39 protein-coding genes and 1 CRISPR repeat array are annotated in these 41,206 nt (G+C 58.2%); of the genes, 24 read left to right on the top strand and 15 right to left on the bottom strand.

The window, feature by feature from the left end; translation table 11 throughout:
* Window positions 1-145: 145 nt before the first annotated feature.
* The gene (locus ACVWXE_RS09210; protein WP_457388565.1) at window positions 146-679 is read right to left on the bottom strand and encodes a thermonuclease family protein; all 534 of its coding nucleotides are present in this window, start codon (window positions 677-679) and stop codon (window positions 146-148) included.
* A gap of 202 nt (window positions 680-881) precedes the next feature.
* A complete protein-coding gene (locus ACVWXE_RS09205) occupies window positions 882-1,010 on the bottom strand; it encodes a hypothetical protein (RefSeq protein WP_414328685.1) in 129 nt (42 codons plus the stop codon).
* A 492-nt stretch (window positions 1,011-1,502) separates the two neighbouring features.
* Between ACVWXE_RS09205 and ACVWXE_RS09200 the strand changes: the two genes are divergently transcribed.
* Window positions 1,503-2,090: a CPBP family intramembrane glutamic endopeptidase gene (locus ACVWXE_RS09200; protein WP_457490142.1), complete on the top strand. Its 588-nt coding sequence runs from the start codon at window positions 1,503-1,505 to the stop codon at window positions 2,088-2,090.
* Between the two features lie 120 nt (window positions 2,091-2,210).
* Complete coding sequence (locus ACVWXE_RS09195) at window positions 2,211-3,056, top strand: alpha/beta hydrolase (protein ID WP_457490141.1); 846 nt, start codon at window positions 2,211-2,213, stop codon at window positions 3,054-3,056.
* 79 nt (window positions 3,057-3,135) lie between these two features.
* Here the strand turns inward: ACVWXE_RS09195 and ACVWXE_RS09190 are convergent, their stop codons facing one another.
* Window positions 3,136-4,191, bottom strand: a complete 1,056-nt coding sequence (locus ACVWXE_RS09190; RefSeq protein ID WP_457388561.1) for a hypothetical protein — start codon at window positions 4,189-4,191, stop codon at window positions 3,136-3,138.
* 292 nt (window positions 4,192-4,483) lie between these two features.
* Between ACVWXE_RS09190 and ACVWXE_RS09185 the strand changes: the two genes are divergently transcribed.
* On the top strand, window positions 4,484-5,134 hold the full coding sequence (locus ACVWXE_RS09185; protein ID WP_414399269.1) for a peroxiredoxin: 651 nt from the start codon (window positions 4,484-4,486) through the stop codon (window positions 5,132-5,134).
* 184 nt (window positions 5,135-5,318) lie between these two features.
* On the opposite strand, the gene scpB is transcribed toward ACVWXE_RS09185, so the two are convergent.
* Window positions 5,319-5,816, bottom strand: coding sequence for an SMC-Scp complex subunit ScpB (gene scpB, locus ACVWXE_RS09180; protein WP_414399267.1), 498 nt, complete (start codon window positions 5,814-5,816; stop codon window positions 5,319-5,321).
* 171 nt (window positions 5,817-5,987) lie between these two features.
* Window positions 5,988-8,144: an NAD(P)H-quinone oxidoreductase subunit 5 gene (locus ACVWXE_RS09175; RefSeq protein ID WP_457490140.1), complete on the bottom strand. Its 2,157-nt coding sequence runs from the start codon at window positions 8,142-8,144 to the stop codon at window positions 5,988-5,990.
* Between the two features lie 336 nt (window positions 8,145-8,480).
* Between ACVWXE_RS09175 and ACVWXE_RS09170 the strand changes: the two genes are divergently transcribed.
* Window positions 8,481-8,837: a single-stranded DNA-binding protein gene (locus ACVWXE_RS09170; RefSeq protein ID WP_414374366.1), complete on the top strand. Its 357-nt coding sequence runs from the start codon at window positions 8,481-8,483 to the stop codon at window positions 8,835-8,837.
* 25 nt (window positions 8,838-8,862) lie between these two features.
* On the opposite strand, the gene ACVWXE_RS09165 is transcribed toward ACVWXE_RS09170, so the two are convergent.
* Window positions 8,863-9,711 carry a cobalt-precorrin-6A reductase gene (locus tag ACVWXE_RS09165; RefSeq protein ID WP_457490139.1) on the bottom strand — a complete coding sequence of 283 codons (849 nt, stop codon included), beginning with the start codon at window positions 9,709-9,711 and terminating at the stop codon, window positions 8,863-8,865.
* Between ACVWXE_RS09165 and ACVWXE_RS09160 the strand changes: the two genes are divergently transcribed.
* From ACVWXE_RS09160 to ispG, 3 genes are read left to right on the top strand one after another with little or no spacing between them, the layout of a single operon-like run.
* Window positions 9,710-10,225: a bifunctional nuclease family protein gene (locus ACVWXE_RS09160; RefSeq protein ID WP_011431791.1), complete on the top strand. Its 516-nt coding sequence runs from the start codon at window positions 9,710-9,712 to the stop codon at window positions 10,223-10,225. The two genes, ACVWXE_RS09165 and ACVWXE_RS09160, sit on opposite strands and share 2 nt — an antisense overlap.
* A 45-nt stretch (window positions 10,226-10,270) precedes the next feature.
* Window positions 10,271-11,092 (top strand): MOSC domain-containing protein, encoded by an 822-nt coding sequence (locus ACVWXE_RS09155; RefSeq protein ID WP_457490138.1) that lies wholly within the window; start codon window positions 10,271-10,273, stop codon window positions 11,090-11,092.
* A gap of 49 nt (window positions 11,093-11,141) precedes the next feature.
* Window positions 11,142-12,371 (top strand): (E)-4-hydroxy-3-methylbut-2-enyl-diphosphate synthase, encoded by a 1,230-nt coding sequence (gene ispG / locus ACVWXE_RS09150; RefSeq protein ID WP_457490137.1) that lies wholly within the window; start codon window positions 11,142-11,144, stop codon window positions 12,369-12,371.
* A 69-nt stretch (window positions 12,372-12,440) separates the two neighbouring features.
* Here the strand turns inward: ispG and ACVWXE_RS09145 are convergent, their stop codons facing one another.
* Window positions 12,441-12,833: a hypothetical protein gene (locus tag ACVWXE_RS09145; protein WP_457490136.1), complete on the bottom strand. Its 393-nt coding sequence runs from the start codon at window positions 12,831-12,833 to the stop codon at window positions 12,441-12,443.
* A gap of 123 nt (window positions 12,834-12,956) precedes the next feature.
* Here ACVWXE_RS09145 and ACVWXE_RS09140 point away from each other — a divergent pair, with 123 nt between their 5' ends.
* Window positions 12,957-13,628, top strand: coding sequence for a hypothetical protein (locus ACVWXE_RS09140; protein ID WP_457490135.1), 672 nt, complete (start codon window positions 12,957-12,959; stop codon window positions 13,626-13,628).
* A 205-nt stretch (window positions 13,629-13,833) separates the two neighbouring features.
* Window positions 13,834-14,130 (top strand): DUF2470 domain-containing protein, encoded by a 297-nt coding sequence (locus ACVWXE_RS09135; protein ID WP_457490134.1) that lies wholly within the window; start codon window positions 13,834-13,836, stop codon window positions 14,128-14,130.
* Between the two features lie 11 nt (window positions 14,131-14,141).
* On the opposite strand, the gene grxC is transcribed toward ACVWXE_RS09135, so the two are convergent.
* Window positions 14,142-14,402, bottom strand: a complete 261-nt coding sequence (grxC, locus tag ACVWXE_RS09130) for a glutaredoxin 3 (RefSeq protein WP_414381646.1) — start codon at window positions 14,400-14,402, stop codon at window positions 14,142-14,144.
* A gap of 92 nt (window positions 14,403-14,494) precedes the next feature.
* Window positions 14,495-17,290, bottom strand: a complete 2,796-nt coding sequence (gene polA / locus ACVWXE_RS09125) for a DNA polymerase I (protein ID WP_457490133.1) — start codon at window positions 17,288-17,290, stop codon at window positions 14,495-14,497.
* A gap of 325 nt (window positions 17,291-17,615) precedes the next feature.
* Between polA and ACVWXE_RS09120 the strand changes: the two genes are divergently transcribed.
* The 4 genes from ACVWXE_RS09120 (at window position 17,616) to cpdA (ending at window position 20,963) form a co-directional block, all read left to right on the top strand.
* Window positions 17,616-18,254 carry a polysaccharide deacetylase family protein gene (locus tag ACVWXE_RS09120; RefSeq protein ID WP_457490132.1) on the top strand — a complete coding sequence of 213 codons (639 nt, stop codon included), beginning with the start codon at window positions 17,616-17,618 and terminating at the stop codon, window positions 18,252-18,254.
* A gap of 37 nt (window positions 18,255-18,291) precedes the next feature.
* Window positions 18,292-19,050, top strand: coding sequence for a PspA/IM30 family protein (locus ACVWXE_RS09115; RefSeq protein WP_011431800.1), 759 nt, complete (start codon window positions 18,292-18,294; stop codon window positions 19,048-19,050).
* A gap of 263 nt (window positions 19,051-19,313) precedes the next feature.
* Entirely contained in the window at window positions 19,314-19,838 is a 525-nt protein-coding gene (gene psbP / locus ACVWXE_RS09110; RefSeq protein ID WP_011431801.1) for a photosystem II reaction center PsbP, read from the top strand.
* Window positions 19,839-20,168: 330 nt separating this feature from the next.
* The gene (gene cpdA, locus ACVWXE_RS09105) at window positions 20,169-20,963 is read left to right on the top strand and encodes a 3',5'-cyclic-AMP phosphodiesterase (protein ID WP_011431802.1); all 795 of its coding nucleotides are present in this window, start codon (window positions 20,169-20,171) and stop codon (window positions 20,961-20,963) included.
* On the opposite strand, the gene ACVWXE_RS09100 is transcribed toward cpdA, so the two are convergent.
* Together ACVWXE_RS09100 and ACVWXE_RS09095 are read right to left on the bottom strand one after the other, a co-directional pair.
* Window positions 20,960-21,784, bottom strand: coding sequence for an ABC transporter permease (locus tag ACVWXE_RS09100; RefSeq protein WP_414424115.1), 825 nt, complete (start codon window positions 21,782-21,784; stop codon window positions 20,960-20,962). The two genes, cpdA and ACVWXE_RS09100, sit on opposite strands and share 4 nt — an antisense overlap.
* Window positions 21,781-22,710, bottom strand: a complete 930-nt coding sequence (locus ACVWXE_RS09095) for an ABC transporter permease (RefSeq protein ID WP_457490131.1) — start codon at window positions 22,708-22,710, stop codon at window positions 21,781-21,783. The genes ACVWXE_RS09100 and ACVWXE_RS09095 overlap by 4 nt, the downstream gene beginning before the upstream one ends.
* A 158-nt stretch (window positions 22,711-22,868) precedes the next feature.
* On the opposite strand from ACVWXE_RS09095, the gene ACVWXE_RS09090 reads away from it, so the two are divergent.
* Entirely contained in the window at window positions 22,869-24,023 is a 1,155-nt protein-coding gene (locus ACVWXE_RS09090) for a homocysteine biosynthesis protein (RefSeq protein ID WP_414329883.1), read from the top strand.
* Window positions 24,024-24,457: 434 nt separating this feature from the next.
* On the opposite strand, the gene csaB is transcribed toward ACVWXE_RS09090, so the two are convergent.
* The 3 genes from csaB to psbU all read right to left on the bottom strand — a co-directional run bounded on the left by csaB (window position 24,458) and on the right by psbU (window position 26,935).
* The gene (gene csaB / locus ACVWXE_RS09085) at window positions 24,458-25,543 is read right to left on the bottom strand and encodes a polysaccharide pyruvyl transferase CsaB (protein WP_457490145.1); all 1,086 of its coding nucleotides are present in this window, start codon (window positions 25,541-25,543) and stop codon (window positions 24,458-24,460) included.
* Between the two features lie 77 nt (window positions 25,544-25,620).
* On the bottom strand, window positions 25,621-26,463 hold the full coding sequence (locus tag ACVWXE_RS09080; RefSeq protein WP_457490130.1) for an Rpn family recombination-promoting nuclease/putative transposase: 843 nt from the start codon (window positions 26,461-26,463) through the stop codon (window positions 25,621-25,623).
* A 103-nt stretch (window positions 26,464-26,566) separates the two neighbouring features.
* Window positions 26,567-26,935 carry a photosystem II complex extrinsic protein PsbU gene (gene psbU / locus ACVWXE_RS09075; protein ID WP_414406847.1) on the bottom strand — a complete coding sequence of 123 codons (369 nt, stop codon included), beginning with the start codon at window positions 26,933-26,935 and terminating at the stop codon, window positions 26,567-26,569.
* Between the two features lie 193 nt (window positions 26,936-27,128).
* On the opposite strand from psbU, the gene gcvP reads away from it, so the two are divergent.
* The 10 genes from gcvP to ACVWXE_RS09025 all read left to right on the top strand — a co-directional run bounded on the left by gcvP (window position 27,129) and on the right by ACVWXE_RS09025 (window position 40,181).
* On the top strand, window positions 27,129-30,095 hold the full coding sequence (gene gcvP, locus ACVWXE_RS09070) for an aminomethyl-transferring glycine dehydrogenase (protein WP_457490129.1): 2,967 nt from the start codon (window positions 27,129-27,131) through the stop codon (window positions 30,093-30,095).
* A 141-nt stretch (window positions 30,096-30,236) separates the two neighbouring features.
* A complete protein-coding gene (locus ACVWXE_RS09065) occupies window positions 30,237-30,800 on the top strand; it encodes a hypothetical protein (RefSeq protein ID WP_414406845.1) in 564 nt (187 codons plus the stop codon).
* Window positions 30,801-30,802: 2 nt separating this feature from the next.
* Window positions 30,803-31,240, top strand: coding sequence for an SRPBCC family protein (locus tag ACVWXE_RS09060; RefSeq protein WP_011431811.1), 438 nt, complete (start codon window positions 30,803-30,805; stop codon window positions 31,238-31,240).
* Between the two features lie 37 nt (window positions 31,241-31,277).
* Window positions 31,278-31,859, top strand: coding sequence for a peroxiredoxin family protein (locus ACVWXE_RS09055; RefSeq protein WP_414332206.1), 582 nt, complete (start codon window positions 31,278-31,280; stop codon window positions 31,857-31,859).
* A 45-nt stretch (window positions 31,860-31,904) separates the two neighbouring features.
* Window positions 31,905-33,560 (top strand): ABC1 kinase family protein, encoded by a 1,656-nt coding sequence (locus ACVWXE_RS09050; RefSeq protein ID WP_457444882.1) that lies wholly within the window; start codon window positions 31,905-31,907, stop codon window positions 33,558-33,560.
* Between the two features lie 278 nt (window positions 33,561-33,838).
* A CRISPR array of direct repeats spans window positions 33,839-35,651; the repeat unit is 36 nt; unit sequence GTTCCCCCTTCGGGGGGATCCCTAGAAATTGGAAAC.
* A gap of 73 nt (window positions 35,652-35,724) precedes the next feature.
* The gene (cfa, locus tag ACVWXE_RS09045; protein ID WP_457490144.1) at window positions 35,725-36,864 is read left to right on the top strand and encodes a cyclopropane fatty acyl phospholipid synthase; all 1,140 of its coding nucleotides are present in this window, start codon (window positions 35,725-35,727) and stop codon (window positions 36,862-36,864) included.
* Between the two features lie 97 nt (window positions 36,865-36,961).
* Complete coding sequence (locus tag ACVWXE_RS09040; protein WP_011431815.1) at window positions 36,962-37,405, top strand: SufE family protein; 444 nt, start codon at window positions 36,962-36,964, stop codon at window positions 37,403-37,405.
* A 13-nt stretch (window positions 37,406-37,418) separates the two neighbouring features.
* Entirely contained in the window at window positions 37,419-38,540 is a 1,122-nt protein-coding gene (locus ACVWXE_RS09035; RefSeq protein ID WP_457490128.1) for a metal ABC transporter solute-binding protein, Zn/Mn family, read from the top strand.
* Entirely contained in the window at window positions 38,537-39,334 is a 798-nt protein-coding gene (locus tag ACVWXE_RS09030) for a metal ABC transporter ATP-binding protein (RefSeq protein WP_457490127.1), read from the top strand. Before ACVWXE_RS09035 ends, ACVWXE_RS09030 begins: the two co-directional genes overlap by 4 nt.
* 10 nt (window positions 39,335-39,344) lie before the next feature.
* Complete coding sequence (locus ACVWXE_RS09025; protein WP_457490143.1) at window positions 39,345-40,181, top strand: metal ABC transporter permease; 837 nt, start codon at window positions 39,345-39,347, stop codon at window positions 40,179-40,181.
* Here the strand turns inward: ACVWXE_RS09025 and ACVWXE_RS09020 are convergent.
* Window positions 40,150-41,001 (bottom strand): hypothetical protein, encoded by an 852-nt coding sequence (locus tag ACVWXE_RS09020; protein WP_414332345.1) that lies wholly within the window; start codon window positions 40,999-41,001, stop codon window positions 40,150-40,152. The two genes, ACVWXE_RS09025 and ACVWXE_RS09020, sit on opposite strands and share 32 nt — an antisense overlap.
* Window positions 41,002-41,206: the final 205 nt, after the last annotated feature.

The raw sequence follows: 41,206 nt of genomic DNA, 5'->3' as shown, positions 1-41,206 counted from the left end.
AACAGAAAGATCAACTGGTAGTAATCCGTACTGAACATATTATACATTATTTTCAGTATAGTTGAGCTTATTATTGACTAGAGTCATGCTCTTTCCTCTCTGCTCCCTTGAAGATTAAAGAACTGAAGTTCAGTATAAAGCCAACTCAGAGACGGCTCCAAATGCCAAGGCGCTCCTGCTGGGCTTTTTCTTGTAGGCCACCATAGTAGCTGTCGTACTTGATGTTGTGGCTGTAGGGGATGATGCGGGCCAGGCCATTGCGCACCAACATGGCGTTCATCTGATGGCCTTCTAACCAGACATAGGCCTCCACCAAGCCCGTAGCATCTACGTTGCGCAGCAACTTATCCCCTTCCAGCTTGACGGTGCGGTAGAGGATGCGCTCCCGCATCAGTTCAATGGCTTGCTGGTAATAGGGGTTTTCTTCCGGGCTGAGACCCTCGATCCCGGCCAACCGGATTAGGCGCATCTTCTGTTCCCCTTCGATTTGCACCACTAGGGTGTCGCCGTTGACCACCCGCACCACAACCGCATCTGGGTAGCGATCGAAGCGGTGGTTGTCGAAGTAGAACAGGGTATCGGGAACGACCCGGGGCTCTCCAAACCCGTGGCTGGGAAGGACGGGTATGGCCAGAAGCAATCCCAATGCAGCAGAGCCGAGAGCAATACGCTGGAACATGACCTTAATTCCCCACTTTGGACGCAGCCCCCTCTTCTTTTCCCGCCGGGGAGTTTCCGGTGGCAACGCTCAAAGTGTAATGGTAGCGGCAACTCTCCAGAAAACAATCCCACCGCAGATTTGAATTGGCCAGCAGTAGATCCGCCGTTGGTTGGGTTGCCCAAGGCTCCCAGGCGACTGAGCCATTCCTGCTCGCTTTTCTTCAGTTCCCCGGCTCTCCCCGCAATTGCTGGGCAAATTTGTCGGCGAACTTGTCGCTGTCGAAGCGAGCCTGCGCGTTTTGAATGGCTTGGTGAATGCGCCGCTCGGTCGCGTCCGTGGTGCGGAGCACTTTGCACCCATCTCGGGTGTGGGTATTTGGGGTATAGCCGGGCTGAGGGTAAAAGCTTGGAAGCCCTTCTCTACTCTAAGCCTTGAATCACGTTTTTCTTTCTGCTTCTCCCAAGGCGGCTCCGGCGGTCGTTGCCAAGGTATTAAAAGTTCCACGGCTCCTGCTCTCTTTGGGAGACATTCTGAACTCAAAAAGAGGCTCTGGGGTGGTTATTTGTAGAACCCAAGCTACTACGCGGGTACAGCGGGGCAAGTTTCCGGAGAGGTTATCAAGCGCTACACAGAGGCTCAGAAGACAGAGCAAGGGGGCGATTGAGTCCCTTTGGTCACACTCAAGGCTCATATCCATGCTGGCTTACAAGCTGAGGCAGTTTTGAGGGACGCTCTGTAGCTGCTGTCAACCTGCCGTGAACCTAGGACCGCTGAGATAAACGATGATAAAAACAGCAGCTGCTGTTAACCCTCCGGAGTTCGAAGCCTAGGGATCCCCTCCATGACTTCCCAGATTCAGCCCTGCACACGCGAACAGATCTTGAATGGAATGGGCATCACCACCCTGTTTTCGGCTCTCATTGTGGGTCTCTGGATCTGGCTGGGATCCTCCTTTCCCGTGCCGTTTCGCTGGGATCCCCTAGCCTTGGCGTGGGGGGCAGGGCTGGGACTGGGGGTGGCTCTGCTCAGCGGCGGGGTTTACCGGCTCTGGCCAGCCTGTCGTCGGGCAGCCACTGCCTACTTACACTGGGTGGCGGATCCCTTGCAGTGGGGAGATATCCTTTGGGTGGGCCTGCTGCCGGGCTGGAGCGAGGAATGGCTGTTTCGCGGTGTGCTGCTGTCAGCTCTGGTGGCCAGCCCCTTAGGGTGGACAGGCGGGATCCTGCTGAGCGGCCTCTTGTTTGGCGCCTTGCATTGGCTGGGATGGCAGGGCTGGCCCTATGCCGTCTGGGCCAGCGGGGTTGGTATCCTCATGGGGATTGGCTTGTGGCTGTCGGGAAACCTGTTGGTCACCATTGTCGCCCACACCCTTGTCAACTGGATTGGGGTTTGTGCCTGGAAATGCTTTTTCTCTCAAGCGGAGCCCTAAAGGATGCAGTTTTCCTGCTCCCCTCTTCCCTTATGGGAAAGGGGTTGCCTGTAAGCAGCGCAGAACCTTGGGCAAGTGCCGCAAATTGAGCTTAACTTACTTGTCGATGCCTTCCTGTCAATGCCCCACCGAGATCTCCTACAACTAGTTTGGGGATCCTTCCCATGGCTGCGCGTGGGGCGATCTTTGCTGCTCGTCGGGCTGGTGGTGTACGGCTACCTGCTCTGGCTGGGCTGGTTTCAATCGGAGCGAATGATCTTTTTGCCTCGTCCCGCCAGCTATCGAGATGGGGACGCCATTCTCAAGCTCACGACCTCTGATGGGCTGCAGATTTCAGCGGTATATCTGCCCAATCCGGCTGCTGCTTATACCCTCCTCTATAGCCATGGCAACGCTGAAGACTTGGGGGATATCCTGCCCCGCTTGGTGCACCTGCAGCAGGCTGGGTTTGCCGTCTTGGCCTACGACTACCGCGGTTACGGCACCAGCGAAGGGATCCCTTCCGAGGCCGGCGCTTACAAAGACATCGAGGCCGCTTACGCTCACCTGGTTGCCCAAGGGATCCCGCCGGAGCAGATTTTGGTTTATGGGCGCTCGGTGGGGGGTGGGCCATCGGTTTATTTGGCAGCCCAAAAGCCGGTGGGGGGCGTGATCCTGGAATCCACCTTCGTCACAGCCTTTCGCGTCTTAACCCGCATCCCGCTGCTGCCCTTCGATCGCTTCGATAACCTCAGCCGCATGGCCAAGATCAATTGCCCGCTGCTAATTTTGCACGGTACCCAGGATCGTCTAATCCCCTTCTGGCATGCTGAAGCCCTTTACCAAGCAGCACGGGATCCCAAACGCTTGGTGCCCATCGAGGGAGCCGATCACAACAACTTGCTGCAGGTGGCCAGAGAGCGCTATGTCACCATCCTGCACCAATTCGTAGCCGAGCTGGTGGATCCCAAGCTGCAGGCAGGCTGAGCAGCAACTGCCAATGTTCCCTTCCTTGCGTAACTGGGAGGTCGCGAGCGGGAATAGGAATGGTGGCGTTAACTGGCCTTTAAGCTTTTTGAGCCAGCAATTCTTGCAACAGATTCTGCGCCGTCTCCATAAAGCGCATCACATCGGGCTGATGGCTCCAGATGGGGTCATTTTCAGGAAAAACCTCCAGCGAGAACATACCCTGCACTGTCTGGAGGTAGGGCAGCAGGACGGCATAGCTGGCCTGGCTGAGACCAGACCTCAGAACCTTATCCAAGAGCTTGAGCATCTGCCGTACCAGCTCCCAGCTCACTTTCAAAGGGGGGTAGAGCATCACACAGAGGGGAAACAGCTCCTGCTGGATAGCCGCCATGCTGCCTTCTAGGGCACAGAGGCCCAAGTACACCTGAAACATCTCCACATCGCGGATGCTGGAAATCCGCACGTTCAGATCTGTCAAGGGACCGCTTTCGCAGTGATAGTCCGGAAAACGTTGGGCTACCTCGGCACAAATGGACTCTGCCACGCTGGTAACCAGGGGCAAGAGCTCTTGAATAGCAGCCAAAGGCGCAGAAAAGTGATCGCCTGCCTGGGCGGCAGCGGCCTCGTACATCCTCTGCAAAGGCATGTACAGGTGGTCATCCATGACCTTCAAGTAGGGGTGGAAGAGACCCCGCTCCTGGGGCAGCAGAGCCTGCAGGACCATTTGCCCCGTGTAGTGAAATTGCATGCTTAAAAAGCCAAGTACCCGCGGATCCGGCTTGCTGTAGCGAGCCCGCAGCTGGCCACAAGATGGCGCGATCTTTACCGAAAAGCGGGCTGGTGAGAGGCCCTCCCCACAACTTGCTGCTGCCTTTTCAAATAACTCCTGGGAATCCTCGGCAATTTGCCAGGGATCAATCAAGTCCGGATCCAGCCGCTGCCTCGGTATTTCAGCAGCCAAGAGCCGCTCCGTCTTCGCCCAGGCCTGGGAGCTGGCAAAGCGCAAAGATCCCTTCACCTTGTCAGCTAGAGGGGCGCCTGGCAGCTCGCCCAAGGCAGCCTGTGCCCGTAGCTTGTCTACATATTTTTGCGCCCACAGGGTGGCCAAGCTGCAAGGTGTAACGGTTTCTGCGTCTTGCCTCAATTCTTCCATGGCCTACCTTACGTCAGAGGATCTAGTTTTACCTAGCATACTTCTAGGGGGCTACCGCTGCAGCAAAGAACTTAAGGAACGTTAAGATCCGCGCAGCAATTGTTTACGTTCTGCCTGGGCGCAAGGCGTCAGCGAAGAGGAGGAGCACTCCCTCCTGCCAGCAAGAATCTTAAAATCACCTGCAATCCGCTCGGAAAAGTGGAGTTATGTGGCAAGATCGGGAGGGATCGGATCGAAGGATTCGGATCCCTGTCTCACCGGATTGAACCCTTTTACGGAGGATCAAGAGCGTATGTCTCTCCGACTTGGCGATACTGCTCCCAATTTCACGCAAAAGTCTACCCACGGCGAAATTGACTTCTACTCTTGGGCTGGAGATAGCTGGGTGGTGCTGTTCTCTCACCCCGCCGATTACACGCCGGTCTGCACCACAGAGCTGGGCACTGTTGCGAAGCTGATGCCCGAATTTGAAAAGCGGGGTGTGAAGGTGATCGCCCTCAGTGTGGACGATGTGGACTCCCACGTCGGCTGGGTAAAAGACATCGAGGAAACCCAGAACGCCACTTTGACCTATCCCATTTTGGCAGATGCAGACCGCAAGGTCTCTCAGCTCTACGGCATGTTGGATCAAACCAACCTCAATCAAGAAGGGCTGCCCCTGACGGTGCGCTCGGTGTTCGTTATTGATCCCAATAAGAAGATCCGCCTCATTCTCACCTACCCGGCCAGCACGGGCCGCAACTTCGACGAGCTCCTACGGGTGATCGATGCCCTACAGCTGACGGATAAGTACAATGTCGTCACCCCTGCCGACTGGAAAGACGGTGACGATGTCATCATTCCGCCTTCGCTGAAAGATCCGGAAGTGCTGAAAGAGAAGTTCCCAAAAGGCTACAAGGAAATTAAGCCCTATTTGCGGGTCACCCCTCAGCCCAACAAGTAGAAGTCTCAGCAATCGAACCTACTTTCGGCTGATCCCTTCTCTGCCGAAGCTGCGCTCCCCTCGATTTGGATCCCCGACCAGGGGATCCTTTTTTATTTCAAGCCAGATTGAGACACTTTCCCTTTAGGAGAGGGGAGTTAGGGATCCCTCATTTTGCAGTTGGGGAAAGTTTATTCTTCAAAGTTTATTCTTCGGGGAAAGAAGCCGCCTCTGCTGCTTTTTTGGCCAGCTCATCTACCGTGAAGTAGCGATGAAACTTATCGGTCACCCGCAACCAGGGGGAACGGCTGCCTTCTTTGCGATAGCGGGTCACAAAGCCTTTTTCCACCAACTCTGCCACGTGCTGATAAGCACCTTGACCGCGCAACTCCACCAAATCGGCTTGCGAGAGCGGGCCACGCAGAATGATTGTAGCCAGGGTACGGGTAGCACCCACCCCAATTTCAGGGGGTAAAAGCTGGTTGGCCAGCTCCAAAAACGGCTCCCGCAACTGCAGGGCAAACCCTTCCCCCACCTGTAGGACTTCCAGGGCAGAATCGCGATGGGCATAGTCTTCCATTAATTCCAGCAGCGCATCGTAGGCTTCGTCGCGACTGCAATGGGCCAACTGGGCCAGGGCGGATAGCTCCAGGGGCTGCCCTTTTAAGTAGAGGATCGCTTCGATCTGATTTTTCAGGGCCAAGACACGCTCCCTCTGACCTTGCCTTTCCGCCAACAAGGGATGCGAAATCGACTTAAGAGAACGCGGGGCCATTGCAACAAGGGATCCGCTCAACTTGCTCCGTAGCATAGCAGCAGTTCTAGGCTGAGGGATCCCTTGGCCAAGCGGGCCGGATCCATCCTCGCCTTCGAGCTAGAACCCTACCCCTGATGCCACCACCATCACCACCACCGCTGCAAAGATAATCAAAGCGTAAAACTGGGCCTTGCCGCTCTCCAGGTATTTCATCGCCTCGCCGCTCACCATGGTCACCAAGCCCGTCAGGTTGACCACACCATCCACAATGCGGCTGTCCACCTCCAGCGCCTCCCGTGCCACGAAGCGGGTGCCCTGCACAAAGACTCGCTCATAGAGGTCGTCGATGTACCACTTGTTGAGGGAGAAGTAGTAGAGCGGCTGCAGGCTTTGGGGGAAGGTGCCCGGGTCGATGCGCTTTTGCCAGTAGATCAAGCTGGCCAAAGTGATGCCGATCAGCCCAATGCCCACGGAACTACCCGCCATGATTAGAAACTCTGCCCAATCGAAATGGCCCGCCAGCACCTCCTGCCACTCTGCTGCCACCAGCGGCAAAATCGAGCCTGCCTCTGCCACAGACTCAGTCGGTGGGTGGATGAAAGCTTCAAAGAAGTTGGCAAAAGGGGTACCCACCAGGCCAATCAGCACAGAAGGGACGGCCAGAGCCAACAGCGGGAAGGTCATCGACCAAGGGGACTCATGGGGCTCTGAGGCATGGGCATCTCCGTCGTGCAGGTTTTCGTGGGCTTCAGGATGGCTGCTGGGCTGGGGTTTTTCTTGAATGTTCATGGCTCCAGGGCCAAAGGCCGGTTGTTTCCCCGCAAAAACGTAGGCAAAAGCTGGCACAGGACGGCCCTGGCTGATGGCCACCTCCTGCCGCAGTCTCAGGTTGGTGCCGCGAAACTCCCCTTCAAAGGTGAGGAAATAGATGCGAAACATGTAGAAGGCAGTGATGCCGGCGGTGAGGAAGCCCACCCCCCACAGAGCTGGGTTCCGTTCGAAAACAGCGCCCAAGATCTCGTCTTTAGACCAAAAGCCGGCGAAGGGCGGGATCCCACAAATGGCCAACGTGCCGATCAAAAACGTGATGGCCGTAACCGGCATGTATTTGCGCAACCCCCCCATCAGGCGCATGTCTTGGGCCAAAACCGGGTCATGGCCGACCACCGCTTCCATGCCGTGGATAACTGAGCCAGAGCACAAAAAGAGCATCGCCTTAAAGTAGGCGTGGGTCATCAGGTGAAACAGGCCCGCCCCATAGGCGCCGCACCCCATGGCCATGACCATGTAGCCCAGCTGGGAAATGGTGGAGTAGGCCAAGCCTTTTTTGATGTCGTTTTGGGTGATGGCAATGGTGGCCCCCAAGAAGGCTGTGCCCGCCCCCGTCCAGGCGATGATGTCCATGGCCACCGGGATCCCTTCCAGCACCGGGAACATGCGGGCCAAGAGGAATACCCCAGCCGCCACCATCGTCGCCGCGTGGATGAGAGCCGAGATAGGCGTGGGACCTTCCATAGCATCCGGCAACCACACATGCAGCGGGAACTGAGCCGACTTGGCCACCGGCCCCAAGAACACCAACACCGCAAACAGGGCAATCAAGCTGCTGCTCACTGCCCCGCTAGCCAGCATCTCCTGCAGATTGCGCCCGATCTCATCAAACGCGAAGGTACCGGAAATCCAGTAAAAGCCCAAAATGCCCAACAGCAGGCCGAAATCTCCCACCCGGTTGACCACAAACGCCTTTTGCGCTGCTTCTGCCGCCGCCTGCCGGTCGTGCCAAAAGCCGATGAGCAGGTAGGAGCACATCCCCACCAGCTCCCAGAAGATATAGATCTGCACCAGGTTGGGGCTGACCACCAAGCCCAGCATCGAGGAGCTAAATAAGCTCAGGTAGGCGTAGAAACGCACATAGCCGGGATCGTGGGCCATGTAGCCGTCGGAGTAGATTTGCACCAAAAAGGCCACCGTGGTCACCACCACCAGCATCATGGCGCTCAGGTGATCCACGACAAAGCCCATATCCACCGAGAAGGATCCCGCCTGGGCCCAGGTGAGGGTTCTGAGGACGGCTTCGTGCCCCTGCACCTGGCTGACCAAAAGGGCAAAGGCATGAACCATCGCCGTCCCGGTCGCGAACACGCTCAAAAAGGCAGCCAGAGAGCGGTTGGCCCTTGTCCAGGCGTTGAACATCAGGATACCTAAGCCGAGGAGAAAGGCTGCCACCAAAGGATAGACGGGGATCAACCAGGCGTACGTGTAGATGAATTCCATGGGAAATGCTTCTGAATGCGTCCTCTCACAGCAACGAACCTGCTCTGCTAGCCCTGCAATTGGCCGGTGGGAGTGTCTGGTGGGCTGGCATTTGCTCAACTGCTTCTGCCATTGTAAACTTTTGCGACAGAGTGCGGATCCGGATCCCGAGCATCAAGTCCATCACAGCAGAGGCTTTTCCCAGAGATCAATCGGGATCCCCGCAGTTGAATCTGTAGATATCCTAAAGAATCGGCTCTGAGCCCAAGCTGACGGTCGCAGGCCAAAAGATGACAGGGATCCCTTGCGAGCGCTACAACGAAGGCTAGATCTACTGGCGGTCTGGAGAAACTACCCATGAGCTTGAACCTGGTGACCCTGGTGGGGCGAGCCGGCATGGATCCGGAGGTGCGCTACTTTGAGTCGGGCAGGGTGGTCTGTACTTTTAGCTTGGCGGTCAACCGATTCCGCAAAGGGGAAGACAAGCCTGATTGGTTCAGCCTAGAGTTGTGGGGCCGCACTGCCGAGGTGGCGGGAGAGTATGTGCGCAAAGGCAGTCTTATCGGAGTAACGGGCAGCCTGAAGTTTGATCGCTGGAAAGACAAATCCACCGGAGAAGAGCGCCAGAGACCCATCATCGCTGTAGATCGCCTAGAACTGCTGGGATCCCGTCAAGACCGCGACGCCAACCTGCCCCCCGAAGAGCCGTTTTGACTTGTCTGGCCGGAGCCGGGCAACCTCAAGGTTTGGCTCTGCCCAAGCATCGCCTGCATTCCTGCACCACCTCTGTCAAATCCTGGCTGCACCAGGGATAGTCCAAGGGGGGTCGGCGGATCACCCACAAAGGGATCCCCAGGGTTTTGGCCACTGCCTGTTTGATCCCCAGCCCGCCTGCTTCCCCAGAGGCTTTGCTGATCACCACCTGAGGGCTGAGCTGTTGCCAAAGCTGTAGTTCCTGCTCCAAGCTGAGGGGCAAGCGCATCCCGATCACCCGCTCGGCAGGGATCCCGGCTTGCACCGCTTGGGGAACCGATTCCGGCAGCACCCGTGCCCACAGTTGGCAGCGATCTTGCCAAGGTACAAACAGGGGCAGGGCCTTCACTCCCACCGTCAGCAGCACCCGCCGCCCCGCCAGCACCGCCTCTGTGAGCACCCCCTGCCAGTCCGGCACCACCTGGACCCAGGGATCCAGCTCTACAGGAGGGCGTTCGTAGCGCAGGTAGGGGATCCCCAGTTGAGCCGTCACCTGGATGGCCAGTTGCGAGATTTGCTGGGCAAAAGGATGAGAGGCATCCACCACTACGCGGATCCGGCGTTCTTGCAGGAATTCTTCCAGAGATGGCGGCGAAAATCGGGTGACCACCACCTGACCGGGCAAATCCTGATACAGCCTTCTGGCCCCTTCGGTGGTGACGGTTGCCACCCAAGGGATCCCCTGCCGGCTGAGGGCGTCGGCCAAGCTGCGGCTCTCGCTAGTGCCCCCGATCAAAGCCACTTCAACTGGACTACCAACTGAGCTCATGGTGTGTTGCCAAACTTTGACGCCCGTAGATACGATCAAGATCACCGGCTGGAGGCAATTGCTCATGATCGAGATGCATGTGGCTGGGATTGCGGTCGATGCCGTCAACCAAAACCCCATTGTCATCCTGCGCGATGGCAGTGAGCGTCGTGCCCTGCCCATTTGGGTGGGAAAAGCAGAGGCCAACGCCATTTTGCAGGCCCTGGACGACCAAAAGCCACTGCGCCCCATGACCCATGATCTCATCCTCAATTCCTGGAAGACGTGGGGGATCAAGCTGGAGCGAGTCATCATTCACGCGTTGCTGGATAACACCTTCTACGCGGTGCTCGTTACCGTGAATGGTGACAAAAAACAAGAGATCGACTGCCGCCCCAGCGACGCCATTGCCCTCGCTCTGCGGGCCCATGTTCCCATCTGGACGGTGGAAGAGGTCATTGCGGAAGCCTCGATCCCCATGAACCAGGATGCCGACGAGGCGGAGCGGGAGGCCTTTCGCAAGTTTGTAGAAAATGTAACCCCCAGAGACTTTATCCGCAGCTACCCCATGACCGACCATCCCACCGAAGCCGACAGTTAAGCAGCTAAGGCGGATCCCACCCCCAGGGATCCCGGCAGACAGGCCATGCCCCAGGTTGCCAGGTTAACGGTCTATCCCATCAAGTCCCTGGATGGGATCCCTCTGTCTGAGGTGAGGCTGACGGCAGGGGGGACTTTGGAGGTGGATCGGCGCTACGCCCTGGTGGATGCGGAGGGAAAGCGGGTGAACGGCAAGCGCCATGCTGCGGTCCACCGCCTGCGGGCCCGGTTTGATCCCCAGTTGGGCCAGGTGCAGTTGTGGGGGGAGGGCAAGACGGCCCAGTTTGACCTGCAGCAGCAGCGGGATGCTTTGCAGACTTGGCTCAGCGATTGGTTCGGTTTTCCGGTGCAACTGCTGGAAGAGCCTCTCAGGGGGTTTCCGGATGATCCCTATGCCAACGGCCCCACCCTGATCAGCACAGCCACTCTCGAGACAGTGGCCGGTTGGTTCCCCGGCCTCACCCCCGAAGAGATGCGGCAACGCTTTCGCATGAATATCGAGCTGTCGGAATGTCTGCCCTTTTGGGAGGATCGGCTCTTTGCCCAGGCAGATCAAGGGGTGCGCTTTCGCATCGGGGAAGTGGAGCTGCTGGGCCTTAACCCCTGCGCCCGCTGTGTGGTGCCCACCCGGGATCCCCTGAGCGGAGATGCCCATCCCGGTTTTCAAAAGCACTTCGTAGCGCAACGGCAGAAAACCTTGCCACCCTGGGCCGAAGCCAGCCGCTTTGACCATTTCTATCGCCTTGGGATCAATACGTGGATCCCGAGAACGGAGGCGGGCAAGCACCTGAGGGTTGGGGATCCCGTCGAAATCCTCGGGGTTGAACCCCTCAGCCTTTACCCTGAGCTGAATCGAACCCCAGGTTAGTTTCCGACCTACAATCAAGCTAGAGCAGCTCTTTTGGCTTGACCAAGCTATGCAAACCCTGGATCGGCCCAACGCCCCCCCCCAGCAGCCCTACCCAGAACCGGTCTATCCCCGTCGCCCCACCCGTACGGTGGCCGTAGCTGATGTGTTGATCGGCAGCCAGCACCCGGTGGTGGTACAGTCCATGATTAACGAGGACACCCTCGACGTCGACGCGGCAGTAGCCGGGATCCGCCGTCTGCACGAGGCGGGCTCAGAGATTGTGCGGGTTACCGTTCCCAGCATGGCCCATGCCAAGGCGATGGAGGCGATTCGGGAGAAGCTGATCCAAACCTACAAGCCCGTGCCTTTGGTAGCCGATGTCCATCACAACGGCATCAAGATCGCCCTGGAGGTGGCCAAATACGTGGACAAGGTGCGCATCAATCCGGGGTTGTTCATCTTTGAAAAACCTCAGCCCGGTCGCACAGAATATACCCAGGCGGAATTAGAGGCCATTCGTAACAAAATCCGGGAAACCTTCACCCCCCTTGTCCAGACCCTCAAAGCCCAGAACAAAGCCCTGCGCATTGGGGTCAATCATGGATCCCTGGCAGAGCGGATGCTCTTCACCTACGGGGATACGCCTGAGGGCATGGTGGAGTCGGCCCTGGAATTTGCCCAAATCTGCGCCGAGCAAGACTTTCACAATGTGGTGCTTTCCTTCAAGGCCTCCCGCCCGCAGGTCATGTTGGCGGCCTACCGGCTGGCAGCCCGTCGCTTCGATGCCCTGGGCCTGAATTACCCCTTCCACTTAGGTGTCACCGAGGCGGGCGATGGAGAATATGGGCGCATCAAGTCGGCGGTGGGGATCGGAACCCTCTTGGCTGAAGGGATCGGCGACACGATTCGGGTTTCTCTCACGGAAGCGCCAGAGAAGGAGATCCCGGTGGCCTACGGCATTTTGCAAGCTCTGAACCTGCGCAAAACCATGGTGGAGTATGTGGCCTGCCCTTCCTGTGGCCGCACCCTCTTCAATTTGGAGGAGGTGCTGCAGAAGGTGCGTGCTGCAACTCAGCATCTGGTGGGGTTGGACATTGCCGTGATGGGCTGCATTGTCAATGGGCCGGGAGAGATGGCCGACGCCGACTACGGCTACGTGGGCAAGACGCCGGGGGTGATCTCCCTCTACCGTGGCAAAGAGGAAGTGAAAAGGGTGCCGGAATCGGAAGGTGTCCAGGCGCTGATCGATCTGATCAAAGCCGATGGGCGCTGGGTGGATCCCCCTTCTTCCCATTAATTCTGCTTCCCCCTCAAGAGGCGACCTGCCCAGCCATCCTGCCGCGCTCTTGCTTCGCTCAGAAACTGGCTAGTGGCGTTTGCCACGCAGGGCTTTGGCGCGGTTGTTCACCTGCCTTACAAACAGAGGCAGCAGGTGCGCCTGGATATATTCAAACGCTGCTTGTAGACCTTCTTTTTCGTAAATCAGGCCGATTTCCGCCTCAACCTGCGTGGGATCCCTGAAGGCCGACAAAAATTGATTGGAGGTCAGCCAAGTGAAGAGTTCTGCGCGATTCAGGTCACAACTGGGCGGGGAAGGCACTTGCCAGTCTTGAGGTGGCCCAAGCAGCCACTGCCGGGCAAACAAGCTCAACACCGCATCCCCCAGCCAAGCCTTGTCGCGACGGGATCCCTCGTCCAACTGGGCCACCTGCTGTCTGATGGTCTGGCCGGCTGGGGAGAGATGGGATCCTGTCGGCATGGAAGTGGCAAGTGCGCAAGGACTGGCAGCAGACAAGCCCGGCGGCAAAGCGCCCCTGCCTCATTTTAAGATAGGGTCTGGCCCGTTGCAGATGGAGTGTGGCATTGTGAGGATCCTTGGAGCATGTTGTTGGAGCTAACCCCAGAAGAATGCGAATCGGTGATTCCGGTGGTGCCAACGCGCCTTCAGTATGCGGCTTACTGGAGCGATGCCCTCAAGAGCACGGGCCGCATCATCACGGCCATTTTGGTGGGTGTGGCGTTGCTGGTTCTCTCTCGCGCTTTCGACGAGGGATCCTTTCTGGGGGCAATCGCCTTCCTGGTCGGGATTCTCTCGTTGCTCTATCCCTTCCTGTGGGGGCCGCTCTATACCATCTCCCGCCGTCAGCTAGCCTTTCGCGAGATTCCCTATGGGGGATTGTTTTTTGGGCGGGTGTTGCGCACTCGCCGCTACGAGGTGGTGGTGGAAGAGCGAGAAAAGCTGGATGAAGATGGCAACTTCTACATTGAAGAGGTGCGGGAGCGCCAGTTTGAGATGGAAATCGGCGATGAGACCGGAGTCGTCTATCGTGTGCGGGCCAAGGACGATCCCCGCTACAGGCGAATTGTCAAAAAGCAATCGGTGCTCGGGTTGGTGAAAGCCTATTCCCGCGATTTGCAGCGCCGGCCCACCTTGAGCGAGGTCTATGTGGTCAAGCTGGGGGAGTGGGTGGGAGATGTCTCCTATCTGGATCGGGAGGCTTTTTTGGATATGGCAGATGAGCTGTTGGAGCTACAAGCCCAAGGACAAGCTTGATCCCCTGGATCCCTGGTGTTGTCTGGGATGGAGGGGAAGGGATCCCTGCCTTTTTATTCTGAAACCTAAACGGCTGCCTATCCGGGAGCGCCGCTTTTAATACTGGGTTAGCCGCATTATTGTACTGGCCAGGGGTAGGGTTGGGTAGTTTACTGTGGACTGGCGGGAGCTTTAAACTGAGGGCTGTAAGCTAAAAACAACTGCCATGGGCGATCCTCTCACCCCCCAAGTTAGCGAGCGCATCTGCAAGCACATGAACGAAGATCATGCCGATGCAATAGCCCTCTACGCCAGGGTCTTTGGCCAGGTGGAAGGAGTTACCCAAGCCTGCATGCAGGCCATTGACCCGGAAGGGATGGACTTGCGGGTGCAGGTCGACGGGGCCGTACAAACGCTGCGGATCCGCTTCGACCACCCCCTGCGGGACTCCGAGGACGCCCATCAAACCTTAATTGCCATGGTGAAGCAGGCCCGTGCCCAAGTTAAGCAAGCTATGAAGTAATGGAGACGGGATTAGCTGACCTGTTGCAGGAGCCGATCCAACTGGCCTCGGGACTCAAGGGCATAAAGATCGTCGCAGCCGCCGATGTGCTGGTTGTTGATGAAAATCTGCGGCACCGAACGGCGGCCGTTGGCCCGCTTGGCCATTTCCGCCCGTGCTGCCTCGTCTCCATCGATGGCGTACTCGATATACTTCACGCCTTTGCGATCCAGCAGTTGCTTAGCCCGGATGCAAAAGGGACAAAAACGCCAGGTGTAAATCTCAACAGTCATAAGAAAACAACAAACGCTTTTACATAGCTTAACATTTTCACGGAGCCGGGATCCCTTTCCTTGCAAACCTGGGGTTTTCTGCCTCCCATGGTCTAGTTGGCTTCTTTCCAATTGTGGCCAATTTGGATATCCACCACCAGCGGTATGGAGAGGGGCACTGCTCCTTCCATTTCCCTTTGGATCAGCGGTTTTAGGGCCTGCCATTCCGAGGGATCCACCTCAAACACCAGCTCATCATGCACTTGCAGGAGCAAGCGGGAACGAAAGTTCTGCAGCTTTTGCCGCAGGCGCACCATTGCTACTTTGATGATGTCCGAGGCGGATCCCTGAATGGGAGCATTCACAGCCGCCCGCAATTCCGCTTGTTTGCGATGGCCTGTCAGACGAGACAAATTGGGAAAATAGCGACGGCGACCCAAGATCGTTTCTACATAGCCATGCTTTTCCACAAAGGCTTCAGTGGAGCGCAGATAGGCAAAAATGCCGGCGTAGCGCTCGTTAAATCGCTGTAAAAATTGCTTGGCTTCCGACAAAGAAACCCCCGCAGTGCGGGCAAAGCGCTGCGCTCCCATGCCATAGATCACCCCATAGTTGATCGTTTTGGCCAGGCGGCGTTCTTCGCTGGTTATTTCTTGTTTTTCCAGGAGCAGGCGGGCGGTTAGGGTGTGCACATCTTCTCCTGAGCGAAAGCCTTCCAGCAAGGCAGGTTCTTGGCTGAGATGGGCCAAAATGCGCAGCTCAATTTGAGAGTAATCTGCTGCCGCCAATAGCCATCCCTCTTGGGGAATAAAAGCTTGTCGAATCCGGCGACTGAACTCGGTGCGAATGGGAATATTTTGCAAGTTGGGGTTTGAGGAGCTGAGCCTGCCGGTGGCAGTAACGGTTTGGTTAAAGTCGGTGTGGACTCTGCCGGTATCGCTTCTTACCAGGGCAGGCAGAGCATCCACATAGGTCGATTTCAGCTTGGCCAAGGTGCGGTATTGCACGATGGTTTCGATGAGAGGATGATCCCCCTCTAGCTTTTCTAAAACTGAGGCATCAGTGGAATAGCCAGTAGCCGTTTTGCGGGTTTTGCGAATGTCCAATTTCAGCTTTTCAAAGAGCAGGGATCCCAGTTGCTTGGGAGAATTGAGGTTAAAGGTTTCTCCAGCCTGGGCATAAGCTTTCTGCTCCAAACTTTGCAGCTCTTGTTCCAGCTCTTGGGAAAATTGCCTCAGAAACTCGGTATCAACGCGAATGCCGATCCACTCCATCTCTTCCAAAACTTGGGCCAAGGGCAGCTCGACTTGAATAAAAAGATCCCACAGGCGTGGATCGGTTTTCTGCAGCTTTTCGGTGAGGATTGGCACCAGACGATAGGCACAATAGGCGTCGGTTCCACAGTATTCTGCAACTTTGGAAATCGGGATATCGGCAATGGACTGTTCCTTGCCCAGCAACTTTTTGTAGCTGGTGGTTGGCAAACCCAAATGGGTAGCTGCCAAATCGGCCAAGTTGTGGCTGGCTTCTGGATCCAAAACGTAGCTGGCCAACATGGGATCAAACTGGATCCCTTGCAGGCGGATCCCGTGGGCGCGGAAAATGCTCAGGTCGTACTTACAGTTTTGTAGGCTTTTGGGTCGGTTGGGATCTTCCCAAAGGGGTTGCAGGCTTTGTTTCACCAGCTCCCAATCCAGGTTGGATCCCTGGCGGTGGCCGATGGGCAAGTAGGCGATATCTCCCTCTGACCAACAACAGCCGATCCCCACCAATTGGGCATCCCGTGGATCTAGACTGGTGGTTTCAGTATCCCAAGCTACAATCCCTGGGCAGGCCAGCAGCTCTTGCCGCAAAAGCTCCAGTTGCTCCGGCGTATCGATGATGCGCACCGCCGGCAGAGAAGGGACGGGATCGAGGGCAAAATCAAACCACAGGGCTTCGTCAGGAGCGTTTGCGGGATCCCCGGTGGGATTAAAAGCGCCAACCACCTCTGCCTCGGTTGGGATCCCCCCCAAAGCCGTTTGTATTTTGCGCACTTGGGCGATGAAGCTGTGAAACTCCAATTTTTCCAGCAGCGGCAGCAATTCTGCTTGATCGAAGCCGGTTAATTTCATGCCCTCCCAGTCGGGAGAAAGAGGAACGTCGCATTTGATCCGAGCCATAAATTGCGAGTGCTGGGCCGCCGGGATCCCTTCTTTGAGGTATTGCTGGACTTTTCCTTGGATCTCGTCCAGGTGGTCGAAAATTTCATCCAAACTGCCGTAGCGCTCCAGCAGCTCCACAGCTCGCTTGGGGCCGATCCCTTTCACCCCGGGAATGTTGTCAGAAGGGTCACCACAGAGGGCCTTATAATCCACCACCTGCCAAGGCCAGATGCCCAATTTTTCTTTCACTTGTTCGGGGCCAAACTCGCTGATGCGATCTTTGCTGTTGAGGTGCAAAACCCGAACTCTTCCATCGGTATCGATCAACTGGAACAGATCTTGATCGCCACTTAAGATCTGCACCCGGTAATCTTGGGGGGCTAGCCTACTGAGGGTGCCCAAAATGTCATCGGCTTCAAAACCAGGCACCACCAAAATCGGGATGCGTAGTGCCGTCAACACCTGCTTCAGGTTCTCCACATCTTCGATAAACTCCGGTGGCGTTTCCGGGCGGCCTGATTTGTAGGTTTCGTCGGCCTCGTGGCGAAAAGTGGGCTGCCGTGTATCAAAGGCAACGGCTACATGGGTAGGGGTGTATTTGTCCAAGACTTCTAACAGCGATTTCAAAAAGCCAAAGCTGACGCTGGTGGGGATCCCAGTGGAAGTGCGCAACCCCCCCTCGCGGCTGTAGGCAAAGGCGTAGAAGGAGCGATAGGCCAGAGAGTGACCATCCACCAGCAGCAGTGTTGGAGTTCTCAAAGCCATTAGCCGATACCTTGAGGGTGAATCCAGCCTATCGAATCTGGGTTGGGGGCAGAGAAGGATCCCACATCCATCATCGGCCTCAAGAACTCAGCAAGAGCGCCCGGCGGTCAACAGGACGGGATTCCAATTCCAACTTCTGTGACCCGGCTACGGCAAGATCCAAAAAGCCATCGATAGGCCCGCCACCCCTGTCTGTTTTGTTAGCTACAATGCTCATGCCCATTTTTTCAATTTATTGGCTTGATCGGCAACACCTCAATTTGCCAACCCAACTGATCACCCAAAGCATTGGCTTCTGGTTTTGGACAACATACAGCTCACCACAATGCTCTTCTCTTCTCGGCAAATCCTGCCCCCATCCCTCTACCCACCCCTGCACTGGGGCCTCAAGACTCTCTTTCCCGACGGCCTGTGGGAGCTGCCGGCAGATCCCCATACCCAGCGGGTGGCCCTGACGTTTGACGATGGCCCTCACCCCGAGTACACTCCGGCTCTGCTGCAGGTTTTGATGGATTTTCAGGTGTCGGCCACGTTTTTTGTGTTGGGAGAACGGGTGCAGCGCTGGCCCCACCTAGCCCGTCAGATCCGCCAACAAGGCCACCGCATTGGCCTTCACGGCTGGCAGCATCGCCCTTTTACCGAGCTTGCCCCTGGAGAGCTTTATCAGAGCCTGAAGCGCAGCCAAACCACCCTCGTGGCTGCCTGTGGCGGGATCCCTGACGATTGTCCGGTGATGTGGAGCGTGGTGCCTGAGGATTGGCTGATCCCACCGGTATCGGTGGTAGTGGAGCGGGTGCTGGCCCAGGTGCGGCCTGGCTCCTTAATCGTGCTGCACGATGGGGTACAAGGAGGAGCCCAAGTGGTTGAGGTGACGCGGCAGTTGATCCCAACTTTGAAGAAGCGGGGATTTGAATTTGTCCACTTGCCGGATCCCTGGGATCTTTCCAGTCAGGGAGAAAGTTAAATACAGTAGAGGCACGCACAAGCAGGAGGGTCAGGCCATGGGCGCACGCAAGATTATCTACGGCATTTTTGGGCAACGGGCCGGCAGCGTCATCGTCGGAACTTGGAACTGGCTGTGGGGGATCCCGGTGGAGAAAGGCGGCACAGGGGCGGTGATGGTGGCGGAAGAATCCCTACGCACGATGCAGGAGACGGTTCAGCGTCTCACGGAAGCCGTTGCCACCCAAGTAGCCGCCTATCAGCGGGCTGAGCAGAAGTACATGCAAAAGGTGCGGGAGTACCAGGCCCTGGAGAACAAAGCTCGCCTGGCCGCCCAACGGGGCGATCAAGAGGCTGCCCGCCTGGCTATGTCCCAAGCGCTGCAAATTGAGGCCATTCTCGGCCCCCTTAAGGAGAACGTGGAAACTGCCGAGCGCTACGTCAACGCCGCCAAGCAAAAGCTGGCCCGCGAGAAAGAACGACTGGCCGCTTACAAGAGCGAGCTGAGCAACCTCAAAGACATCAACGAGGTGAACCAAGCTCTGGAGCAGATGACCCGCGTCAACAACTCCTACAACATCGACTCGGCCAAGTCCCAATTTGAGGCGGCAAAGAATGCTATCCAGGCTCGCCAGCTCAAATCCCGAGCCATGAGCGAACTCTCGGAAGATCGCAGCGAGCAGATTGCTGCCCAACTGGATGAAATGGCCATGGACGACGAAATCTCCCGCCGCTTGGCAATGCTCACCGGCCAAGGAGGTGCCCAGGCCAACTTGCCGATGCCGGATTTGGATTTCGAGAAGCGGCTCCCTCAATAGCGGCAGTTGCTTCCAAGCTTGGGGATCCCTCGCTTTTCAACCCACGTCGGCAACCCCGCTGCTAAGTTGCAGGGGGAGTTTTCCGTTGGGAATTGACGGTCAACGGGCTAGAGGGAGTGCGCTCGTACTAGGATGATAAAGGAACAATAGGCAACCCATCTGAGGAGAGGATCCCAGCAATGTCAGCAGCACGAGGCGGGCATTCTGCCCGATCAGGCCTGTGGCCCACTTACGCAACCAGCCCGTGGCTGTCTAGAGCGCTGTTGCTGCTCTGTGTCTGCCTCAGCTTGGTGGTCGGTGCCTGTTCCGCAGGCTCTAACCTACGGGCCTACAGGGATCCCAGCGGAGCCTTTGCTTTTGCTTACCCCAACGGCATGGTGGCGGTCAATCTTGGGCCGGGGAAAGGGCCGGTGGTACTCCTGCGCGACCTGGTGTACGAGACCGAGAACGTCAGCCTGATGATCGCCCCGTTTGACAAGGGGGAGACGATTGCCGATTTGGGCAGCCCGGCTGAGGTGGGGCAGTTGGTGGCGGAGAAGATCATTGCTCCTGAGGGATCCGGTCGCTCGGCCAAGCTGTTGGCTGCCGAAGCCTTTGAGCGGCAGGAGCACCCCTATTACCTGCTGGAATACCAAACCGATATGGGATCCCAGCTTCGCCACGAGGTGGTGACGGTGACCGTTCGGCACCATCGCCTCTATACGCTGACGGCCTCTACCCAGGAATCCCGCTGGCCTCAGGTGCAAGCTGCCTTTAGGAACGTGGGCCGATCTCTGAATGTTTCCTAAAGCTTTTCCTGAGAGGATTTTCTCAAGGGATTGAACCGGGTTGACGGACTTGGGTAGGTTAAGGTTGAGCCCTTTAGGGCTGAGTTATGGTCATTTTAGGTTGGGGGCGAGACGCCTGGGCTACTGAGAAAAGCCTTGTGGTTCTGGGGATTATTGCTCCGCAACGCTGACGCGAAGACGCGACCAACGTTTTGGGTGTGGGTGCAGTGTCCTAGCTTGAATCGAAATGACCCTACCTACTGGTTCCAGCCGGGCCATCTGGTGTTAAAACGTAAAACGGTAGTGTTTTGAACCTGCGGAGATGGGATCCCACCCTCTTGGGCCTGCTCTATGACCGTGTACGTGGTTCAGATCAGCGACCTGCATCTGTTTGCCAAGCCCCATCACCGGCTGCTGGGGGTGGACACGGAAGCCTCTTTCCTGCAGGTGCAAAAGGCCATTGCCGCTCTGGATCCCTTGCCCGATCTGCTGCTGCTTACCGGAGATCTCTCTCAAGATGGCAGTGCGGCATCTTACGCCCGTTTGAGAGCCCATTTGCAGGCTCTCCCCATCGATACTTACTGGTTGGCGGGCAACCACGATCGCCTGCACACCATGAACCAAGAGCTTCATGCCGAGCGGCTATTTGGGGACAAGAGCTTCAGCCGGGAAAATTGGAGCTTTATTTTGTTGAACTCCCTCGTGCCCGGCAAAGATAGCGGCTACCTGACGGAGCGCACGCTGCTGTGGCTGAGACAGGAATTGCAGCGGAGCAAAGCCGCCCAACACCATGTTTTGTTGGCCCTGCACCATCCCCCTTTTTCGGTGGATTCTGCCTGGCTGGATCAAAGCGCCCTGCAGCAGCCGGAGCGGTTGTTTGGGGTTCTGGACGAGTTCGACCACATCCGCCTCGTTGTATTCGGCCATATTCACCAAGACCTGCACCGCCGGCGGGAGGGGGTTGATTACCTGGCTTGTCCCTCAACCTGTGTGCAATTTCGTCCCAAGAGCCCCCAGTTTGGCCTGGAGGTAATTCCCCCTGCCCTGAGGCAGATATGGTTGGAGCGAGATGGCAGCTTCAAAACTCAGGTTCAACGGGTGGGAGCTGCTCTGCAACGGCCCAACCTGGCCCTGAAGGGATATTAGCTCTCCCCCTCTTGAACCTCTGTGGGGGGTAGCCCGATGGCCTGCCCCAAACAGACGCTGGCCCCCAGCAAGGCCAACCACCCCGGCAGCAGCGACAGGAAGGCCACTGCAGCCACCAGGGTATTGTTTCCCCCTTGCAAAAGGCTGTAGAGCAGCATTGGCAGCGTGAGAACCCGCCCACCGCCGACAAAGAAGGTGAGCAAAAATTCGTTCCAAGAGATCAAAAAGGCAAATACCGCCCCAATGGCTGCCCCAGGGGCAATGAGGGGCAACGTCACCTGCCACCACACTTGCCAGGGATCCGCCCCCAAACAGCGGGCCTGCGCCTCGTAGCCGCGGTCGAAACGGGCGAACACACTGCCCATCACCAGAGCCATGTAGGGAATGGTGGGGATCAGATGCACCAGCACCACCCCCAGCAGGGCACCGTCTAGCCGCAGGCGAATCAGCACCCCTTGGATCCCCATCAGCACAGCCAGAGGAGAGGTGATGACGGGCAACAGCAACAGCAGGCGCAGCCAGGCGGGCACAGGATGGGTGCCCAAAACTCGTCCCGCCGGGATCCCCACCCCCAGGGCCAGCAGGGTGGTGAACAGGGCAATTTGCAAGCTCTGGCCGAAGGCTGCCCGGAACTGGGATCCCCAGCTCAGCAGTTGCTGCCAACCGGCTATGCTCCATGCCCGGGGCAGGGCATCGGGAAAATACCAGGCCCGCGTGAAGGCCCAAAGGGCCAGCACCCCAAAGGGCAAAGCCCAAAGGAGGGCCACTCCGGCCACCCCAAGGCGGAGCAGGGATCCCCCAATCCATCTGCGTCCTTTCACGGCTTTCTCCAAGGACTCCGTCCCGCTGAGCCAAACGGCAGCTGCAGAAAGGATACTCTGGCTGCAAACAGCCCTCCGATTAGGCTGACCACCGCTGCCGAGACAGCCAGCAGGATGATCCCCAGCGCCACCGCCTGCTGCCGCTGCTCCAGGTTGATGTGGGTGAAGCGCTGATAGATCAGAACGGGCAAGGTGCGCGGGTAGGTGGGCCCCAAGAGCAAGGGAACCTCAAAAGCGCTGAAGACGAAACCGAAGATGAGGATCCCGGTGGCCAGCAGCCCCGGCCTCAGCAAGGGCAGCGTTACATACCAAAACGTCTGGGCGGCAGAAGCCCCCAGCAGCCGGGCCTGTTGCTCCAGCTCGGATCCCATCCCGCGCAGCAGCGTCAGCGCCACCAGAGCGGCAAACGGGATCTCCTTCCAAAGCCAATAGAGCAACACCCCCACATAGCCGCGGTCGTTCACCCACAAGGGAAAATCCTGATCCGAGGCAATCCAGCCCAGTTGGAAGGCCAGCCGCGCCAGCCAACCGCTGGGTCCCAGCAGCAGCAGCATCCCCGCCACCCCCACCAAATGAGGAATCGGCAGCGTCAACTGGCCAAGCCAGATGGCCCACCCCCCCAGCCCCCGCAACAGCAGCGCCAGCCCCAGCCCCAAAACCAGCGCCAGCCCCGTTGCCAACAGAGCGATTCTGAGGCTGAGCAACAGGGATCCCCCGACTTCCGCATCCCGCAGCAGCTCCCCATACCCCTGCAGGGTAAACCCCCTCTCGCCCAGGCCGTAGAGGCCCACACTCTGGGCCAGAGCCAGCAGCAGCCCCCCGCCGTAGAGCAGGCCCACCAACCCCAACGCCGGCAAAAGCGGCCCATACTGCCGGATCCCCTTAAGCCCCACCGGCCCAGATCCCCGTCCATTTAAGCTATTCATTGAGCCAGTCCCAAGAGCTGCCTCACGAGAGAATTCAAGATGGGAGCGGATCCCTCCTTAAGAGAGGAAAGAGCAGTGGGTAGTGAGAAGGAAGTATGCTCACGCCTCTTATTCCTCCACACCGCCAACGCGACCAACCATTGCGATCTTCACATCCCATGGAGAGAACCCTAGACCAGATTAACCAACGCATTGCCAAAGGCCAGGTGCGGGTGTGGACGGCCCTGGAAGCCAAAGCCAAGCTGGCCACCTTGGGGATCCAGGAAGCCTTTGAGCAGGTGGATGTGATCACCACCGGCACCTTTGAGCCAATGGAGTCTTCAGGAGCCATTGTGAACCTGGGCCATACGGATCCGCCCATCAAGATTCGCCAAGCTTGGCTGAACGGGGTACCGGCCTATGCCGGATTTGGCGCGGTGGATCTCTACCTAGGGGCAGCCCAACCCAGCGAGCAAGCGGATCAAGCCTATGGGGGCGGCCATGTCATTGCCGACCTGGTGGCGGGCAAGCGCGTCCATTTGCGGGCCATCGGCCAAGTGACCGATTGTTACCCCCGCGCCGACTACGAGACCACCCTGACTCGGGATCAGCTCAACCAGTTTTACCTGTTCAACCCCCGCAATGCCTACCAAAACTTCATCGTCGGCGTGAACGGCGGGGATCGGCCTTTGTACACCTACTTGGGTCTGTTGGAACCGCATCTGGGCAATGCCGTCTATTCCAACCCGGGAGAGCTATCCCCCTTGTTGAACGATCCCCTGTTGCGCCGGGTGGGGATCGGCAGCCGCATCTTTTTGGGAGGCGGCATCGGCTACGTCGCCTGGGAGGGCACCCAACACTTTCCGCTGCAAAAGCGATTGCCCAACCAAACTCCCATCGGCCCGGCGGCCACTCTAGCCCTGATTGGAGATGCCAAGCAAATGCAGGCGGAATGGGTGAGGGGCTGCTACTTCCGCAACTACGGTCCCAGCTTGATGTTGGGGGTCGGGATCCCCATCCCCATCCTTGCTCCTGCGGATTTGGAGGCCATTGCCATTCGGGATGAGGAGTTGGTTGCCCCCGTGATTGACTTTTCCATTCCCCGCCGGGTGCGGCCCACCTTTGGCTTAGTGAGCTATGCCCAACTCAAATCTGGCCAGATCACCCTCAATGGCCGCAAGATTCGCACCGCTCCCCTGGCCAGCTTGCGCCGCTCCATACAAATTGCCGAAATCCTCAAGCAGTGGATAGAAAGCGGCCAATTTACCCTCACCCAACCTGTCGCCCCCCTGCCCCTGGATCGGGAGTTTCTCCCCCAAAACCCTCTCAGGTGACGTCCTGATACATTTACGCTGAACACTGCTGAACATCACTGTTCAACTATGCAGCGATAGCATTCTGTTTGTTTCCAAACAGAATGGCGGTATCCCGCAAAGCTTTGAGTAGAATACCCAATGCGCAGTTTCCGTGTCGTCTTACTACCAATTTTCTGCTTTGCTTTGGCTACCATGTTGGCAGACTCGAAAGTAAACAGAAAGATCAACTGGTAGTAATCCGTACTGAACATATTATACATTATTTTCAGTATAGTTGAGCTTATTATTGACTAGAGTCATGCTCCCCTCAATGAATTGGGGGCCTCCTCAAGCGGATGCACGCAGCGCTTTGGTTCGGGGACACCGTGCCCCCCTACTTTTGGGGTAAAGCGGCTCTCCAGAAGAACCGCTACCGGAATTCGCCCTGGCAGCAACTTCTCCAGGCAACCCCATCAACCCCACTTCAGGTGCTGTCTCAACAACTGAGCGTGCTGAGCCGATTGCCTCGCCCACAGGTCAGCTTGGGCAGGGCTGAGAGCTAGGCTCTCTGAGTAGCAGGCCAGCCAAGCTTGGTGTAAGGCTTCAGGATCGGTGGGCATCTCCTGCAGATCCCAGCCAGGCATGCCCAATTCCTGGAGCAGCGTTTTCACCTTGGGATCGTAGCTGAGACCAAAACAGGCGCAGCCCTCTGCCGCCGCCATCACCAATCCGTGGTAGCGCATGGTGATCGCCAGCCTGACACCCCGAAAGACTCCTTTCAATAGACAGGGATCCCGAATTTCCAGCACTTGGCTACGGTGGGGTAGGCGCTGCTGAAGCTGCTGAGCCAAGTGGTAGTCTGGCCCAAGGTCAGGGGATCCGGGAGGAGCCAGCTGAAAGGGCACGAAGAGAAGGTATGCCCCCGTGGAAGCCTGGAGACGCTGTAAACCCTGGATCAAAGCTTCTAGACAGGCTCCAGTCAGTTGCGGATGCGGACGCAAGACCACAGCAATGCGGGGCTGAGGCCACGTTTCCCATTCCGGCAAGGTTTTGGACGGCAAACTCCAGACGGGATCCGGAGCCACCTGGTGAGGGATCCCCCACTCTTGCAGCCATTGGGAGGCAACCCCATCCCGCACACTGATGGCCGTGCAACCTGCCAGAGACCGGCGGGCCAGTGCACGAATCCACCCTCGCTGCAGCGGCCCGATCCCCTGGGCCCAGGCAAGGGTCTTCAGTCCCCAGCGCTGGGCTAGGCCCATCACCCCCAGGTAGTAGAGAGGGCTGCGCCAACTGGTGCGATCCTGCAACAGACCGCCCCCACCCCAGATGAAAGCCTGGGCCTCCTGGAGACAGCGCCGTAAAGCCAAACTGTTGAAGCGCGGATAGGCCAGCACCCCATAGGTGGCAGCCGTTTCGGCAGGGCGACGGGAGAGCACCACCGGCTGTACGGGGCTGGGCAACTGCTCTAGCTCTCGTAAGAGAGCCAGCAACAACGCCTCATCGCCGGCATTGCCGTAGCCGTAGTAGCCACAGATCAAAACCTGTGGCCGTTTCATCGAGTCCATCTGAGTAACAGGGATCCTAACTCACCCACAGAGTCCTGTGAGGTTGGAAAAGGCCGCGACGGCAAACCCTAGTTGGATGATGACTCCCTGAGCCATTGGATCAAATCGGCCAGGGTTTGGAAGTCCAACAGCGCTTCCGCCAAAGCCTCCAGTTGCTCGGTAGGTAAGAGGCGGATGGTTTCAGACAGGTCTTCCGGCAAAGATCCCAGCTTGCGCCGCAGTTGACTCAGAGTCAGTCGAGCTGCTTCTTGCTGCAGACCTTGCTGCAGACCTTGTTGCAGACCTTGCTCTAGGCCTTGTTTCAGGCCCTCCTCTCGCCCTTCTTTGAGGGCTTCTGCTCGCCACATCTGATAGATGGTCGATTCCCGCACAGCCAGACCTCCCAGTACCCTGCTAATTTCCTCTGGCGTCCATGTTAATCCTGCCAAAACAGCAGTGGCCGCTTTCACCTCTTGCCGTAGTTTTGGATCCTCTATCTCTGCTATTGCTCTGGCCACTTGGCGGAGTCGCGGCTCCGGGTTTTCCGGATCTGCCAACACGGCTAAAGGCAGGAGTCCTGGATATTGAGATAGCACCTCCGGATCTTGTTCCCACAGGCGCAAGACCTCAAAGCGATGAGAAAGGGATCCCCGTTGAAAAGAAGTCTGGTACACCCGTTCTGACTGGGTTTTTCTCAGGTAGATGACAATCTGCCGCACTTCCTGGGCAGGATAGCGGCGGTAGAGGCGCAGGCAGTAGTCGGCCATGCGCAAGGGAATGTCGGGATCCGGATCGGTTTGAAACTCCAGATGCAAAATCAGGTTTTGGGCCCGCAGCAGGATTAAGAGAGTCCGCTCGGATGGGCTCGGTGGACAGCTCCGTCGGCTGTAGCTGAGCCAAGGAAACAGGGGATCCCAGTAGCCACCGGGCAAAGGACTCGGGGAACCATTCCACCAAGTACTTGCAGACGTTATCGTAGGCCACAGGATCCCTTTCCTACAAAAGCCGATTCTCCCGATGGCCCCTCTGCCGAGATCAGCCGTAGTACCCTTGGTTGATGCGGTTTTCCAGTTGGTTAGCCCCTTCCTGATACTCGCCAAACACGAAGTTCTCGGCGTTGGCTTTGATCAGGGCCTTTTGCTGCTCTGTCAGGCCTGAGATCTGCAACATATCTTCCAGGCTCCTGTAGGGGGCATTTTTCACCAGGATGCGAGCTAGGGTGGGATAGAAGCCGGGCAGTTGGCGGTAGTTGCGCAAGATGGTGTTGTTCACGTCAATCGGAGTGTCCAAGTGCTTTACCGGGGGAAGCTCTGCGGCCCTGGCCACAACAGGGATCCCCAAAGGAGCGAAGCACAGACAGAGCACTAACACCACACGAACCAAGATGGACAGCAGCCAGCGCATAGCATCACTTCTCCAAGCAGAATCCAAAAGGCTCATCTGTATAGGTTGCTAACATTCTCCGACCATCTAGTGTCTCATCCCCTCCACCCCGAATCGAGGGCCAAGACAGGATTTGGATCCCGACAGAAACAATTTTTAACAACTATGATCAGGAGACAGTCTTTCTTGCTCTCCCTTTCTCGGCTATCGCACCATGTCCGACTTGGCCCTTCTCCACTCGACTCGACTTGACCCCCCCAGCCGGGATCCATCTCCAGGGATCCCACAACCCACGCCTTCTCCGGAGCTGGAGTTGCTGGGGCAGACCGAACTCTTTCTCAGACGGCACATTGGGCCGGATGCCCGGCAAATTGGGCAGATGTTGCAAGTGTTGGAGCTGAGTTCGCTGCAGGAGCTGGTGGAGAAGGCGGTGCCGCCGGCCATTCGCAGCAGCCAGCCTTTGCAATTGGGATCCCCTTGCCCTGAGCTGCAGGTGTTGGCGGAACTGCAGGCAATGGCTGCCCAGAACCAGGTGTGGCGCTCCTTTTTGGGCATGGGCTATTTCAACACCCTGACGCCACCGGTGATTCAGCGCAACATCCTGGAAAACCCTGCCTGGTACACCCCTTACACCCCCTACCAAGCTGAGATTGCCCAGGGACGGTTGGAAGCCCTGCTCAACTTCCAGACGATGGTGATCGACCTGACGGGGATGGAGATCGCCAATGCTTCCCTGCTGGACGAAGCCACGGCAGCCGCAGAAGCCATGGCTCTTGCCTACACCTTGGCGGGCAAGGGATCCCCGGTTTTCTGGGTGGATCGGGGCTGTCATCCCCAGACGATTGCCGTGGTGCAGACGCGGGCAGAGCCCTTGGGGATCCAGGTGCGCGTGACGGATCTGGCGGAGTTTTGCCCGGAGAAGGGCTTTGGGCTGCTGTTGCAATATCCCAGCACCTATGGGGAAATCCGGGACTACCGGCAGTTGGTGGAGCAGGCTCACCAGAAGGGGATGGTGGTGACGGTGGCTGCCGACCTGCTCAGCTTAACCCTATTGCAACCCCCAGGAGAGTGGGGAGCGGACATCGTGGTGGGATCCACCCAGCGCTTCGGCGTGCCTTTGGGCTATGGCGGCCCCCATGCGGCTTACTTCGCCACCCGCGAGGCCCACAAGCGGCTGCTGCCAGGACGGCTGGTGGGGATTTCTCAGGATGCTCAAGGCAAGCCGGCCCTGCGCTTGGCGTTGCAGACCCGCGAGCAGCACATCCGGCGGGACAAGGCCACCAGCAACATCTGCACTGCCCAGGTGCTTTTGGCGGTGATGGCTTCTATGTATGCCGTCTACCACGGCCCCCGCGGCTTGCGACACATAGCCGAGCGCATCCACCGCCAGGCCCATCACTTGGCCACTGGGATCTGCCAGTTGGGTTATGAGGTGGGGCCCGAGCATTTCTTCGATACCTTCTGGGTCAAGGTAGCTTCTCCAGAGCAGGTGCAGGCGATCCAGGCCGGCGCTGCCCAGCGACAGATCAACCTACGCCAGATCGATGACCAGACGCTGGGGATCAGCTTGGATGAGGCTACCACCGCTCAGGATCTGCGGGATCTGTGGGAGATCTTCGCCGGAACCCTTCCCCGCAGCGGAACGGAGTCCTTACCGCCAGCTTGGGATCCCGACAGCCCAGAGCTGGACTTGGGCCAGAGCCTGCCGCCCCAGCTCCTGCGCACCACCCCCTACCTCACCCATCCGGTCTTTAACCGTTACCACTCGGAAACTGAGCTGCTGCGCTATATCCACCGCCTGCAAAGCCGGGATCTGGCTCTCACCCATTCCATGATCCCCTTGGGCTCTTGCACCATGAAGCTGAACGCCACGGTGGAGATGATGCCGGTCACCTGGCCGGAGTTTGCCCAGCTCCATCCTTTTGTGCCCCTGGAGCAGGCCCGCGGCTACCAAGCCCTCTTTGCCCAGTTGGAAAAGATGCTGGCGGAGATCACCGGCTTTGCCGGAGTTTCTCTGCAGCCCAACGCCGGATCTCAGGGGGAATATGCCGGCCTATTGGCCATCCGCCGCTACCACCAAGCCAGAGGGGAAGGCCGACGGCAGGTGTGCTTGATCCCCACCTCGGCCCACGGAACCAACCCGGCCAGCGCCGTGATGGCGGGGATGCAGGTGGTGAGCGTAGCTTGTGATGAAGCCGGCAATATCGACATTGAGGATTTGCAGGCCAAGGTGGAGCAGCACCGGGAGCGGCTGGCAGCCTTGATGATCACCTACCCCTCTACCCACGGTGTGTTTGAGGAAGGGATCCGCGAGATTTGCCAGATAATCCACGAGGCGGGGGGACAGGTGTACATGGATGGGGCCAACCTCAACGCTCAGGTGGGCCTCTGCCGTCCTGCGGAGCTGGGGGCCGATGTCTGCCACCTCAACCTGCACAAGACCTTCTGCATTCCCCATGGGGGAGGTGGGCCGGGGGTAGGGCCCATTGCCGTGGCCCGCCACCTTGTGCCCTATTTGCCTGGCCATCCTGTTTTGCCCGGCTGTAACGGCCCCGTCAGCGCTGCCCCGTGGGGCAGTGCCAGCATTTTGCCCATCTCCTGGGCCTACATTCGCCTTATGGGATCCGCCGGCCTTACCCTGGCCAGCCAGGTGGCCATTCTCAACGCCAACTACATCGCCAAGCGGCTGGATCCCTACTACCCAGTGCTCTACAAGGGGCCGGGGGGGTGGGTGGCCCACGAGTGTATTTTGGATTTGCGCCCCCTGAAAAAAAGCGCTGGCATCGAGGTGGAAGATGTGGCCAAGCGCCTGATGGACTATGGCTTCCACGCCCCCACCATCTCCTGGCCGGTGCCGGGGACAATGATGGTGGAGCCCACCGAGAGCGAATCTCTGGAGGAGCTGGATCGCTTCTGCGAGGCGATGATTGCCATCCGCCAGGAGATTGCCGCCATTGAGCGAGGCGAGATGGATCCGGTGCGCAATCCCCTCAAGCTGGCCCCCCACACCGCCGAGGTGGTGGCTGCCGACCACTGGGATCGCCCCTATCCTCGCTCGCTGGCCGCCTACCCGCTCCCTTGGGTCAAGGCCCACAAGTTCTGGCCCAGCGTCAGCCGCATCGACAACGCCTACGGGGATCGCCACCTGGTGTGCAGTTGTCAGCCCTGGCTCGACGAATGATGGCTGCTCTGGAACTTGGCCCAGAAAGGGAGATTGGTTGTATCCAAAGGCGGGATCCGCTATAACCAGTCAGGGATCCCTGGCCAACGGATGAGAAAAAATCCCCGTCTTGAGCGGTTCACGTCAGTGGGGCCAAGTTCTTTGCCTATTCTTACTCGGCTAACCCTGGGGCTGTTGGCGGGATCCCTCGTGGCCTGCCGCAAGATGCCTGATCCGGTTGCTCAAGAAGTGGATCAGGATCCCGTGCGGCGTCACATCGGCAAAGATGGCACGCATTTTGAGGCTTCCCTGGGGGATACCCGCGCCCTTCCCCCTCAGTTTCCCCCTCACTTGCAGTTGCCCAACGCTTCCATCATCTCTTCGGGACAGATTCGGGATCGAGAGGGGGGCCTTGCTTCCCTGATCTTGCAGACCTCTCAGCCTCTGGAGGCCATTGCCGCCTACTACCGCCGCACCCTGTGGGGCCGGGGCTGGGACATCCTCTCGGACATCGAGCAGGCCAACGGGATCCGCACCTTGGTGTTCGAGTCTCCCCCCCACCCCAAAAAGCCTCTCCAACAGGCGGTGGTGCAAGTGGGATCCCCCCGTCGCGGGCCGGATCAGGTGGAATATCGCGATATCTTGATTTTGCTGAGCACCGTATCCCCCTCTGCCACGGCAGAAGACCTCTCTGCGGCCAAGCTCGCTCCCCCAACTTCCCCCTGAGGATGCCCATCTATACCCAGTCAATTCCGATTGCGGCCAGCGTGGCCCAGGTGGATCGCTGCCTCACCGACCTGGAGTTGATGAAGCGCTGGCTCAACCCGCTGTTGGGCTGCGAGGCGGTGGGATCCCCTCTGGCGGAATTGGGCAGCCGCTACCGCTTTTTCCTTCGCTTGCCGTTTGTATCCCCCAGCTTGGATTGCGTGATTACAGAGCGGGCAGAAGGCTTGGTGCAGTGGCAGTTTAAGGGGTTTTTTGAAGGAACCGACCGCTGGGAATGCCATCCCCAGCCGGGGGGTACCCTTCTAGTCAATTGCTTCAACTTCCGCATCCCCAGTCCCTGGGTGGCGGCAGGGTTTTACCTGTTGGCAGCAGGGCCGACCCAGCAGGATATGCGGGCCCAGCTCCGACGGCTGAAGGCGGTGGCCGAGGCTTTGGGTTAGGCTGGTGGCAAGTAGTAAAGAAACGTAAAAAACTGCAATGACCAGCAACAGCGGACTGTTTAACCGTCGCTTTGCCGACAACTTCATCCCCCAACCAGCCAACACTTCTCTGGAAATCGGCCAGATTGCCCCCGATTTTGAGCTGCCGCGCGTGCAAGGGGATCCCGTGCGGCTATCGGACTACCGCGGCCAAAAGCCGGTGGTTCTGGCTTTTACTCGTATCTTCACCGAAAAGCTTTTTTGCCCTTTTTGCTACCCCCACATCCAAGAGCTGAAAGCCCGCTACAGGGAGATCCAAGCTCTGGGGGCGGAGCTGCTGATGGTCACCAGCACTGATCCGGTTCAAAGCCAGCAGATTCAAGCAGACCTGCAGCTGCCTTACCCGCTGCTGGTGGATCCCGAGTGCAAAACCTTCCGCCTCTATGGGGTTGGCCAAGCTTTGGGAGCACCCCTGCCGGCCCAGTTCGTTGTGGATCGGGAGGGCAAACTGCGCTTCAAGCATGTTTTCTCCTTTGCCCAGCCCAATGCCGATACCGATGAGGTGCTGCGGGTGTTGCGGGAGGGGCTGCAAACCGGCTGGGATGGAACCCGTAGGGTGGCCCCTATCCCCTTTTTCTAGGGATCGGGCTTCTCTGCCATTGGACTTCCAGGGAGAGAGACTGCGATGTTTGCCCGTCTGGCCCAGAGTGGAGCGCGTCAGGCCGAGATCCTGGAGGTGGTTTTGCGCCACGGTTGGGACTACATGCGCCGCTTGCTCTCTTTTGGCAAGGCTGGGGAACCCCAACTGCCCCCCCCAATGGTGCTGCGCAACATTTTGGTGGATCTGGGGCCGGTCTATGTCAAGCTGGGCCAGCTGCTGAGCACCCGTCCGGACCTGTTGCCGCGAGAGTACATCGAGGCCCTCAGCACTCTGCAGGCCGACGTACCTCCTGTTCCCTGGAATGCGGTGGAGATCCTGCTGCGGCAGCAGTTGCGGCAGCCGTTGGAGCAGGTGTTCAGCAGCCTGGACACAGAGTCGGTTGCGGCGGGATCCATTGCCCAGGTCCATCGGGCTTGTCTGGTCAGCGGCGAGTGGGTGGCCCTCAAGATCCAGCGGCCCGGGCTGGAGGCGGTGGTGGAGCGGGATACGCGGCTAATCCGGGGCATTGCCGAGCTGGTGGCGCAAACGGAGTTCGGCAGGTTGGCAGATGTGGTGGCCTTGGCGGATGAGTTCTGCCGGGCCATTCAAGCAGAGCTGGACTTCACCCAGGAGGCCCGCCACACCGAGCAGCTCCGCCAACAGTTGCAAAGGGGGCGTTGGTTTGATCCGGCCCAACTGGTGGTGCCGCGCATCCATTGGCCTCTCACTACGCCAAAGGTGTTGACGCTGGAGTGGATCGAGGGCCGGCCCCTGTTGGAGGCGGATCGCAGCGACGCGGATCCAGAAAACATCGCCCGCCTCTTGACCCGCGCTTTTTTCCAGCAGATCTGCATTGATGGCTATTTCCACGCCGATCCCCACCCCGGCAACCTCTTTTACTTGGGATCCGGTCGCGTAGCCCTGCTGGATTGCGGCATGATTGGGCGGCTGGATCCGCGTACGCAGCAGATTCTGCTGGAGCTGATGCTGGCCATTGTCAGCCTCGATGCCCAGCGCTGTGCCGAATTGACCCTGGAGTTGGCCCTGCCGGAAAGATCCACGGCCCGCTTGCGGGAGCAGACTGTCAGCTTGGCCCAGCTCCAAAGCGACTACGAGCGCCTTCTGCGGCAGTACTACACCCTGAGCATTGCGGAACTCAACTTCAGCCAGCTCTTTTCTGAGATCCTGCAGGCGGCCCGGCGCAACCAGATCCGCATTCCCGGCAATTTGGGCCTCTGTGCCAAGGCGCTGGCCAATTTGGAAGGGATCGCCCGCCAGCTCACCCCCGACTACAACCTGCCGGAGCAGCTTCGCCCCCTGATGGCGGATGTGTTTCGGGCGCAATTGCTGGGGGAGGCCCCTCTGCCTTCGCTGCTGCGCACGGCTTTGGATTTGAAAAATCTCTCTCTGCAATCGCCGCGCCAGATGGAGCTGCTGCTCAGCCGCATCACCTCGGAAACCCAGCGCTGGAACTTGACCATCCAAGAGCTGGACGGGATCCGCAGCAGCCTGGATCAGTCGGCCAACCGCCTTTCCTACAGCATTGTGGTCGGCTCTCTAATCGTCGGGGCCGCCATCATCTCGGCTCAGACGCAGCGGTTTCAGGTCTTTGGGCTGAGTGAACTCCTGTTCGGGGCGGCCAGCCTGTTGGGGCTGTGGCTCGTCATCAGCATCCTGCGCTCCGGTCGCCTGCGCGGCTAGATTGGCTGAGGTTGGCTTATCAGTGGACTCAGGGCCCTACTGCCCTTGTCTGGATCTCGATGTTTCCAAAAGAACACCAAAACGGTATCAACGCCTCCGCGAGCGATCCGCCAAAAGCCGCAAAGGCCGATTCTTTCGTTCGATCCCTCGACGCCTTGCGCCACAAGGCTTTCCGGCCCCAAAACCCCCTCGCCAAAACTCTTTTTGCCGACTTTTTTCCGGATCCCTCGCAAATGGGCCTTGCATTCCTTGCCCTGCTTGGGTTTAATAGGGGTGGAGTTCCCCCTTCGGGGGGATCCCTAGAAATTGGAAACCTCACTTTCCGGTACACTTCGTACCGGCGCTCAGCGTAAGTTCCCCCTTCGGGGGGATCCCTAGAAATTGGAAACACTTACTAGACACATGCCGAAGAATGCCCGCATTCAGGTCTGTTCCCCCTTCGGGGGGATCCCTAGAAATTGGAAACAGTTCGCCGGAACTAACGGCCGTTATTTAATTGCGGCTCCCTGTTCCCCCTTCGGGGGGATCCCTAGAAATTGGAAACTTACTTTGCAGAACAACTAGCCGTTATGAGAAACTTACGTTCCCCCTTCGGGGGGATCCCTAGAAATTGGAAACCCCATTAGTTGAGTTGGTCTGTTGTACTGGTTTAGTTTGGATGTTCCCCCTTCGGGGGGATCCCTAGAAATTGGAAACTTGGGGAAGGGGCGGATAGAGGGATAGAGCCAAGTGTAGGATTGTTCCCCCTTCGGGGGGATCCCTAGAAATTGGAAACCGGATTTCCCACCGGCCTACAGCCATAACTTTGTTCATAAGTTCCCCCTTCGGGGGGATCCCTAGAAATTGGAAACACCCATCACGACGACTGTCGCAATAGGGAACCGCAAGTTCCCCCTTCGGGGGGATCCCTAGAAATTGGAAACTTCGCAGCGTGTGCTGCGAATAATCTGTTCCTTGGTATGTTCCCCCTTCGGGGGGATCCCTAGAAATTGGAAACCCTGCTGGACACGCTGTCCTGGGATCCCGTGGGAGCAGTTCCCCCTTCGGGGGGATCCCTAGAAATTGGAAACTCCGCGATCTCTGGAGCAGGTGCAAGCGATATGGCAGTTCCCCCTTCGGGGGGATCCCTAGAAATTGGAAACCTTGGTGTACATACAACCTCCCTTTCAGGAGTAGAAACAAGTTCCCCCTTGGGGGGGATCCCTAGAAATTGGAAACAGGAGATTCATCCGGCATTCAACACGTTAGGTAGGCGTTCCCCCTTCGGGGGGATCCCTAGAAATTGGAAACACCTGGACCTGTGTGGGTTTGATCTTGACCGATAGGTTTGTTCCCCCTTCGGGGGGATCCCTAGAAATTGGAAACATTGATGTTAACCATTCAAAGTAAATATCGCAGTCTTCGTTCCCCCTTCGGGGGGATCCCTAGAAATTGGAAACACGTATTGGACTACGACGTCGGCGTAGCCCTCCTCGGTTCCCCCTTCGGGGGGATCCCTAGAAATTGGAAACCCGATCTGCTCTGTTAAGTCCACTACGAACCGGAAGGCAGGTTCCCCCTTCGGGGGGATCCCTAGAAATTGGAAACATCCAATTGAGTAGCCTGATGTAATGGGGCAGTAGTAATGCATGTTCCCCCTTCGGGGGGATCCCTAGAAATTGGAAACAACACGTCAATACCCGAGAGAGAACGTTCAATATTGTTCCCCCTTCGGGGGGATCCCTAGAAATTGGAAACTACGCCGACGACTGTGAAACGACCAGCGCTTGGAGTTCCCCCTTCGGGGGGATCCCTAGAAATTGGAAACCTGTTCCCCTGCGACCCCTCGCAGGCAAAAGAAGTTCCCCCTTCGGGGGGATCCCTAGAAATTGGAAACACTCCAACAACTTGGAACCGTCCGACGCTGGGACTGTTCCCCCTTCGGGGGGATCCCTAGAAATTGGAAACTCCTTTTTTGATGATGTCCCGCAAGCGGGAATCCGTGTTCCCCCTTCGGGGGGATCCCTAGAAATTGGAAACTTTTAGAGCGCGATAAATTTAGCCACTGGTTACAAGGTTCCCCCTTCGGGGGGATCCCTAGAAATTGGAAACAACTTGTTGGATCCCTTGCCACCTTGGGGTGTATTTGTTGAGTCAGTTTCCCTGCAGTGAGGGCTCCCTAGGGATGGGGAAAGGGCTCAACAGCTTGCGCTGGCTGGCGCGTCAGTATGCGCTTCGAGTTCTGGATGCTGCCGGTATAACCCTCAATGGCTCACAGCCCTGGGATATTCAAGTTCACGACGAGCAGCTCTACCTGCGCTGCCTGCTCTATGGATCCCTGGGCTTTGGCGAGGCCTACATGGAGGGCTGGTGGGATTGCGAGGCCATTGATGAGTTAGTTTGTCGTCTCCTAACTGCCCAGGCACCGCAGCAGGTGGGTTGGCTAACTCAGCCCTTGCTTGGGCTGGACAGTTGCCTTATCAACCGCCAGCGGGGCAAGGGGGCATTCGTCATTGGCCGGCGCCACTACGACATTGGCAACGATCTCTATGAGGCCATGCTGGATCGCCGCATGATCTACAGCTGTGCCTATTGGGATGGGGGCGCGCAAACTCTGGATGAAGCCCAAGAAGCTAAGCTTGACCTCATTGCCCGCAAGCTGGAACTCCAACCCGGCATGCGGGTGCTCGACATCGGCTGTGGCTGGGGCGGCACAGCCCAGTACCTGGCCGAACGCTACGGGGTGCAGGTTGTGGGGATTACTGTTTCCAAAGAGCAAGCCAAACTGGCCAGCGAACGCTGCCGCGGCCTGCCGGTTGAGATTCGGTTAGAGGACTACCGCCAGACCCAGGGAAAGTTTGATCGCATCCTTTCTGTCGGCATGTTTGAACATGTTGGCTACCGAAACTACCGAACGTTTATGCAGGTAGCCCGCCGCTTGTTGAACGACAATGGCTTGTTTCTTCTGCACACCATCGGCAGCAACGTGGCCTACCAGGGGCGGGATCCCTGGATTGAGCGCTACATTTTCCCCAACTCGATGCTGCCCTCGCCTCATCTGATTACTGCAGCCTTTGAGGGCTTATTTGTGCTGGAAGACTGGCACAATTTTGGGATCAATTACGTGGCCACCTTAAAAGCCTGGCACGCCAATTTTGAGCAGGCATGGCCAAAATTAGCCGACCGCTACGATGAGCGCTTTCGCCGCATGTGGCGGCTCTATCTCCTGATGAGTGCCGGTAGCTTCAAGGCCCGGGCCAGCCAACTTTGGCAACTGGTCCTCTCACCACGGGGAGTAAGTGGCGGCTATCGCTCGCTTCGGTAACGACAGTCCCAAAAGTTTGCAGGTGCCCCTGCGCCCTCGCTGAGTGGGGGTGTTATGATAAGTTTGATTATCATTCTCACTCTAGACAAGCTGAGGGATGCCCGCAGCTCTGCAGCAAATTGTCAATCGCTTCCAGAAGGCCAAGACCTCGCGGCAGAAGTATGAGCTTCTCCTAGCCTATGCCAAGCGCCTGCCACCCTTTCCCGAAGCGGAGAGGAAGGAGGAGAACCTAGTCAGAGGTTGCGCTTCGCGGGTGTGGCTGGCCACCGAGTTTAGGGAGGGCAAGGTCTACATCCAAGGGGATGCCGATGCTCAGTTGGTCAAGGGTTTGGTGGCCATTGTGGTGGAGGGGCTAAGTGGCCTAGCGCCGGAAGAGATTTTGGGGGTTTCCCCAGAGTTTGTGCGGGAGATGGGCCTCAATTTCAGCCTTAGCCCTTCCAGGAGCAACGGTCTGGTGAGCATGTTTTCTTTGCTCCAGCAGAGGGCTTTGGCTTTTCGAAGGTCGGGTTCTGCAAGTTCTGCTGTCTCTGTTGTTTTGTGAGGTATTTCTGCACATGACCGATAGGCTTAACTCTCTTCGCTCTGTTCGATCCATGCGATCGCTGGTATCTCTGGTGGCCGCTCTTTCGGTCGGGATCCTGGGAAGCCTGCAGATGCGCCAAGAAGAGTCCCGGGCCCAGCAGGGATCCACCCCCCCCAAAGTGGTGACCACGATTTTGCCGATAACGCAATTTACCCGTGCTGTGGCCGGAGATCGGGCAGAAGTCACTCCGCTCATTCCCCCTCAGATGGGGCCGCACGATTTTCAGGCTCGACCTGAGGAGGTTCGTTTGCTGGCTCAGGCGGATGTGCTGGTGATCAACGGGTTGGGTATGGAAACGTTTTTGGAAGGGTTGATCGCCAGCGCTGGGAACCCCCAATTGCAAATCGTTGACAGCAGCGAAGGGATCCCAACTTTGCGGGCTGAGGAGCCAGAGCATGGGCACTCCCACGGTCACGGCCATGGACACTCTTATGGACACAGTCACGGCCATTCTCACGGGCACGGTCATGGACACTCTCATGGGCACAGCCACGGCGAGTTTAACCCCCACATTTGGCTGGATCCCAGGCGGGCCATTCAGCAGGTGGAAAATATTCGTGATGGCCTCATCTCTGTAGATCCGGCGGGGGCAGAGATCTACCAGGCCAATGCGGCTGCTTTTATCGAGAAGCTCAAGGCTTTGGATGAGGAGATTGCCGCTCGGCTAGCTCCCTTTGCCGGAAGAAGCTTTGTGGTCTTCCACGACTTTGCCCCCTATTTTGCCGAGCGCTACAACCTCAAAGCCGAGTTCTTGGTGGAGATCCCTGAAGCCAGCCCCTCCCCCGAAGATGTGCGGCGGGTGATGGAGACGGTGCGGGCATCCGGCCTGAAGACGATCCTGGTAGAACCGCAGCTGGGGAGTAACAACCCCTTTGAGGTTTTGGCCAGAGACCTAGGGATCCAAGTTCGCGTTTTCGATCCCATCGAAACCGCTGGCCCTGAGGGGATCGAGCCGGAATATTACCTGACCATCCTGCGGCAAAACGTGGAGAACCTGGTCTCCGCCTTTGAGAAGGAGACGGCCTTCCTGCCCCTGCAATTGCCGCTGCTGGGCCAAGCTGCTCTCGAACACCTGCTGGCGAGGGGGCGATGATCTCCTGCTCCGGCGAGGTTGTCCTGCGCGTCGAGGGGCTGACGGTCTATCGGGGATCCCGCTTGGCAGTACAGAATGTGTCATTTGAGCTGAGGGCGGGATCCCATACGGCCATTGTCGGCCCCAATGGCGCTGGCAAAAGTACCTTGGTGCAGGCCATCTTGGGGATCCTGCCGCGGCAGTGCGGCTCGGTTTGGATTCTGGGAGAGCCGGTGTGCCTGTCCGGTTACTTGCCCCCCTCGGTGCGGCAGCAGGTGGCTTACGTGCCCCAGCGTTTTCAGTTCAATCCTGGGCTTCCCATGGTGGTGGAGGAGTTTGTGGCTTTGGGTTGGGGGGCATTGCAACCCTGTTGGCCTTGGCAGCAGCGCTCTGCTCGGCGGCAGGCGGTGAAAGAGGCGTTGGAACGGGTCGGCGCATCCCACCTGTCCTCTAAGGCTTTGGGCCAGCTCAGCGGCGGGGAGCTGAAACGGGTGCTGTTGGCCTATTGCTTGGCTTGGCCGCGGCGGCTGCTTATCCTCGACGAGGCACCGGCAGGCTTAGATACGCTCAGCGAGGGGGAGTTTTACCGGCTCTTGGAAGAGCTGCGCCAATCTCTGGGCTGGGCCATTTTGCAGATCTCCCATGATCTGGAAATGGTGTCTTGCTATTGCGACCGCGTGCTGTGCCTCAACCAATCCCTCATCTGCCAGGGATCCCCCCAGGTGGCTTTGGCACCAGAAGTGCTGAGCCGGGTTTATGGGCCTGTTCGCGACAGCGGTGCGGAGCACCATTTTGTCCGCTACCACCGTCACTGAGGGGAAGGCGATGTTGGAGGGCTGGGTGCGGGTAGTGGAGCTGTTGCAGTTGCCCTTTATGCAGCGGGCCATGCTGGGTGGGATCCTCACCGGCATGACAGGTGGGCTGCTGGGCAGTTTTGTTATTCTGCGGCAACTGTCGTTTTTTAGCGATGCCCTGGGGCATTCGGCTCTGCTGGGGATTGTTTTGGGAGTGCTGCTGGGGCTGAATCCCACCGTGGTGTTGATGGTGTTTGGGGTGGGATTTGCTTTGGGCGTCACCTTTGTCTTGGAGCGCACTCAACTGTCGGCGGATGCGGTGCTGAACATCATCTACTCTTCCTCTTTGGCGCTGGCCGTTATCGCCCTCAGCTTGCTGCCCGGCTATCGGGGCAACCTCAACCAGTTGTTGTTTGGGGAGATTTTGGGGATCAGCCCGGCAGCCCTGTGGACGAGCGGGATCCTCTTGCTGATCAGCTCGGCCTATGTGGGATTGACTTTGCCCTCCCAGATGTTGCTTACCTTGGATGAGCCGCTGGCGCGGGCGCGGGGGGTTCAGGTGGGCTGGCAGAAGCTGGCTTTTGTGGTGTTGCTGGCTTTGGTGGTGGCCCTGGCGATTCGCTCGGTGGGGGTGTTGCTGGTGAGCGCTTTTGTGGTCATCCCGGCCTCGACGGCAAGGCTTTTGGGATCCCGCTTTACAACCTATGTGCTGCTGGCCATAGGTATTGGGGGACTGAGCGCGGTGCTGGGGATGATCGCCTCGGCAACCTTCAACCTGCCCTCCGGCCCCAGCATTGTTGCCACCCAGTTGCTCTTTTTTCTCCTAGCTATGGCGCTCAAGGGGGTGTCGCAACTCCTGCAGCTCTAGCTAGCGGCAATCCAAGAGCTCTCTCGGGCAGCGGCTTTTCCTGCAGAAGCTGGCCAAACAGGCGGCGATAGCTCTCTGGAAAGACCTGCCCGCTGAGGGTGGGCTGCTCGTAGACGCGCTTGAGGGTGTTGAGATCCCGCTTGGTAATGTTGGGCACCCGCAACACCCGCCGATTGCCGGTAGCCGCCGCATGGTGTCCGCCATACATCAGATCCCGCAGGTTCGGGCTATGGCCCCACAGCCCCAGCCCATGCCCGATCTCGTGTCGGGCCACCGCCGTTATTTCGGCCAACCCCTGTCCTTCTGCAATGACGATGCGCACCCGCTGCTGCAAAGAGCCATCGGAGGCGAAGAAAAACTCCGGGCGGGCCGCCCCAGCCACCCCGCCGCCAATAGGAGGAACGCGGTAAATGCTCATCCCGTAGAAAGCCTCCTCCTCTTTGGCCACCACCTTGAGCGGGATGTAGGCCGACCACTCCTTCACCGCTTGCTCCACGGAGGCCTTCCACTGGGGGTGATCCCCTTGGATGTAGATAGGGACGGGATAGAAGGCCCACTGGGCATAGGCTCCACCTGGCAAAAGCGGCTCGATTTCCTCAAAGTAGTCTCCCACCGCCTTGTCGTAGGCGTAGCGATCCAGGCCGGGGGGGAGTTTGAGCCGCATCGGCTGCGGCAGTTCTCCGGCTTGAGTTTGAGCCTGGGCTTGCAGGGCTTCAATGCCAAAAAAGTGGGGAACCAGCAGGGATCCCCTGCCCCCCACTGCCAGGACGAGGAGCATCGTCCAGCCGAGGATGCAAAGCTGTAGAATGCGCCGCCGCATCAAAGCCGCCCTTTCGCCCTTGTCTTTCTACAAGGTTAGTGGCTCAGAAAGCAAGTGTCGTTCGTTTGACATCCTCCCCGGCCTGAAGGCCGGAGATTCCTACCACGCTGCGCATGGATGGCTCCTTGCGCAGTCGTCTCGGCGGGTTCCTGCTTCCGACCGCCCGTGCAGTTCGATCCACAGGCCATCCGGGCTGACACGGGTG

This window comes from Thermostichus sp. MS-CIW-41 (assembly GCF_054058915.1).
This window is presented reverse-complemented; position numbering and strand designations above follow the sequence as displayed.

Bases quoted from the DNA above. Each gene is read 5' to 3' on its own strand.
- ACVWXE_RS09140 (WP_457490135.1), top strand. From the start codon at position 12,957: ATGTTGTTGGAGCTAACCCCAGAAGAATGCGAATCGGTGATTCCGGTG.
- ACVWXE_RS09155 (WP_457490138.1), top strand. From the start codon at position 10,271: ATGCCCCAGGTTGCCAGGTTAACGGTCTATCCCATCAAGTCCCTGGAT.
- ACVWXE_RS09060 (WP_011431811.1), top strand. From the start codon at position 30,803: ATGCCCATCTATACCCAGTCAATTCCGATTGCGGCCAGCGTGGCCCAG.
- ACVWXE_RS09190 (WP_457388561.1), bottom strand. From the start codon at position 4,191: ATGGAAGAATTGAGGCAAGACGCAGAAACCGTTACACCTTGCAGCTTG.
- ACVWXE_RS09165 (WP_457490139.1), bottom strand. From the start codon at position 9,711: ATGAGCAATTGCCTCCAGCCGGTGATCTTGATCGTATCTACGGGCGTC.
- ACVWXE_RS09050 (WP_457444882.1), top strand. From the start codon at position 31,905: ATGTTTGCCCGTCTGGCCCAGAGTGGAGCGCGTCAGGCCGAGATCCTG.
- ACVWXE_RS09135 (WP_457490134.1), top strand. From the start codon at position 13,834: ATGGGCGATCCTCTCACCCCCCAAGTTAGCGAGCGCATCTGCAAGCAC.
- cfa (WP_457490144.1), top strand. From the start codon at position 35,725: ATGGGGAAAGGGCTCAACAGCTTGCGCTGGCTGGCGCGTCAGTATGCG.
- ACVWXE_RS09185 (WP_414399269.1), top strand. From the start codon at position 4,484: ATGTCTCTCCGACTTGGCGATACTGCTCCCAATTTCACGCAAAAGTCT.
- ACVWXE_RS09090 (WP_414329883.1), top strand. From the start codon at position 22,869: ATGGAGAGAACCCTAGACCAGATTAACCAACGCATTGCCAAAGGCCAG.
- ACVWXE_RS09040 (WP_011431815.1), top strand. From the start codon at position 36,962: ATGCCCGCAGCTCTGCAGCAAATTGTCAATCGCTTCCAGAAGGCCAAG.
- ACVWXE_RS09035 (WP_457490128.1), top strand. From the start codon at position 37,419: ATGACCGATAGGCTTAACTCTCTTCGCTCTGTTCGATCCATGCGATCG.
- cpdA (WP_011431802.1), top strand. From the start codon at position 20,169: ATGACCGTGTACGTGGTTCAGATCAGCGACCTGCATCTGTTTGCCAAG.
- ACVWXE_RS09210 (WP_457388565.1), bottom strand. From the start codon at position 679: ATGTTCCAGCGTATTGCTCTCGGCTCTGCTGCATTGGGATTGCTTCTG.
- ACVWXE_RS09095 (WP_457490131.1), bottom strand. From the start codon at position 22,710: ATGAATAGCTTAAATGGACGGGGATCTGGGCCGGTGGGGCTTAAGGGG.
- psbU (WP_414406847.1), bottom strand. From the start codon at position 26,935: ATGCGCTGGCTGCTGTCCATCTTGGTTCGTGTGGTGTTAGTGCTCTGT.
- csaB (WP_457490145.1), bottom strand. From the start codon at position 25,543: ATGAAACGGCCACAGGTTTTGATCTGTGGCTACTACGGCTACGGCAAT.
- polA (WP_457490133.1), bottom strand. From the start codon at position 17,290: ATGGCTTTGAGAACTCCAACACTGCTGCTGGTGGATGGTCACTCTCTG.
- ACVWXE_RS09030 (WP_457490127.1), top strand. From the start codon at position 38,537: ATGATCTCCTGCTCCGGCGAGGTTGTCCTGCGCGTCGAGGGGCTGACG.
- ACVWXE_RS09055 (WP_414332206.1), top strand. From the start codon at position 31,278: ATGACCAGCAACAGCGGACTGTTTAACCGTCGCTTTGCCGACAACTTC.
- ACVWXE_RS09120 (WP_457490132.1), top strand. From the start codon at position 17,616: ATGCTCTTCTCTTCTCGGCAAATCCTGCCCCCATCCCTCTACCCACCC.
- gcvP (WP_457490129.1), top strand. From the start codon at position 27,129: ATGTCCGACTTGGCCCTTCTCCACTCGACTCGACTTGACCCCCCCAGC.
- ACVWXE_RS09025 (WP_457490143.1), top strand. From the start codon at position 39,345: ATGTTGGAGGGCTGGGTGCGGGTAGTGGAGCTGTTGCAGTTGCCCTTT.
- ACVWXE_RS09175 (WP_457490140.1), bottom strand. From the start codon at position 8,144: ATGGAATTCATCTACACGTACGCCTGGTTGATCCCCGTCTATCCTTTG.
- ACVWXE_RS09195 (WP_457490141.1), top strand. From the start codon at position 2,211: ATGCCCCACCGAGATCTCCTACAACTAGTTTGGGGATCCTTCCCATGG.
- ACVWXE_RS09020 (WP_414332345.1), bottom strand. From the start codon at position 41,001: ATGCGGCGGCGCATTCTACAGCTTTGCATCCTCGGCTGGACGATGCTC.
- ACVWXE_RS09160 (WP_011431791.1), top strand. From the start codon at position 9,710: ATGATCGAGATGCATGTGGCTGGGATTGCGGTCGATGCCGTCAACCAA.
- ACVWXE_RS09200 (WP_457490142.1), top strand. From the start codon at position 1,503: ATGACTTCCCAGATTCAGCCCTGCACACGCGAACAGATCTTGAATGGA.
- ACVWXE_RS09170 (WP_414374366.1), top strand. From the start codon at position 8,481: ATGAGCTTGAACCTGGTGACCCTGGTGGGGCGAGCCGGCATGGATCCG.
- grxC (WP_414381646.1), bottom strand. From the start codon at position 14,402: ATGACTGTTGAGATTTACACCTGGCGTTTTTGTCCCTTTTGCATCCGG.
- ACVWXE_RS09115 (WP_011431800.1), top strand. From the start codon at position 18,292: ATGGGCGCACGCAAGATTATCTACGGCATTTTTGGGCAACGGGCCGGC.
- ACVWXE_RS09145 (WP_457490136.1), bottom strand. From the start codon at position 12,833: ATGCCGACAGGATCCCATCTCTCCCCAGCCGGCCAGACCATCAGACAG.
- ispG (WP_457490137.1), top strand. From the start codon at position 11,142: ATGCAAACCCTGGATCGGCCCAACGCCCCCCCCCAGCAGCCCTACCCA.